The sequence below is a fragment of the Burkholderia ambifaria AMMD genome (assembly GCF_000203915.1).
GTDB classification, from domain to species: domain Bacteria; phylum Pseudomonadota; class Gammaproteobacteria; order Burkholderiales; family Burkholderiaceae; genus Burkholderia; species Burkholderia ambifaria.
Map to the genome: position 1 here is coordinate 57,199 of NC_008392.1, position 57,251 is coordinate 114,449.

Below are 57,251 nucleotides of genomic sequence, written 5' to 3' on the forward strand. Positions count from 1 at the left end.
CCGTTCTTCGTCGGCTGCATGATCGTGCCGTTCATCTTCATGCTGCGCCGCAAACTGGAGGAAACGCAGGAGTTCAAGGCACGCCGGCATCGCCCGAGCATGAAGGAAGTCTTCACCACGCTGATGCAGAACTGGCGCGTCGTGGTCGCCGGCATGATGCTGGTCGCGATGACCACGACCAGCTTCTATCTGATCACGGTCTATGCACCGACCTTCGGCAAGACCGTCTTGCACCTGAGCACCGCCGACAGCCTGCTCGTCACGCTGTGCGTCGGCCTGTCGAACTTCGTCTGGCTGCCGATCGGCGGCGCGCTGTCCGATCGCATCGGCCGCCGGCCGCTGCTCGTCGGCATGACGGTGCTCGCGATCGCGACCGCCTATCCCGCGCTGTCGCTGCTCGCTCATGCGCCGTCGTTCGTCAACATGCTGCTCGTGCTGCTGTGGCTGTCGTTCATGTACGGGATCTACAACGGCGCGATGGTCGTCGCGCTCACGGAAGTGATGCCGGTGGAAGTGCGCGTTGCAGGCTTCTCGCTCGCCTACAGCCTCGCGACGGCCGTGTTCGGCGGCTTCACGCCCGCCATCTCGACCGCGCTCATCCACATGACCGGCGACAAGGCCGCACCGGGCTACTGGATGAGCCTTGCCGCGGCGTGCGCGCTGCTTGCGACGTTCGCGCTCTATCGCCGGCACGCGGCGACGCTCACGCCCGCGCACTGACGCGTGATGCCGAACGACCTGCCCCGACTTCGTACGACCCGGACCATGACAACGACCATGACGATGAAAAACCTGCTTCTGAAACTGTGCGCGACCGCGCTCGTCGCCACCACCGCGGTGAGCGCGAACGTGCAGGCCGCCGACCTGCACGTGATGAGCTCGGGCGGCTTCACGGCCGCCTACAAGCTGCTCGGCCCGCAGTTCGCGTCCGGCACGGGCAACACGCTCGCCACCGCGCTCGGCCCGTCGATGGGTAAGTCGCCCGAAGCGATTCCGAACCGGCTCGCGCGCGGCGAGCCCGCCGACGCGGTGATCATGGTCGGCTACGCGCTCGACGATCTGATCAAGCAAGGCAAGGTGATCGCCGGATCGCGCGTCGAGCTGGCCGATTCGCGCATCGGCATGGTCGTGCGCGACGGCGCGGCGAAACCCGACATCAGCTCGCCCGACGCGCTGAAGCAGGTGCTGCTGCACGCGAAGTCGATCGCCTATTCGGACAGCGCGAGCGGCGTGTACATCGAGCGGGAACTGTTCAAGAAGCTCGGCATCGAGGATCAGGTGAAAGCGAAGGCGAAGATGGTCCCGCGGATTCCGGTTGCGTCCGTGGTCGCGAACGGCGACTACGAAATCGGCTTCCAGCAGGTCAGCGAACTGCTGCCGGTTAAAGGCGCGACCTTCGTCGGCAAGATTCCCGAATCGCTGCAGTCGGTCACGCGTTTCGCCGCCGGCATCCCCGTCGGCGCGCAACATCCGAAGGAAGCGAAGGCGCTGCTCGACTATCTCGCGTCGCCCGACGTGCAGTCGGAAGTGAAATCGACCGGGCTGGATTCCGTCTCCGCACACTGAGCCCGCACCAAAGGGAAGGCGTGCGTCAGACCGCCTTCCCGTCACGCGCGGTATCGGCGTCGGCATCGTCGGCGCCGTTCGGGCCCGCGTGCCCGGCCGCGCTCAGCATCCGCGCAAGACGCGCGCGATCGCACGCCCCTTCCCACGTCGACACGAAGATCACCGCACACGCGTTGCTGATCACGCTCGTCAGCGCACGCGCCTCCGACATGAAGCGATCGATGCCCACCAATAGCGCGACGCCGGCCACGGGCAGATCGGGCATCACGGCGAGCGTCGCGACGAGCGCGACGAGTCCGCTGCCGGACACGCCTGCCGCGCCCTTCGACGTCAACAGCATCACGGCCAGCATCGCCGCGATTTGCGGCGCGGAAAGCGGCACGTCGCACGCCTGCGCGATGAACAGCGCCGCGAGCGTCAGGTAGATCGCGGTGCCGTCCAGGTTGAACGAGTAGCCGGCCGGCAGCACGAGGCCGACCACGCCCTTGTCGCAACCGAGCGACTCCAGCTTGACGATCAGCCGCGGCAACACCGGCTCCGTGGACGACGTCGCGAGCACGATCAGCAACTCCTCGCGCAGGTAGCGCAACAGCCGCCACAACGCGAAGCCGTGCAGCCGCGCGAGCGGCGCGAGCACCAGCGCGACGAACAGCACGCAGGCCACGTAGAACGCCACCATCAGCCGCGCGAGCGAGCCGACCGAACCGATGCCGAAGCGTCCCACCGTGAACGCCATCGCGCCGAATGCGCCGAGCGGCGCGAGCCGCATGACCATCGCGAGCACGCGGAAGACGACCTGCGCGACGCCGTCGATCAGCGCGAGCACGGGCCGACCGGCCTGCGGATACGCATTCAGCGAAAAACCGAACAGCAGCGACAGCAGCAGCACGGGCAGCACCTCGCCCTTCTGGAACGCGCCGAGCATCGTATCGGGGATCACGCTCAACGCGAATTCGACGAGCCCGTGCGGTTGCGCGTGCGGTGCATATTGCGCGAGGATGCTCGCGTCGAGATGGCGGACGTCGACGTGCATGCCGGCGCCGGGCCGCAGCACGAACGCGGTGACGAGGCCGAACGCGAGCGCGACGGCGGTCAGCAGATAGAACAGCACCAGCGCGCGGACGATCGTGCGCCCGATGGCTTTGCCGTTCGCCAGCGACGTGATGCCGGAGACGATCGTGCAGAACACGATCGGCGCGATCATCATCCGCACGAGGCCGACGAATGCATCGCTGAGCGGCTTGAGCATCGCGCCCACCGACGGCCAGAAGTGCCCGACGCCCACGCCGAGCACCATCGCGAGCAGAACCTGCACGTAGAGCGAACGAAGCGGTCTTGCCCACCTCACGATGCTGTCTTCCTCGATGTTCCTGTTGTATTCATCGGATATTTTGTATTCGTCACGTCGATCCGTCGCTGCGTGCGGCGCCGGTGCCGGCGCCCGCACGTTTGGCGTCGACGATCGCGCGGTGAAACTCCTCCGCGGCCGGCGTCAGCGGGCGCCCGCGCCGTTTCACGATGCCGACCCGGCGCTTCACCACAGGTTCGACGAGCGGCACGCTCGTGAGCAGCGGATGGTCGTGTCCGGGCATCGCCATCGACGGCACCGCGGCCACGCCGAGGCCGGCTTCGACCAAGCCGAGCAGCGTCGTCACGTGGCGCGTCTCGCATACGCTCGGCGCACGCGGCGCGACGGTCGTCAGCGCCTGGTCGAGCAACAGGCGGTTGCCGGACGTCTTGTCCACCGACACATACTCGTACTCGTAAAGCTCGTTCCAGGTCACGCGCTTCTTGCGCGCGAGCGGATGGTCGCGCCGGCACGCGGCGACGAAGCGCTCCTGCAGCAGCAGCTTGAAGTCGATCTCGGGCTCCTGGCTGCCCATGAAGCTCACGCCGAAATCGGCCTCGCCGCTGATCACGGCGCTCAACACCTCGTTCGCGCCGGCATCCAGCAGCTTGACGCGGATGCGCGGAAAGCGGCGATGATAGCTCGCGATCACGTTGGGCAAGAAGTAGTACGCCACCGACGGCACGCACGCGATGGTCACATGACCGAGGCGGCTCGACGACACGTCGCGGATGCCGAGCAGCGCGACGTCGAGATCGTCCAGCAGTTGCTCGGCGCTCGGCGCGAACACGCGCCCGACGGTGGTCAGCGTGACGCTGCGCGTGGTGCGCTCGAACAGGCGCACGCCGAGCGCTTCCTCGAGTTTGTCGATCCGCCGACTCAACGCGGGTTGCGAAATGCTGATCGCGTCGGCGGCCTTCCGGAAGCTGCCCAGCTCCACCACCGCGCGAAACGCCTGCAAGTCGGTCAGATCGAAGTTGATTCCCACGGGCCGTCTCCCCATCTCAGTTGCCGCGTATTGTGCATGATCCGGGCAAAACCGACCCACACCATCCCGCTATGCGCGATGCCGCAACGCATCGATCACGATCGAGAATGCGCGCGAGGCTTGGCGGCGGCTCGGATAGTACGCGTGATAGCCGGGAAACACCGGGCACCAGTCCGGCATCACGATCCGCAGCTGCCCGCTGCGCACGTGGTCGAGCACGATGTCCTCGGTGACGAACGCAATGCCGAATCCGTCGAGCGCCGCCTGGACCATATGCGGCTGCGTATTGCACGTGATGCGGCCGCTCACGCGCGCCTGGATCTCGTTCCTGCCCTTCTTCAGCTCCCACGCATAGATGCCCTTCGCGGTCGCGAGCCGCAGCGTCACGCAGTCGTGATCGAGCAGGTCCTGCGGCGTCTTTGGCGGCTTGCGGCCGTCGAGATACGCCGGCGACGCGACCATCGTCATCCGGATGTCCGGGCTGATGCGCACCGCGATCATGTCCTTCGCGACCTGGTCGCCGTAGCGCACGCCGATGTCGTAGCGCTCCTCGACGATGTTCGCCAGCCCGTAGTCGACCGACAGCTCGACGCGGATGTCGGGGTAATCGGGCAGCACGCGCCTGAGCTTCGGCCAGATGATCGTGTCGATCGGATGCTCGGTGGCCGTGATCCGCACGACGCCGGCCGGCTTGTCGCGGAAATCGGCCACCGCGGCGAGCTTCATCTCGATCTCGTCGATGCGCGGCGCGACGGCCTGAAACAGTTCCTCGCCCGCTTCGGTCGTCGACACGCTGCGCGTCGTGCGCGTCAGCAGCCGCACGCCGAGGCGCGTCTCGAGATCGCGGACCGTCTGGCTCAGCGCCGATTGCGACACGCCGAGCCGAGCCGCCGCGCGCGTGAAGCTCCGGTCGCGCGCCACGGCCAGAAACACGAGCAGATCGTTGAGGTTTTCGCGCGGCATGTCGGGCGGCTCCTGTCGAAACGGACGCCCATCCTAGCACCGACACCGGCCCGTGCCGCCCGCCGCGGCCTCGGTCGATTCATCGGCGCAGCTTATAAGTCCAAGCGTGCCGCGCTACTTAATCGATCGGGCGCGGGCCGATAGACTGCGAAGCGTTCAGGCTCCCGTGCGGCCGCTGCCGGCTTCGGGAAGCTTCCACGCATTCTTCCCGGAGTCCATCCCATGAAATCCCTTCTTCGTCTCTTCGTCGCCGCGCTTGCCGTTTCCGCTCCGTTGCTCGCCCATGCGCAGGGCCTGACGCGCGAGCAGGTGCGCGAGGACATGATTCGCTACGAAGCCGCCGGCTTCAATCCGGCGCGCGCCAATCCGCGCACGTGGGTCGACGATGCGCGGGTGGCGTCCACTCGCGTGATGGCGGCGCGCGATACCGACGGCCGCACGTCGTTGGCCGATCGCGGCACGGCGGTCGTCGCGCATTGCGACTGACGCGCCCATCGCCGACGCCACCGATCCGCACTCTTCCCGATTCCACGATGCAAGCCGTTTCCCCTTCCGATCGCGGGCCCGCGCCCGTTCGCGCCGCCGCGTGGGGCGCCGTCCTCGCGATGGCGCTCGGCGCGTTCGCGCTCGTCGCATCCGAATTCATGCCGGTCAGCCTGCTGACGCCGATCGCGCACGATCTGCGGATCAGCGAAGGACAGGCGGGCCAGGCGATCTCCGTATCGGGCGCGTTCGCGCTGCTCACGAGCCTGTTCATCTCGTCGCTGGCCGGCCGGCGCGACCGCAAGCGGGTGCTGCTGTCGCTGACGCTGCTGATGATCGTGTCCGGCACGGTCGTCGCATTCGCGCCGAACTATCTGGCGTTCATTGCGGGGCGCGCGCTGATCGGCGTCGCCATCGGCGGGTTCTGGTCGATGTCGGCGGCCACCGCGATGCGCCTCGTGCCGGACCGGCAGGTGCCGCGCGCGCTGGCGATCGTGAATGGCGGCAACGCGCTGGCCACCGTCGTCGCCGCGCCGCTCGGCAGCTTCCTCGGCGGCATCGTCGGCTGGCGATGGGCGTTCTTCTGCGTCGTGCCGGTCGCCGCGATCGCGTTCGGCTGGAAGCTCGCGAGCCTGCCGCGCATGCACGCCACGCACGGCAGCGCCTCGCCCGGCCGCGCGTTCGCGCTGCTGGCGAGCGCGCCGGTCGCGCTCGGCATGACGGCGGTCAGCGTCTTTTTCATGGGGCAGTTCACGCTGTTCACGTACTTGCGGCCGTTCCTCGAAGCCGTGACGCACGCGGGCGCCGCCGGGTTGTCGGTGCTGCTGCTCGTGATCGGCGTCGCGGGGTTCGCGGGGACGATCCTGATCGGCACATTCCTGCAACGCGGGCTGTACCGGACGTTGATCGTCATCCCCGGCCTGATGGCGGCGGTCGCCATCGCGCTGATCGCGTTCGGCCACTCGATCGGCGCGACCGCCGCGCTGCTGGCGGTCTGGGGGCTGCTCGGCACCGCGGCGCCCGTCGGTTGGTGGACGTGGCTGGCCCGTGCGCTGCCGCGCGACGCGGAAGCCGGCGGCGGCCTGATGGTGGCGGTCGTGCAGCTCGCGATCGCGCTCGGTGCGACGGCCGGCGGCGTGCTGTTCGACCTGCACGGTTATCGCGCGACGTTCGGGCTGAGCGCGGGCCTGCTCGTTGCCGCCGGCGTACTCGCCGCGCTGGCGGCGCGGGCCGCGTTGCGCGCCGAGGCCGCCGGCCCCGCGTGACGGGCCCAGCGCGCCGTCGCGGGCCGCGCTGCGCGCCGAGGCCGCCGCCCGCACGTGACGGCCGCAGCCGGCCGTCGCGGTTTTTTTACACACCCCGTGTAACGCCCGCGTCCTGCCGCGCGCCGCCGTAGGCGGCGTCCAGATAACGCAGCAGCCGGTGCGGCGTCAGCGGCTTCGCACAATGCGCGTCGAAGCCGGCTTCGCGCGCACGCTCGCGATCGCTCTGCGACGCGAATGCGGTGCATGCGATAAGCAGCATGTCGGCGGTGTGCGGGTCGCCGCGCAGCCGCTTCGCGAGTTGCAGGCCGTCGAGGCCCGGCATCGCGATGTCCAGCACGATCGCGAACGGCTGCCAGTCGCGCGCGAGATCACAGACGGCGAACGGATCGTCCGCGACGCGGCATTCGAAGCCGCGCGCCTGGAGCAGCAATCGCAGCGCATCGGCCGCGTCGCGATAGTCGTCGACGACCAGCACGCGGCGCAGCCGGCGCGGCACGCTATCGGATGGGCGCCACAGCAGCACGTCGTCGGCGGCCGGATCGTCGCCGGAGAGGATTTGCATCGCGTTTCTCCCTGTGATCGGACACGGCCCCGGCGCAAACTGCGCGCCCATATTGGCGCGATCGCCTGCACGGGGCATGCCGGTTGCTGCAAATGGTCGAAATCGTCGATATGGGAGCCGTCGATGCGCGCACCGCCGCTGTTCCGACCCGGTAGGAACTTCAATCCGCCTGCAGCCCGCCGGCCAACGCACCGTGACACAGGTGCGGCGCCGGCCTGCGCGGGAGGCCGCGCATGACGCGCCACGCGCCCGCGAAGCCCGCCGCGCCCCACGACCAAGCGCCGGCCACGCTCGACGCGTGCCGTCGCTGCGGGCTATGGGAACACGCGACGCAGCCGGTGCCCGGCGCGGGGCCCACGGACGCGCGCATCATGCTGGTCGGCGAGCAGCCGGGTGACCAGGAAGACCGCACGGGCATCCCGTTCGTCGGCGCGGCGGGCCGCATGCTCGACCGCGCGCTCGACGAAGCGGGCATCGAGCGCGCGAGCGTGTACGTGACCAATGCGGTCAAGCACTTCAAGTGGGAGCCGCGCGGCAAGCGGCGAATGCACAAGACGCCCGCGCAGCGCGAGGTCGCCGCGTGCCATTACTGGCTCGAGCGCGAGCTCGCCGCGCTGGGCCCGCGCGTGATCGTCGCGCTCGGCGCTACGGCGCTGCGGGCCGTGCTGCAGGACAACAACGCGACGCTGGAGCGCACGCGCCAGCCCGTGCGCTCGCCCGACGGCTGTCTCGTCGTCGCGACCTATCACCCGTCCTACGTGCTGCGCACGCGCGGCGCCGATTCGCGCGAGCAGGCTTACCGGACGCTCGTCGACGCGCTGCGCACCGCGTCGCGCCTCGCGCGCGGCAGCGGCGGCACGCACGGCGCTCGGGGAGACGCCGAATGAACGATCTGCGCGGCGACGACGCGTCGCGCGAGGCCGGTGCTGGCGCTGGTCCTGGTGCTGGTCCTGGTGCTGGTGCTGGTGCGGGTGCGGGTGCGGGTGCGGGTGCGGGTGCGGGTGCGGGTGCCGCTGCCGGTGCCGCTGCCGGTGCCGGTGCCGATGCTGGCGCCGGTGCCAATGCTGGTGCCGCTGCCGATGCTGGTACCGCTGCCGATGCTGGTGCCGCTGCCGATGCTGGTACCGCTGCCGATGCTGGTACCGCTGCCGGTACCGCCGCCGCTGCCCCTGCCGCCCCCGCCGCGAAGCCCTGGTACCGCCGGCTCGGCCCCGGCCTGCTCGCGGGCGCGTCCGACGCCGACCCGAGCAACATCGCGGTCTATGCGCAGGCCGGCAGCCAGTTCGGCTTCCACATGCTGTGGATGACCATCGTCGCGCTGCCGATGATGGTGGCCGTGCAGCTCGCGTCGGCGTTCATCGGACGCACCAATCGCGAAGGCCTCGTCGCGGGCATCCGCAAGCAGTTCTCCGACCGGCTCGCCAAAGGGCTGATCGTGATGATCGTGATCGTCAACGTGATCAACGTCGGCGCTGATCTCGCCGCGATGGGCGACGCGACCGCGCTCGTCGCCGGCGGGCGCAGCTACTGGTATGCGCCCGTCTACGGCCTCGGGTCGCTCGCGCTGCAGGTGCTGCTGTCCTACGAGCGCTACGCGCGCTGGCTGAAATGGATGACGCTCGGCCTGCTCGCGTACGTGCTCGAACTCGGCTTCGTGCACATCGAATGGCGCAACCTGCTGCACGCGCTCGTGCTGCCGCATGTCGCGTTCACGCACGAATACGCGACGACCGCGGTCGCGGTGCTCGGCACGACGCTGAGCCCGTACCTGTTCGTGTGGCAGGCCGCGCTCGAAGTGGAGGAAACCCAGGCCGAGCGCCGCAACGGCGACACCGCGTGCGCGCCCGGCGCGCGCCGCGAAACCGAACGGCGCATCACGTTCGATACCTGGACCGGGATGATCGTGACCAACGCGGTGTCGTTCTGCATCATGGTGATCGGCGCGGCGGTGTTCTTCACACACGGCAAGCACGACATCGGCTCCACCGCGCAGGCCGCCGAGGCGCTGCGCCCGATCGCCGGCGAAGCGGCGTTCCTCGTGTTCGCGTTCGGCATCGTCGGCTGCGGGCTGCTCGCGATCCCCGCATTCGCGGGCAGCGCCGCGTACGGCTGCGCGGAGGCCTGGCGGTTCCGCGAAGGCCTGAACGAGCCGGTGCGGCGCGCGCCCGCGTTCTACTCGGTGCTGGCGGCTTGCGTGCTCGTCGGCATCGCGATCTGTTTCAGTCCGGTCAATCCGATCAAGGCGCTGTACTGGAGCGCGGTGCTCAACGGCATCGCGGCGGTGCCGATGCTCGTGCTGGTGATGCTGCTGTCGCAGCGGCGCGACGCGGCCGGGCAGCCGGGCAGCGGGATCGTGTCGAAACTGTTCGGATGGCTCGCAGTCACGCTGATGGTGGCGTCGGTGGTCCTGATGACCGTGGACATGCTGAGCTGAGCTGAACTGAGCCGAGCGTGACGATGCGATTGGATTCGGTTGCGTGCGCAACCATTGAAGCGGAAACGGGAAAGTGAGAACACAGAGAAAAAAAGCCGGCCAACCGGGCGGCCGCACGTGCGGCACAGCCCGGTTGCCGGCCCCGCGCGGTTACATCATCTTGCCGCGCGAACGTTCGGCACGCGCCGCATCGGCCGCCGATTCCACCTTCTTCACTTCCTCCGGCGGCGGCAGCACGGCCTTGAAGCCCATCGACTCGATCCACATCTCGCGCGCCCAGCCGCGGGTGTGATACAGGTGATGGTCCTCGTCGGCCTCGACCTCGTCGTGCGCGGCCTTCAGCGCCTTCGCCGCGTCGCTGTCACGCAACTGGTCAGCCGCATAGCCGATCAGCTCCCAATTCAGGTGATCCTTGGTTTCGGCGAGCACCACGCATTCGGCCGCGACGACCTGCGCGACCGCTGGATCGGCCTGCTTCTTCGCCTGCTCGATCACCTGGACCAGCGACTTGCCGGTCGCCGCCACCGCGGCACGCCCCGGCGACTGCGTGTCCGGATCGAGACCGAGCGTTTCGAACAGCTTGCGCAGCACCTCCTGGTGATGCATCGTCTCGCGGTGGTACTTCTCCCATTCCTTGTGCAGGTCCGCGTCGGTCGCGCACTTGATCGCGGCCTCGTAGATCTTCGCCCCGCCAAGCTCGGTCTCGTATGCCTGACAGAGCAGTTCGAGGATGCCTTCGTGCTTCGATTGCCGTTGGGCCATGACTGCTTCTCCGAAAATGCGGGCCGCCCACGCGGCCCTGGGGTTGAACCGGGCGCGCGTTACTGCGCGCCCACCTTGCGTTGGAGCGCCTCCGCCATGCTCAGGTGATGCTTGAGCGTCGGCAGCGTGGCTTTCGCGAATGCGCGCAGCTGCGCGTCCTTGCCGTCGCGCGCCTCGCCTTCGAACAGCGCGACCGCCTTGCGGTGCGCGTCGGGGCCGGCCGCCGCGACATACGCGGTGTCGAAGTCGTGGCCGCTCTTGCCGCGCAGCGCCTCGACGTCCGGATCCGAGATCTGCTCGACCTGCGGCTTCATGCCCTTGCGCGCGGCGATCTGGGTGAGCTTCGCGTTCGCCTTGCTGTGATCGGCCACCATGCGTTTCGCGAATGCGCGCACGTCGGCCGACTGCGCCTGCTTCAACGCGAGCTGGCTCGCCTGCACCTCGGCCTTGCCGGCCATCGCGGCCTTGTCGATGAATTCCGCGTCGCCGCCCTGCGGCGCCTTCGCCATGCCGGCGTCGCCCGTGGCGGCGCCCGACGACGGGTTGATCACGCCGCCCGGCACATGCGAATTCGATGCGGGCGGCTCGCTCGGCATCTGTGCGTGCGCGAGTCCCGACACGGCGAGCACGCCCGCGGCGAGCGCCGCGATCGTCCAGTTGGGTTGCTTCATGCGCTTTCTCCTTGTGTGGGGGGAGCCGTCAGCCGCCGACGATCGAGCCGCCGTTCGGATGCAATGTCTGTCCGGTCATGTAGCTCGCGCCTTCCGATGCGAGCAGCACGTAGCAGCCGATCAGCTCGTCGGGCTGCCCCGGCCGCTTCAGCGGCACGTTCGAGCCGAACTTCGCGACTTCGTCGGCGCTGAAGGTCGACGGGATCAGCGGCGTCCAGATCGGCCCCGGCGCGACGGCGTTCACGCGAATGTCGCGCTCGGCCAATTCGATCGATAGCGAACGCGTGAACGCGACGATCGCGCCCTTGGTCGCCGAGTAGTCGAGCAGCTTCGGGCTGCCGTGATACGCGGTGACCGACGCGGTGTTGACGATGCGTCCACCGGGCTTCATGTGCTGAAGCGCCGCCTGCGTGCAGAAGATCATCCCGTACACGTTGGTGCGGAACGTGCGCTCGAGCTGTTCCTCCGTCACGTCCTCGATACCGGGTTGCGGATGCTGTTCGCCCGCGTTGTTCACGAGCACGTCGAGCCGGCCGAGCTTTTCGACGGTGCGCGCCACGGCGTCGCGCGCCTGGCGGCGCTCGCCGATGTCGCAGGCGATCGCCTCGCAGCGCCGGCCCGCCTGCTCGATCAGTTGCTTGGTATGCGCGGCATCGTCCGATTCGTTCAGGTAGACGATCGCGACGTCCGCGCCCTCCTTCGCGAAACCGATCGCGACCGCGCGGCCGATGCCGCTGTCGCCGCCGGTCACGAGCGCGACCTTGCCGGCCAGCTTGCCGCTGCCGACGTAATCGGCCGCTTCGTCGCGCGGCTTCGGATGCATGTCCCGCTCGCTGCCCGGCTGCTGCGTCTGCTTCTGGGGCGGCGGGGTCTTTGCCGTGGTCATGGGTTCCTCCTTGAACGGGTGTCGGCGACACGTGTCGCAATCGGCGTGCCACGTCCGGCACGCCGGCCCGGGCAGGGTGACAGGGCCCGAGCGTCACACCGCATTGCAAGCACGTGCAGAAACGACCTGCTCAATGCGGCGCGCCCTGCGTGGTGCCGTCCGGCCGGCGCACCGGATCGAAGTCGCGCCACTGGCCGTCCTGCCAGTCGCCTTCGACGCGCTCGATCGATTGCGCGCCGGTCGCGCGCAGCACGTCTTCGGCGGCGGCGGCGGTCGTCGCCGTCACGCGCGCGGCCAGGATCACGCCGGTTTCGGTGTGCGCGAGCGTGCCCTTGCCTTCGGCCTGCTGGCCGCGCATCCGGCCGAGCGCGCCGCCGAACGCGCCGAGATACGCGCCGGCGAGTGCGCCCGCGGCCGGCACGAACCAGTAGTGCACGCCGATCGCATAGACGATCATCCCGACGACCGCGCCGATCGCCAGCCCGCGCAGCGCGCCGACCATCGCGCCGCGCCCGCCCGGCTTCGCGGCCGTATCGGCATACACGTCGCCGCCGATCGGAAAGCGCGCGTGCTGGCCGCCCGGGTTCAGGAAGAAGATCGACACGTCGTCCGGGCCGAACGCGCGCTCGTACAGGTGGCGCGCCCCACCTTCCGCTTCATCGAACGTCGTGAAGCGGCCTGCGACGATCATCGCCATGCTCATGCTCCTCCTCGTCACGGTGACGGTGTGGGTAACGGTGCTGGTGACGCGCCGTGCACGCGACGGCGCGCACGGCGTAACGCGGCAGCGCTCACATCAGCCGCCCGAGTTCCTTCGAGACCGACGCGGGCGTGCCGTATTCGCGATCGGGGATCTTTCGCAGCATGTCGAGCACGCCCGGATCCGCGTTCGAGCGTTCCGCGCACTCGACGATGTCCGACTTGCTCGCCGGATAGTCCATCCCCTTCAGCGCCTTCTGCACGTCGACGGGGCTGGGCGCCTTGCCGTGCCCCGTCTGATGGCCGCCCTTGTCGTGGTCCTGCTGCACCCGCTCGCCTTCGTGCGCGCGCGAGTGGCTGTACTCGTGGCCCGTATGTTGTCGGGATGACATGAAAACCTCCTTCAGATGAAATAACGGAAAGGCGCGCGATCAGGTCGGCGCGCGGCGCGCGCGCGCCAATGCGGCAACCGCCAGCGCCGCCGCGCCCAGCGCGATCGCGCCGGCCACCTTCGGCCGCTGCACCACCGCGTTGTACGCGCAGCCGCGCAGCACGTGGCCCTCCATCCCTTCGCGCTCGTGCAACACGTGGCGCGACTCGTACAGCGCGTTGTCGTCACGCGGGCGCGCCGGGCGCACCGTGCGCTGGCCGCGCGAGAACAGCGTGGCCGCGACGCGATCGAACAGCCGCGGCGCGTGGTACGCGCTGGCCGACGTAAACTTCGCGGCGCCGCCGACGAACAGCGTGCGGCGCGGATGCGCGGCCGCGTACAGGATCGCGTCGGCGACGAGCTCCGGGTCGTAGATCGGCGGCGGCAGCTTCGCCTCGACGTTCATGTAGTTCTTCGCGTGCATCACGAACATCGTGTCGATCGCGGCCGGCTTGATCAGCGTGACGGACACCGGCAGGTGATCCGACTCCAGCTCGAGCCGCAGCGAATCGGTGAAGCCCTTCACCGCGTGCTTCGATGCGGTGTACGCGCTTTGCAGCGGCAGCGGCGCGTCGGATGCCTCGCTGCCCATGTTGATGATCGCGCCGCCGTGGAAATCGTTCTTGCGGCGGAAATGATCCGAAGCGACGAGCGAGCCATGCACGACGCCCCAGTAGTTGGTGTCGAACAGCCGGCGCTGATCCTCGAGCGGCACCGCGGCCGCCGTGCCGAAGATCGACACGCCCGCGTTGTTGACCCACGTGTCGAAGCCGCCATAGGTATCGGCCGCCTTCGCGGCCGCGCGCTGCAGATCCTCGACATTGCCGACGTCGCCGGCGACCGGCACCGCGAGGCCGCCATGCTGGCGAATTTCCTCGCACAGCGTGTTCAGCGCGTCCTCGTTGCGCGCGAACAGCACCAGCTTCGCCCCGCGCCGTGCCGCCTTGCGCGCGGTGACGAGGCCGATGCCGCTGGTGGCGCCCGTGATCACGATCGTCTGCTCGCCGACCGGTTTGAGCATGCACTTCATCAGTGGACTCCTTTCACGGGGCCGCGGTTATTTCGGGCGGATGGTCAACTGGTCGCGCACGTCCTGCACGCCCTCGATCTGCTTGACGACACTCACCGCCTGCGTGCGCTGCTGTTCGTCCGGCACGCTGCCGGTGAGCATCACGATGCCGTGACGCGTCTTCACGTGAATGTCGCCGGCCGACAGGCCGCTCGTGCCGACCAGTTCGGCCTTGGCCTTGGTCGTGATGGTCGCGTCGCGGATCTTCGCGCCGGTGCTCGTATGCGTCGACGACGACATGGATGACGATGCGCCGTCGTCGCCGGCGGCGAACACGTTCGGCGCGACGGCCGTGCACGCGACGGCCGCGGCGATCGCGACCGCCATGCCGAGGCGCGTCGCGGGACGACGGCGAAAGCGCGGTGCGCGGGCTTGCAGCGGGAATACCTTCATCGTGACCTCCTTTCGTGGGGCCGGCATGGCCGGCGGGTATCGACACGGCGCAAATCGCGTGCCGCGCGCTGTCCGCCGGATGGGCGTGCGACACGCCGATCAGACGCCCTTTCATCCAACGCGTTGTAATTTTTTCGGCGCACCGATGGGGGGTTTCGCCCGCAAAACCCCGGGCATGCCGATTGCCGAATCGGGACGCAACGGGGCCCGTCGGGCGCGGCCTCGACCACCGGAGCAACACCATGCAGAGAATTGCGTTGATCAGTGAACATGCGTCGCCGCTGGGGGTGATCGGCGGCGTGGATGCGGGCGGACAGAACATCTACGTCGCGAACGTCGCGAAGCAACTGGCCGAGCGCGGCCTCGACGTCGATGTCTACACGCGTTGCGACAATGCGCACCTGCCCGAAGTCGTGGAGATCGGCCCGCGCATGCGCGTGATCCACGTGCCGGCCGGCCCGCCGGTCGACGTGCCGAAGGAGCGGCTGCTGCCGTACATGGGGGCATTCGCCGACTACATGATCGCGCGCATGCGGCGCGAAGCCGATCCTGTCGACGTGATGCACGCGAACTTCTTCATGTCGGGCGAGGCCGCGCTGCGTGTGAAGAAGCGCCTCGGCATTCCGCTCGTCACGACGTTCCATGCGCTCGGGCGCGTGCGGCGGTTGCATCAGGGCGCGGCCGACGGCTTTCCCGATGAACGCTTCGCGATCGAGGACACACTCGCGCGCCGCTCCGACCGGTTGATCGCCGAATGCCCGCAGGACGCGCTGGATCTGACGACCCACTATCACGCGGACGCCGCGCGCATCGAGATCGTGCCGTGCGGGTTCGATGCGCGCGAATTCCGGCCGGTGCCGCGCGCCGACGCGCGCGCGCAGCTCGGCTGGCCGCAGCACGCGTTCGTCGTGCTGCAGCTCGGGCGGCTCGTGCCGCGCAAGGGGATCGACACCGTGATCGACGCGCTGGCGCGCATGCCGCGCGACCCGCAGCGCCCGACGCGGCTCTATATCGTCGGCGGAAGCCACGCGACGCCCGATCCGGCCCGCGATCCGGAACTCGCGCGGCTCGCCGCACTCGCGCACGACACCGGCATCGCGGAGCGTGTGATCTTCGTCGGCCGGCGCGAGCGCGACGTGCTGCACCTGTACTACAGCGCGGCCGACGTGTTCGTGACGACGCCGTGGTACGAGCCGTTCGGCATCACGCCGGTCGAGGCGATGGCCTGCGCGGCGCCGGTGATCGGCAGCGACGTCGGCGGCATCCGCACCACGGTGGACGACGGCGTGACCGGCTACCTGGTGCCGCCGCGCGATCCGGCCGCGCTCGCCCAGCGGCTCGTGCAACTGCGCGCGCGCCCCGACCTGTGCGACGCGCTCGGCCGCGCCGGCTATCTGCGCGCGCACCGCTTCTATACGTGGCGCGGCGTGGCCGATCGCCTCGTCGACATCTACCGCGACGTCGCGCATCCGCAGCGCGCCGGCACCGCGGCCAGCAGCCGGCGCACCCCCGTCGCCGCCACGCCGGCCGTACTCGCGAACCGCAAGGAGAATGCATGATGAAGGGCTATGATCGCAAACGCGTACTCGTCACCGGCGGCGCCGGCTTTCTCGGTTCGCATCTGTGCGAACGCCTCGTGACGTCCGGGCACGACGTGCTGTGCGTCGACAATTTCTATACGGGGACGAAGGACAACATCGCGCACCTGCTCGACGCGCCGAACTTCGAGCTGATGCGCCACGACGTGACGTTTCCGCTGTACGTCGAGGTCGACGAGATCTACAACCTCGCGTGCCCCGCGTCGCCGGTGCACTACCAGCGCGACCCGGTGCAGACGACCAAGACCAGCGTGCACGGCGCGATCAACCTGCTCGGCCTCGCGAAGCGCGTGAAGGCGCGCATCCTGCAGGCGTCGACCAGCGAGGTGTACGGCGACCCCGACGTGCACCCGCAGGACGAGCACTACTGCGGCCGCGTCAACCCGATCGGCGTGCGCGCGTGCTACGACGAAGGCAAGCGCTGCGCGGAAACGCTGTTCATGGACTATCACCGGCAGTACGGCGTCGACGTGCGGATCGCGCGCATCTTCAATACGTACGGGCCGCGCATGCATCCGGCCGACGGGCGCGTCGTGTCGAACTTCATCACGCAGGCGCTGGCCGGCGAGCCGCTGACCGTCTACGGCGACGGCAGGCAGACGCGCTCGTTCTGCTATGTCGACGACATGGTCGACGCGCTGATCCGTCTGATGAACGAGCCCGGCGACGCGTGCGAACCGGTGAACCTCGGCAGCGACGACGAGATCGCGATGATCGATATCGCGCGCGAGGTCGTGAGGATCGTCGGCGCGACGGTCCCAATCGAGTTCCGCCCGCTGCCGTCCGACGATCCGCGCCAGCGGCGGCCCGATCTCGAGGTCGCGCACCGGCGCCTCGGCTGGCGCGCGACGACGCCGCTCGCGACCGGGCTCGCGCATACCGCGCGGTATTTCATCCATCGGCAGGCGATGCATCACGAGCCGGGCGACCTGGTGCGCAGCACGCAGATCGCGTCGCACATGCTCGCGCAGATCAGCACGCAGAACCGGCCGGCGGCGGCGACCTGAGGATCGATACGATGAGTTGAACCGACGTTACCGCTCGCGCTGCGTCACGTCCGCGATCTTGTGCGCCAGTTCCCGCACGTCGACCGGCTTGCACAGAAAGCCGTCGAACCCCGCTTCGAGCGCGCGCCGCTCGTCGGCGGGGCCCGCGTGCGCCGTGACGGCCAGCACGCGCAGGTCGCGCGGCGTCGCGCCGTGCGCATGGCCGTGCCGCAACGCGTCGAGCAGCCAGAAGCCGTCGCCGTCGGGCATCGCGAGATCGGACAGCACGACGGTTGGCTGAATGTTGGCGACCACCGCGAGCGCTTCGCGGCCCGACGACGCGATCGACACCGCCGCGCCGAGCGTCGTCAGCGCGGCCGTCAGGCTCGCGCGCGTGGTCGCGTCGTCGTCGACGATCAGGATGCGCTGCGCATCGAGCATCAGCCGGTCGCGCCGGCCATCGGCCTGCGCGATGCCCCACGCCATCGCGCCGGTCGGCTGCCAGCCGGCTGGCAGCGTCACCGTGAAGGTCGCGCCGCGATTGCGGCCCGCGCTTTCGACCCGCACCTGGCCGCCGTGCAGCCCGGCGATGTGGCGCACGATCGACAGGCCGAGCCCGAGCCCGCGCCGCGGCGACGCGGGCGAATCGTCCGCGCGGCGGAACATGTCGAATACATGGGGAATGAACGCGGGCGGAATGCCCTGCCCGGTGTCCGCGACGACCAGCACCGCGTGCGCGTCGTCACGCGACAGCGTGACCGTCACCGCGCCACCGCCCGGCGTGAATTTCAGCGCGTTCGACACGAGGTTCGCGAGCATCTGCCGCAGGCGTTCCGCGTCGCCCGACACCACGCACGCGCTCGCCGCACACTCGAATTCGAGCACGATGCCGGCCGACGACGCGGCCGTCTGGAACGCACCGACCGTATCGGAGAAGAGCCGCACCACGTCGACCGGCATCGGATCGATCCGCAACTTGCCGGTCGCGAGCGACGACGCATCGAGGATGTCGCCCACCATGCGCGTCAGCGAACGCGCGCTGCGGTCGATCGCATCGATCGCCTGCTGCTCGAGCGCATCGTCGCGCGTATTGCGCAGCACCTCGATCCAGCCGTAGATCACGTTCAGCGGCGTGCGCAGTTCGTGCGACACGGTCGCAAGCAATTCGTCCTTCAGACGATTCGACGTATCGGCCCGGTCGCGCGCGTCGCGTGCGCCTTGCAACGAGCGTTGCGTGCGCAAGTCGCGCCGGCGCTGCGCGCCCGTTTCGCGCAGCGTCAGCGACAGCGCGACGCAGTTGCGCGCGTCGCCGCGCACCGGGCCCGCGGACACCGTTGCGCGAAAACGCCGGCCGTCGCGGCGCACGCACAGCAATTCGAGCGGGCCGACCGCTTCGCGCATCGCGTCGAACGAATCGGCGAGCGGGTTGCGCCGCAGCCAGCGCATCGCGACCAGCGTTTCGAGCGGGCGCCCGCGCGCGTCGGCTTCGTCATACCCGAAGATCCGCTGCGCGGCCGGGTTCCAGCTGACGATGCGGCCCTCGCGGTCGATCCCGACGATCGCGTCCGGCGACGCATCGACCACCGCGCGCTGCAGGCGCGACACCTCCGCCAACGCGCGCTCCGTGCCCGCATCGCGCAGCAACAGCACCGCGCCGTCGAGGCTGCCGTGCGCGTCGACGATCGGCGACGCGGCCTCGACGATCGGTACCGGCGGGCTGCCGTCGGCGCCGTGCAGCCAGTGCCGGTCGGACAGCGCATGCGCGCCGGCGAGCGCGCGCTCGAGCGGCGTCGGCTGCACGGGCCGGTCGTCGCGGTCGAACACGTGCAGCACGTCGCGCACAGGGCGGCCCGTCGCATCCTCGAGCGCGCCGCCGGCCAGCGCGATCGCCGCCGCGTTCACGTAGGTTATGCGGCCTTGCGCATCGGTCGCGATCACGCCGTCCGGCAACGCCTGCAGCACGGCGTCGAGCTGCCGCCGCGCGGCGGCCTCGTTCTGGTATGCCAGACGGTTCGTGACCCGCGCGTGCCGCAGCCTCGCCGCGATCGCACACACCAGCACGCCGACCAGCATGAAGATGCCGAGCCGCACGAGGCGGTCGGGCAGCGGCCCGGTATACGCGGATGCATCGGACAGGAACAGCGTCCAGACCAGCAGCCCGCTGAGCACGGTCGACAGGATTCCGAACAGGAACGACGTCGCCCACGCGGCGCCGGCGAGCAACGGGTAATACAGGATCAGCGGCAGGTTCACGCCGCCAAAACGGATCGCCAGCGTTTGCAGCACGGTCGCGGTCGCGACGAGCATTACGGCGGTTGCGTAATTTCCGGCTTGGGGCCGTGCAATTTCACTCATCGGACACGCTCCTGCCGGAAGCTCGACGGCACCCGGCAACGGGCGAACACATGGGCATGCCGCATGCTTGTTCGCATGCCCGCCGGCCGGCTCCGTCCGCTCGGCCGTTCGCACTCGATATCAGGGAGACTTTGACAAACATGACCGCTCCGACACGCTGGCTCGTCATCTCGCCGCATCTCGACGATGCCGTCTTCAGTTGCGGGCAGTTGCTCGCGCAGGCGCCGGGCTCGGTAGTCGTCACGGTCTTCGCCGGGATTCCCGCGCGCGGATCGGACGCGCCGCCGTGGGATCGCCGGGCCGGCTTTCGCACCGCCGACGAAGCGGTGCGCAGCCGCCGCGACGAAGACCGCCGTGCGCTCGCGATGCTGGGCGCGCAGCCGGTATGGCTCGACTTCCTCGACGATCAGTACGGCACGCGGGCCGCATCGACGGCGATCGCCGCGCGCCTCGCCGACACGATCGACGCCCACCCGGGCTTCGGCGTGCTCGCGCCGGCCGGCCTGTTTCACCGCGATCACATCCAGGTGCAGCAGGCCGTGCTGACGCTGCTGCGCGAGAACAGCCGCGCGGGCGACGCGGCGCGCGTCTGGCGCTTCTACGAGGATGTGCCGTATCGGCGGATCGACGGCTTGATGGCGAAGCGCGTGATCGACTGGCGCGAGCACGGCTGGATCGGTCACCCGGTCGGGCCGCCAGTCGGCAACCGCACCGACGGCGCGGCAGCGAAGGCCGCCGCCGTGGACGCGTATGCGAGCCAGATTGCGCTGTTCGAGCCTCATATGCGCGCCGATCTCCGTGAACCCGAAACGTACTGGCGGCTCGAATGCGACAACGTGTCCGCGTAACGCCGCCGCGGGTCGCGCTGCCGCCGCGCGAAGCGCGCGTGACCGCGGTCGTGCTGACCTACCGGCGCGCCGATGAACTCGCGCGCACGCTCGCGCGGCTGTCCGACTTGCCGGACCGGCCCGCGATCGTCGTCGTCGACAACGGCTCGGACGACGATACCGCCGCGCTCGTGCGCAACCGCTTCCCGCACGTGGCGCTCGTGCATGCGCCGGCCAATCTCGGCGCGGCCGGCCGCAATCTCGGCGTGGCCGTCGCGCGCACGCGCCACGTCGCGTTCTGCGACGACGACACGTGGTGGGCGCCCGGCTCGCTCGCCGAAGCCGCGAACCTGCTCGATGCGTATCCGCACGTCGCGGCCGTCACCGCGCGCGTGCTGGTCGGCCCGGAACAGCGCGAAGACCCGACCTGCCGGCTGATGGCCGACAGCCCGATCGAGGCGAACGTCGCGCTGCCGGGGCGCCCGATCCTCGGGTTGCTGGCCGGCGCGACCGCATTCCGGCGCGACGCGTTCATGAAGGCAGGCGGCTATCATCCGCGCTACTTCCTCGGCGGCGAGGAAGCGCTGCTCGCGCTCGACTTGTATCGCGCAGGCGCGTGGCTCGTGTATGCACCGCACCTGACGGTTCATCATTACCCTTCGAAGCAGCGCGACGTGCACGCGCGCGCGAGCGTGTCGACCCGCAACGCGGTATGGACCGCATGGCTGCGATGGCCGGCCGGCGCCGCGCTCGCGCATACGCTGCGCATGCTGCCGCGCCTGTGGCGGGACCGCGGCATCACGCATGCGCTCGCCGGGCTGCCGTGGATCCTGCGCGAGCGGCATGCGATTCCGCCGGAGGTCGAGCGCATGCGCCGCCGCGTGGACGACGCCGAGCGCCGCCGCACACGCGCACGCGCATGAGCGCAGCGCGCGGCGCATCAGGAGTCCGGCTTTTCCGTTTCGTCTTCCAGTTGCGCGAGCCGGTTGTAAATCGTTTTCAGGCTGACGTCGAGCACTTCGGCGGCCTGCGCCTTCACGCCGCCGCATTGCGCGATCGTGCCGAGGATGAGCTTGCGGTCGACTTCCTCGAGCGGCGTGCCGAACGGCACCGTCACGCGATCTTCGTGCGACTCGACCATGCTCGACAGTTCGTCCATGATCGGCGGCGGCAGCGTGTCGATCACGTCGGCGTCGCTGAAGATGCTCGCGCGCTGCACGAAGTTGCGCAGCTCGCGCACGTTGCCGGGCCACGCGTACGACTTCAATGCCTCGCGCGCGGCCGGCGCGAAGCGCAGGTTGCGGCCGCTTTCCTCGTTGTAGCGTTGCAGGAACGCGTCGGCGAGCATCGGGATGTCGTCGCCGCGCTCCCTGAGCGACGGCAGCGGGATCGGAAACACGTTGATCCGGTGATACAGGTCGGGCCGCAGCTTGCCGTCCGCCATCGCGGCTTCCGGATCGCGGTTGGTCGCGGCGACAATGCGCACGTCGACGTCGATCTCGCGCGTCGAGCCGAGCCGTGTGAGCCGCCCGGTTTCGAGCACGCGCAGCAGCTTGACCTGCGATTCGACCGGCATCTCGGTGATTTCATCCAGGAACAGCGTGCCGCCGTCCGCGCGCTCGAAGAAGCCCTTGTGCTGCCGCTCCGCGCCGGTGAAGCTGCCGCGGTCGTGGCCGAACATTTCGCTCTCCACCAGGTTCGCGGCGATCGCGCCGCAGTTCACCGCGAGGAACGGGCCACGGCGGCGCAGGCTCAGGTCGTGCACGGTTTGCGCGGCCAGCTCCTTGCCGGTGCCCGATTCGCCGGTGAGCAGCACCGACGCTTCGGTGCGCGCGACGCGGCCGATCGCGTCGTAGACGGCCTGCATCGCCGGCGAGCTGCCGAGCATCCGGCCGAAGCGGCCGAGGCGCTGCAGCTCGGAGCGCAGCTCGGCGATTTCCTCATGCAGCGCGGTGGTGCGCGGCACGCGCGCGAAGATGCTGTTCAGCCGCTGCATGTTGAGCGGCTTCACCAGATAGTCGGACGCGCCGCGCCGCAACGCGTCGATTGCGGTTTCGAGACTCGCGTGACCGGTGGTCAGCACCATTTCGCAATGCCCGCGCTTGGGCAATGCGTCGAACAGATCCATTCCGTTGCCGTCTGGCAGCACCAGGTCGCACAGCACCAGATCGGGGGTATTCGTCGAGACGAGCGTGCGCGCTTCTTCGAGCGTCGCGGCCGTGTCGCATGCAAGCTGCTGCGACTGCGCAAGGGCCGCGAGCATCGCGCGCGTATCGGCGTCGTCTTCGACAATCAGGACATAAGGCATCGAAGCTCCTTGTGATGCGGCCGGCTCGAACATCGGCCGAAACCGCGGCGGGCATGCGATGCGGGGTACGACGCCGGGGCTCCGGCAAGACGATCGCACCGCATACGAACAAGCAGACAAGTTGTCCTGCCATGACAAACGACTGTTTAGCAGTATAGAAGAGGCGTGTGATGCATTCGCCGCTCATCGAATAAATCTATCCGCCGGCGCCGATCGCATTGCCAGATTCAATCTGCGGGCGCACGTATAAGCGGTATGCTTTCTACGTGAAAAGCGGCGTATACCACGTCATTTTTTCACCTTGTCTCGGCGGCTTCGGTCAAAACTTCCCAATGCGATAACAACACCCATGTCGAAATCCGACGATGACGGCACGCGGCTGTTCGGCCGTTCGCGAACCATCCAGGACTTGCTGCTGAAAATTTCGCGCGTCGCCGCGACGCGCGTGAGTGTGCTCGTGGTCGGCGAAAGCGGTGCCGGCAAGGACATCGTCGCGCGGCTGATCCACGACATGAGCCCGCGGCGGCGCGGCCCGTTCGTGCCCGTCAATTGCGGTGCGATTCCGAAAGACATCGCAGAGTCCCATTTGTTCGGACATGAAAAAGGCAGCTTCACCGGCGCGGTTGCACAACATGTGGGCATGTTCGAAGCCGCGCGCGGCGGCACGCTGTTTCTCGACGAAATCGCGGAAATGCCCGCGGAATTGCAGGTGAAACTACTGCGCACGCTCGAATCGAACACGATCGTGCGGGTTGGCGGCCACGAAGCGATTCCGCTCGACGTGCGGATCGTCGCGGCCACCCATCACGATCCGGTCGAGGCCGTGCGCAGCGGCCGGCTGCGCGAGGATCTGTTCTACCGGATCGCGACGATCGCGCTGCACGTACCCGCGCTGCGACAGCGCGAGGACGACGTCGGCGACATCGCGCTGCAGATCGTCGAGCGGCTGAACGCGCGGCACCGCACGCGCAAGCGCCTGTCGATGCAGGCGATGAAGGCGCTGCGCGCATACACGTGGCCGGGCAACGTGCGCGAGTTGCGCAACGCGCTGGAGCGTGCGTTCATCCTCGCGGACGACCAGATCGAACTGCAGCTTCCGCGCCGCCTGCCGCCGCGCGAGGAAGTGCGTCACAACGCGATGACGCTGCATATCGGCACGACGCTCGCGCATACGCAGCAGCGCTTCATCGTCGCGTCGCTGCGTCACTTCAACGGCGACAAGCCGCGCACCGCGAAGGCGCTCGGCATCAGCCTGAAGACGCTGTACAACCGCCTCGCGCTGCTGCCCGAACACGAGCGCAACGCGACGAACGGCACCGGCGCGTCGACGTCGGGCGCGAGTAGCGCCAATGGCACCAGCGGCAGCAGCACCAGCAGCGCCGCGAGCGTGCCCTCGCCGGCGAGCCCGTCGAGCGCCTAAGCGCACCCGCTTCAACGGCTGCATCGCGTCGATCACGGCCCCGCTCACACTACGACGCAACGTCGCGCAATGCGTTGTCCCAGTCGCGCGCGAAGCGCTCGATGCCGAACCGCTCGCACGCGTCGCGCTTCGCCGCCGCGCCCCACTCGCGCGCGAGTTCCGGATCGCGGATCAGCATGCGCATCGCGTCGATCAGCACGTCGGGCCGCGTATCGGCGACACCATTCGAACCTGTCTTCACGAGCTGCGCCATCTCGGTCGTCGCGAGCGCGACGATCGGCAGCCCGATCATCATCGCCTCGATCACCGCGAGCCCGAGGCTCGTGTAGCGGATCGGATTGAAGAAGAACCGGTAGTGCGACAGGAACTGCGGCAGCGCCGGGTTCGGCACTTCCCCGATGCCGCCGAGGTCGGTCGAGCCCATCCCGACCAGATCGAGCGGTACGCTGTGGCGCACGACCTCGAACAGGTCCGCGCCGAGCCGCCGCCCGCGCCGCGCGAGGTTGTTCACGACCGTCACGCCCTTCGGCAGCGTGCCGCGATACTCGATGCCGTCGGGCAGCAGCACGCCATGCTCGATCACGCGCGTCGGCGTGACACCGTTGTCCCACATCAGCGCGTTGAACGGCGTCACGTGCACCAGCAACATGTTCGGGTCCTGCACCGGATGCAGCGTGTCGGTCGGATGCTCGCGCGGCGGATCGTGCTCGACGAACAGCGCGGGCAATGCCCGCTGCGCATCGCTCAGCAATCGCAGCCGGTCTTGCTCGTAGTGCCGGTGATGCTGGTACAGCACGCAGTCGAACTCGGTGTCGCGCACGCATTCGACGCTCACCTCGTGCACGTTGTCGCCCCACGGCAGATGCCCGACCCGACCCGCATAGCCGGGCGGATGCTGCGGCTTCGTCACGAGGTAGAAATCGTGCGGTGCCTGCGACAGGTAATACAGATAGTTGCCATGCACGTGCCAGGTGAGCACGCGCAACCGCTTACGTGACATGACGTCTCTCCTCCGCGAGCAGTTCGCCCGCCCGTTCCATCACGTCGTCGACGCCGATCGCGCTCGCGCATTCGTGCCCGTACGGGCAGGTGTCGAACATGCACGGCCGGCAAGCCGGGTAGTTCGCGATCACGCGATGACGGTCGGCATCGAGCGGCGCCCAGCGCGCCGTATCGCTGCCGCAGGCGACGACGATGCTCGGCGTACCGAGCGCCGCCGCGACATGCGACACGCCCGTGTCGTTGCACAGCAGCAGCCGCGCGCGACCGATCAGCGCGGCCAGCGCGCCGAGCGGCGTGCGTCCGCACAGGTTCACGCACGGTCGCCCGATCTGCTCGGCGAATGCGGCGGCCAGCGCGATTTCCGCGCGCGTGCCGGTCAGCACGATCTGCCAGCCTTCGGACGCGAGCTGCCGCGCGGCGCTCGCGAAACGCTCGACCGGCCAGCGCCGCGACGCCATCCGCGCGCCCGGATGGACGATCACGTAGCGGCCCGGATCGAGCGCGTGTTCTTCGCACAGCACATGCCAGAGCGCGTAGTCGAGGCCGCCGAGCGGGAATTCGAGGTAGTCGCCCCAGTCCGGATAGCCGAGCTTGCGCGTGAGCGACAGGCAGTGCGTGACCTCGGGCTCGCCGTCACGCCAGGGCACCTGACAGTCGAGCGCGGTCGTGCCGCCGTCGGCCGGCACGAAGCCGGCGGTGCGCGTTGCGCCGAGCGACGCGACGATCGCGTTGGTCTGCGCGCCGCTGCCGTGCAGCTGGATCGCGAGATCGAAGTCGCGCGCACGGCATTCCGCGACGAACGCCTCGCGCGCGGCTGCGTCGGCTTCCGGCTGCTCGCCGAGGCCCGGCGCGCCCGGAAACGCGATGAAGTTGTCGATGTAGTCGGAGAAGCGCGACGCGAATTCGCGCGCCCACGGCAACCCGATCAGCGTGATGCGCGCATCCGGTTCGCCGCGCCGCAGCGCGCGCAACGCCGGCACCGCGCACAGCATGTCGCCGAGCTGCAGCGCGCGAAATACCGCGATGCGGGTCGGGCCGGACGATGAAGCGGAATCGAACATCATAGGAAGAACACCCGGAAGTGAAGCGCGCCGCGCATGCGCCAGTACAGCGACACGGGCGGAATCGCGATCGACGTGACGATCATCTCGGCGACATGCGACGGCGTGAGCCGCGTGCCGCGCAGCCGCTTCGCGCAGAATGCGGCGGTGATTACGGCCCACGCGAGCGCGCACGCGATGCCCGCCGTGCGCCAGCCGGCCGCGAAACAGCCGATCGCGCCGAGCGCGAACAGCACGGCCGCGTAGTAGTTCCACGGCGGCATCGGCCGGATATGACGCCGGTAGGTCGTGCGATGCTTCTTGTACAGCAGCGCGTCGAAATACACCTTCGACTGCTGGCCGATGCTCGCGCCCCAGCGCGCGGGGCGCACCGGATGCACGATCCGCGCGGCGTCGACCTCGACGATCGGCCCCGCATGCTCGCGCAGCGCGAACATCAGGTCGGCGTCCTCGCGCCACGCGCGCGTGAAGCGTTCGTCGAAACCGCCGACGCGTTCGAGCGCCGCGCGCCGCACGAAGCAGTTCGCGGTCGCGAACTCCGCGTGCGCAAGGCCGGCCGCGTCGCGTTCGTAGTCGGTCGGACGCGGCCGCAGCGGCACGTCGATGCGCCCGGCCGCCGCGGCCGCCGACGGCTCGGCCTGCAGCGCGGCCGCGCCGTGGCGCAGCCAGGTCCGATCGGGAATCGTGTCGTCGTCGGTGAACGCGATCAGCGCGCCGCGCGCGCCGCGCCAGCCGACATTGCGCGCGCCGGCCGGGCCCTGCGTATCGGGCGCGGTCATGTAGCGGATTATCGGCACGTCGGCCACGCGCGTGCGGCACGCGTCGACGACGGCCCGCGCGCTGCCGGCCGGATCGTCGTCGACGACGACGATCTCGTAGGTCGTGGGATCGAACACCTGCACGCACAGCGCGTCGAGGCAGCGCTCGAGCAGGTCGGGCCGCCGGTAGGTCGGCACGACGACCGACACGACCGGCGGCAGTTGCGTGGCGCGCATGTTCATCTCGGCTTCTCCAGCAGGAACGAACCGATCACGAGCGCGTCGAGCGGCGACGTCCAGAAGCATTCGATCGCGTCGCGCGGCGAACAGACGATCGGCTCGCCGCGCGTGTTGAACGACGTGTTGACGAGCACCGGCACGCCGGTGAGCGCGTCGAACTCGGACAATAGCGCGTGCAGCAGCGGATGCTGCTGTTCGTCGACGGTCTGCACGCGCGCGGTGCCGTCGATGTGGCGCACCGCCGGAATCTTCGCTTCCGCGCCGGGCGCGACGTCGTACACGAACAGCATGAACGGCGCGCGCAGCGGCGTGCGTCGCCCGCCGATGAACCACTGATGCGCACGGCTTTCCAGCACGACCGGCGCGACCGGCCGGAAGTCCTCGCGATCCTTGATCCGGTTCAGCTTGCGCTGCATGTCCGGATCGATCGGCGAAGCGAGGATCGAACGGGCACCGAGCGCGCGCGGCCCGAACTCCATGCGGCCCTGGAACCAGCCGATCACGCGGTTCGCCGCGAGCAGCGCGGCCGTCTGCGCGGCGACGTCGGCGAGCCGCCGGTACGGCAGCTGCGCCTCCTTCAGGAACGCCTCGATCGCGTCGTCGCTGTACGACGGTCCGAGATACGCATGGTCCATCCGCCAGTCGCCGCGCATCCCGCGCATCCGGAAGTCGGTCCACAACGCGGCGCCGAGCGCGGTGCCCGCGTCGCCGGCGGCCGGCTGCACCCATACGTCGTCGAACGGCCCGCGATCGCGGATCTTCGCGTTCATCACGCAGTTCAGCGCGACGCCGCCCGCCATCGCGAGCTGCTTCTCGCCGCTCTCGGCGGCGAGCCAGTCGACCGCCTGCAACACCGTTTCCTCGAGCACCACCTGCAGCGCGTGCGCGATGTCGCAGTGATGCGGCTCGATCGGGCCGCCGCGCTCGCGCGGCGCGCCGAATCGCGCGGCCAGATCGGCTTCGACGACCTCGTAGCGGCCTTCGCCGTTGTAGCTCACCAGCCTGCGCATCTCGTCGGCGAGCACCGGCTTGCCGTACGACGCGAGCGCCATCACCTTGTACTCGTCGGACGAATGCAGGAAGCCGAGGTAGCGCGTCACGTGCTCGTACAGCAGGCCGAGCGAGTGCGGCAGGTTGATCTGCCCGAGCCGCCGGTAAGCCTGGCCGTCGAATACGCCGTAACTCGTGGTCGCGCGTTCGCCGCGCCCGTCGAGCGTCATCACCGCGCAGTGGTCGTACGGCGCGGCGAGAAACGCGCTCGCCTCATGCGCGAGATGGTGCTCGATGAAGTGCCAGCGAAACGGCCCGTCGTGCGCGACGCCGCGAAAGCGCCGCTGCAGGTGATGCGGCGCGCCGCCCGCGAGCTGGCGCGGCGCGTTCACGATCGACGACAGGAACAGCGGATGCCACGGCGACGCGCCATCGGCACGCGGCGCGTGCGCGGACGGCGCCAGCGGCAGCGTCAGCTCGGGCGTGTTGCCGTGCCGATCGAGTTCGAGCCACGGATCGTACGAATACGCGACATGGTCGACCTCGGCCAGCGTGATGTCGGCTTCCGCGAGACAGTAGTCGATCGCGTGATACGGCAGCTCCCACGTCGAAAACGGCACCGGCCGCTTCGCGTGCTTCACGTGCGTGAAGCGTTCCTCCTCGGCGGCGGCGAGCACGACGCCGTCGCGCACGAGGCACGCGGCGCTGTCGTGGAAAGCGGCGTTGATGCCGAGCGTGTAAGTGGAGTCGGGCATGCGTCAGCTCCTGGTGATGACGTGCGCGAAGGGAATCACGTTCGATGCGTTCGCGGCGACCGGCTCGACGCCGCGGACGGCGGCGCGCGCGGCCGCGCGTTGCGCATGGCGCTCGCTGCCGCGCAGCAGCGCGTGCGTCGCCGCGACGACGTCGTCGACGCTCACGCCGAGCAGGCACGGATGCCCCGGCTGGTTGCATACGCTGCGATAGCAGTTGCGACACGGCACATCGACGTTCAACGCGCGATGCGGCACACGCCACGGCGTGTGCTGGGGGTTGGTCAGTGCGTACAGATCGACGACCGGCGTGCCGAGCGCGGCCGCGAGATGCACGGGGCCGCTGTTGTTCGACAGCAGCAGGTCGGCCGTCTCGATCAGCGCGCCGAGCTCGCCGAGCGGCAGCGCGCCGGCGAGCGGCACCGCGCGCGGCCCCGCGCGTTCGCACACGGCCTCGACGAGCGGCCGCTCGTCCGCGCTGCCCGTCACCGCGATCCCGTCGAACAGCGGCGCGAGCCGCGCGGCCGCGGCGCCGAAGCGCTCGGCCGGCCAGCGCCGCGACGCCGCGCTCGCGCCGGGATGCACGACGAGCCAGCGCGCGCGCGCCGAGCCCGGCCGGCGCGGGCCGCCGATGCGCTCCAGCGCGGCGCGCAGCCGGGCGTGCAGCGCATCGCGCGCCGCGTCGCCGGGCTCGAACGCCATCCGCCAGTCGGAGGTCTTCGCGCCGATCGAGCGCACCAGCGCGAGCTGGCGCGCGACCTCGTGGCGCACGAACGATTCCGGCTCGAGTTCCGGCACGCGGTCGGTCAATAGTTCATACGGATTCTCGCGACAATGCGCGAGCCGTAGTGGGATGCCCGCGAGCCAGCACATCATCGCGGCCGGCAGCGGGCTCTGGCTATACACGGTGAAGATCACGGCCGCGTCGAAGTGGCCGGCCAACAGCCGGTCGATCATGTCGAGATCGACGACCGGATCGCCGCGGGCCTCCGGATGCTTGACCCAGGGCGCGTCATACGTCCACACGTCGTCGACCATCGGCAGATGCGGCGCGAGCGCGGCGCCGGTGCGCGAAGTCAGCAGCGTGAGCCGGCGGCCCTGCCCGCTCTCCTTCAGCGCGCGCAGCGCGGGCGTCGTCATCAGCACGTCGCCGAGGCTGTCGAGCCGCACGCACAGGATCCGGCGTGCACGATCCCACGCCGCGCTCATCGCCGCACCCACGAGCCGTGACGGCGCACGGCCTCGCGCACGACGATGTCGGCGGCGAGGTCGAGACGGGTGACCACGTGGAGCGGCGTGCGCGTGGCGTCGATCCGCCATTCGGTCTCGTTGCCGCAGTCGACCAGGATCGTGCCGCAGCGTGCGGCGCGGCCGGCCTCGACGTCATCGAGGATGTCGCCGATCATCCAGCTCCATTCGGCGACCGCGCCGAGCGTCGCGAGCGCACGGCGCAACATGCCGGGGCGCGGCTTGCGGCAAATGCAGTCGCAGGTGTAGCGCGGCACGCTGCCCGCCGGGTGATGCGGGCAGTAAAAAAAGTCCGCCAGCACCGCGCCGTTCGCTTCGAACAGTTCGGCGAGACGCTGGCGGACCGCGCCAAGCTCACGTTCGGTAAAGCGGCCGAGCGCGACGCCCGGCTGGTTCGACACGACCGCGATCGGCATGCCGGTCTCGCCGAGCGTGCGCAGCGCGCGCGCCGCGCCCGGCGCGAGTTTCATCCGCGCGGGATCGACGTTGTACGGCACGTTCTCGAGCAGCGTGCCGTCCTTGTCGAGCAGCACGGCGCCCGGCAGCCGCCGTTCGCGCTTCAGGGCCATGACGTCTCCTTCATCGGCAGCACCATCAGCTCCGGCACGACGGTGCCCGGCGGCTGCGTCAGCACGAACCGCACGGCGGCCGCGACGTGCTCCGGCGGCTGCAGCGTGTCCTCGTCGATGTCGGGGAAGCGGTCGAGCAGGAACGGCGTGCGCATCCCGCCCGCGACGATCGCCGACACGCTCACGCCGGCCGGTCGCAACTCCGCATGCAGCGCATGCGACAGCCCGAGCAGCCCCCACTTCGTCGCGTGATACGCGGACGCATTCGGCCACGCGCGCTTCGATGCTGTCGACGCGATGTTGACGATATGGCCGCTGCCGCGCGCCTTCATCATCGGCACCGCCGCGTGGCACATCAGATACGGGCCGAACAGGTTCGTCATCATCACCTGCTGCCACGCCGACACGCTCACGTCGTCGATCGGCGCGGTCACGTCGATCGCCGCGTTGTTGACGATCACGTCGAGATCGCCGAGCGCCTCGCGCGCGTCGTGTACCACCTGCAGCACCGACGCTTCGTCGCGCACGTCGAGTGGCCGTCCGACCGCCTGGCCGCCATGCCGCTCGAGTCGTTGCGCGACGGCCGCCGCGCGGTCGCCGTCGAGATCGGCGACGATCACGTGCGCGCCGTGTTGCGCCAGCTCCTCGCAGATGGCCTCGCCGAGGCCGCGGCCGCCGCCCGTCACGAGCGCGGTGCGTCCGGCAAGAGATTGGCGGGCGGGATCGTGAGTCGCGTTCACATGCACCTCCTGTATGCGTCCGAAGAATCGTCAGAATCGTGGCCGTGACACTTGTCGCGACAAGCGTCGGTACAGGGGTACAGCGAGAAGCATGCCCGTGGGCGCGCGCCCGTGCCGTGTCGGCGGGCGGCGCGCGGTCGCTGGCTTTTTTATAACGGGCTGTAAAAACGTGCCCGCGCGCCCGGGCTCAGATCGCGAGCGCGTCCGGCGTCGCCTGCGCGCGGTGCTTCGCGACCGCGCGCAGGCAATGCGCGATGCAGCCCGCGAACGCCTCGTCGAACCACGGTTGTGCGCCCGACACGCCGACCACGATCCCGTGCTGCGCGACACCGCCCCACAGGTTGGTGTCGCCCGCGCGCAGCCGGTACGGCTCCAGCGCCTGCACGACGTGGCCGTCGCGGCCGGTTTCCCACGACAGCCGCGCCTTCGCGCGTGCGTAGGCGCGATAGTCGGCATCCCAGTCCTTCGGGTCGGGCAGCGAGAACTCGTAGAGGATAGCGTCCTCGAATGTAGCGTCGCGCGGCCCCAGCGCCGGATCCATGATCACGATGTGCAGACAGCCGCTGTCGCCGACGAAGTCGCTCTGCAACGCGGCCGACAACGTCGGCAGCAGCAGCTCGACGGCCGCGACCGCGGCCTGGCGATCGGCGAACGCGCTACCGCCGCGGCGCTGGGTCAGGGTTTCGGGGGGCGTCGGATTCAGAAGGTTCGGCATGGAGTTCTCCGGAGGAAAACGCGAGCGCGCGCAGCGCCGCGATCAGGTCGTCCGCCGCGGCGGGCTTGGTCAGGTAAGCATGGAAACCCGCTTCGACCGCGCGGGTGCGGTCGCGTTCGCGCGCGTGGCCGGACAACGCGAGCGCCTCGAGCGGCGCGCGGCCGTCGCGCGGGCGTTCGGCATCGAGCTGGCGGACCCGGCGCATCACCGTGTAGCCGTCCTCCTCGTCGTCGCCGAGGTCGATGTCGCACACGAGCAGCGCCGGCCAGTCCGCGCGGCGCGCGTGCCACAGGTCGTCGAGCAGCGCCTGTCCGGACGCGAACGCGCGCACGTCCGCCCCGGCAAACTTCAGCAGCGCGGTGAGCGCCTCGCGCGCTTCGTCGTGATCGTCGACGCAGGCGATGCGCACGCCGTCGAGCGGTTTCGTCGGCACGGTTGCGCCGGCGCCGGCCGCCTGTAGCGATGCCGGCGCCACCGCGCACATCGGTAGCGACAGGTGCAACGTCACGCCGTGGTCGTCGCGCTCGCGCACGACGTAGCCGCCGGCGTCCTCGATCGTGTCCTGCAGCCGTTCGAGATCGAGCAGCGACAACTCCGGCGCCTCGACGCCCGCGCAGGTGATCGTGATGCGCGCTTCCGGGTCGTGGCGCGCGGTGCGCACCTCGACCTGCCCGCCGCCGCTCGCGTCGATCCCGCCGCGGCACAGCTCCCACACGAAGCGGCGCAGCGCGGCCGGATCCGCCTTCACGACGAGATCCTCGTTCGACAGTTCGCGAAATACCGGCACGCCGCGCCGGGCGGCCGCCTCCGCCAGCGAGTCGAGCACGTGCGCGACGAGCGGATTGATGCGCACCGGCTGCCGCGCGAATTTCGCTTCGGTGCGCTCCAGCTCGCGCTGCTTCGCCTGCAGCGACCACATCTGCGCATACACGCCGTCGCTCGCCAGCAGCTCGTCGTGCGTGCCCTGCTCGACGAGCCGGCCGTGCTCCATCACGAGGATCCGGTCGGCATCGACGATCGTCGACAGCCGGTGCGCGATGATCAGGCTCGTGCGGTGCCGCGCGACGCGCATCAGTTCCTGCTGGATCGCGCGCTCCGAGCGCGTGTCGAGCGCCGACGTCGCCTCGTCGAACACGACGATCGGCGGCGCCTTCAGCAGCGCACGCGCGATCGCGACGCGCTGCCGCTCGCCGCCCGACAGCCGCACGCCGCGCTCGCCGACGCGCGTGTCGTACGCATCGGGCAGCCGCTCGATGAACGTGTCGAGCTGCGCGCCGCGCGCAGCGGCGATCACGTCGCCGCGCGTCGCGTCGCGCCTGCCGTACGCGATGTTGTAGGCCAGCGTGTCGTTGAACAGGATCGTGTCCTGCGGAACGATGCCGAGCGCATCGCGCAGGCTGCGCTCGGTCACGAGCCGCAGGTCCTGCCCGTCGATCCGGATCGTGCCGGCATCGGGCTGGTACAGCCGGAACAGCAGCCGCGCGAGCGTCGACTTCCCCGAGCCGCTGCCGCCGACCACCGCGATCGATTGCCCCGGCTCGATGCGAAACGATACGTCCCACAGAATCTGCCGGCTCGGCTCGTAGCTGAAGTCGACATGCTCGAACTCGATCGCGCCGCCGCGCACCGCGAGCGGCTGCGCGCCGGGCGCATCGCCGTCCTCGCCCGGCAGGCCGCGCGCATCGAGCAGCCCGAACAGGCGCTCGATGTTGGTCATCGCGTCGTTCGCCTCGCGGAACACGAAGCCGAGCGCGTTCAGCGGCAGGCTGATCTGGATGATGTACGCGTTGATCAGCACGAGATCACCGACCGTCATCGCGCCGCGCGCGACATACTGGCCAGCGAGCAGCATCACCGCCGCGATGCCCGCGCCGATGCACGCGCTCTGCCCGATATGCAGCGTCGACAGCGCGTACTGGTTCTCGACGCCGGCCTCGCGCCAGTCGTCGAGCACGCGTTCGAGCCGGCTGCGCTCGACGTCCTCGCGCGCGAAGTACTTGACGGTATCGACGTTGAGCAGGCTGTCGACCACGCGCGAGTTCGATTCGGCCTCGAGCGCGTTCACGCGGCGCTGGTAGCGCGTGCGCCGGCGGGTGAACACGGTCGTATACGCCGCGTAGACCGCGAACGTGACGAGGATGATCGCGGTGAAGCCGCCGCCGTACTTGCTGATCACGATCACCAGCACCGAACCGATCTCGATCGCGGTCGGCACGATCGTGAACACCGCGACGCCGAGCAGATACGCGATGCCGACCGTGCCTTTCTCGAGATCGCGCACGACCATGCCGGTCTCGCGCTGCGAATGAAAGCGCGCGCCGAGCCGGTGCAGATGGCCGAACGTGCGCACGGTAAACGACGCGACCGTGTGCTGCGTGACCTGCACGAAGGTCATGTCGCGCACTTCGTTCAGCGCGTTCGCCGCGAAGCGCACGACCGCATACGCAAACAGCAGCAGCACCGGCAGCGCGATCGGCTGGCCGGCCGCGCGGCCGAATCCGTCGACGATATCCTTCAGCAGCAGCGGCACCGATACGGCCGCCGCCTTCGCGAGCACCAGCAGCACGATCGCGGCGAACACGCGCGTGCGGTAATGCCGGATCGCGCGCCACAGCTCGAGCGCGATGCGCATACGCAAACCGCGCACGTCGTGGTCGCGGTTGTCGCGGGAATCGCGGCGGTCATGGCGCGCGCCGTTGCCGCGTGGGTCGCGGCCGTCGCGCGCCAGCTCGTCGGTGCCGGCCGTCATGCGCGCGAGGCCTGGGTCCGTGGTCGGGTCGTCCCGCGCATCGGCCGTCAATGGTGCGATTCGCGGTCGCGGCCGGTGCCGCTGCCCGGTTCGGGGTCGCGCACGGCGGGCTGCGTCGGCGTGACGGTGCGTTGGGACGGATGCAGCACCGTGCCCGGTTGGTGTTCATCGTCGTTGCGGCGCACCCGCACGCGGTTCTCGACGTCGCGCACGCACATGCAGCCGTCGGCGATGTCCTCGATGTCGTGCTTCATCCAGCGCGACGGCACGGTGCCGTCCAGTTCGACGCGGCCGTCGCGCACTTGCACGGTGACGTCGCTCACGTCGATGTCGAGCGCGTGCGCGAGCCGCTCGCAGACGTCCTCGCGAATGCGCTCGTCCGAGCGCGTATAGCCTTTCGGGCCACGGCGCTGGCGCATGGCCTCGCGTTGCGCCTCGGTACGGCGCGGATCGTATGGATCGCGCGGATCATGGTCGCGCTCGCCGCCGTACCCGCCCAGCCGGTAATGCTCGCGGAACCCCGGCTGATCGCCGCCATACCGGCCTTCGCGCCCTTCGCGGCCTTCCCGCCCCTCCCCACCTTCCATGCGACGACCGCGGCTGCCGTAGCCGCGCTCGGCTTCCCACTCCGGATCGCGCGACCCGCCCGGCGCGTCGCGCCAGTCGCCGACGTCGCCCGGACGCCGCTCGGCCGACGTGCGCGCCGAGCGTTCGCTCCATTCGCTGCCCCAGTCTTCCGGGCCGACGTTCTCGCTCGCGAAGCGCCGGTACGCGGATTCATAGTCGGCGTCGTGCCGCCGGGTTTCGTCGCCGCGAAAGTCGCGCTCGCCGCCCCGGTACGCACGTTCGCCGCGTTCCTGCCAGTCGGGCGGCCCGCTGCGTTCGGCTTGCCGTCCCGGATATCGTCGTTGCATCGTGTCCTCCTTGCGCGCCCCAGTGCCGCGCACGGCTCCATGCCACAGCGCGGCGCGCGTCGTTCGGTCGGTTGCAAATCGCGTGCCGCGTTCGTGGCAAGGCCCGACACGGCGACGCGGGTTGGTGACTCGACGCGGCTCGTCGGTTTACGCCGCCCCCGGCTTCTCCGTGTTCTTGAGCGAGCTCCGGTCAAACGCCGGTGGCCGGCCCCGGCTGCCGCCCCTATCTGCAACGCGATTGCAGTTTTTGCGCGGAACCGCGCCGTATCGGGCCCTATGCGCCACCGGTGCCCGGGCCTGTCGGCTCGTCCGGGTCCTCAAGGCCGCCGGCCTCATCGAATCGTTCGGTGCGGTCCGGCTCGATATCCGCGGCGTCCTCGAGCCCCGCATCGCCGTCCGCGGATGCGCGTTCGCCGGTGCCCGCCCGGTCCGTATCGCTGTCGAGCGCCGCGTCGCCGCGCTCCAGCGCGTGCTCGTCGAGCGGCGAATCGATATCGAACGGATGGCGCCGCGCGCCGGCCGTATCGCTGCCGCTGTCGGACGAGTCGCTCGGCCCCAGCGCGCGGCCGTCGCGCCCGCGCGACGCGTTCTCGTCGTCCGGGCCGACCGGCTCGTTGTCGGGATTCAGTGTACTGTTCATGTCGATGTCCTCGTGTTCCGCCGGGCCGCAGGACCGCCTGCGTGCCCGATGCGCCCGTGTAGCGCGGGTCGGACCACGACGCAATCGGCATGCCGCGTCTGTGGCGATCGGGCGGCCGGCAGCCCGATCGGCCGCGTCATTCAATACGCGGCATGCACAATGCGCACCCATTGATCAGGTGAATCGGGTTCCCGTATGCTTTCGAGCGACTCAATCCGGTTCGAATCGCCGCCGCCGGTCCCGCCACGCGCGGCCGGGTTGGCCCGAGGCCACCCTCATTACACTCAGGTTCGATGAACAAAGACGACGCCATTTCCGAATTGCCTCCGCCGCTCGGCCCCGCCGATGCACGCGATCTGCTGCATCGCTTCGCCGAGTTCCGCTTCGAAACCGTCGTCGGTGCAATCACCGACTACGCGGTGTTCATGCTCGATCCGCAAGGCAACGTCGCGACCTGGAACGCGGGCGCGGAGCGCATCAAGGGCTATCGCACCACCGAGATCATCGGCCACCATTTCTCGCGCTTCTATCCGGCCGACGCGGTCGCCGCGGGCCGGCCGGCGCTCGGGCTCCGCGAAGCGAGCGTGCACGGCCGTTTCGAGGACGAAGGCTGGCGCGTGCGGAAAGACGGTTCGCTGTTCTGGGCCAGCGTGACGATCACGGCCGTGCGCGATCATGGGGGCCAGCTGGCCGGCTTCATCAAGATCACGCGCGACATGACCGAGCGCAAGCGGCTCGCCGAACTGGAAATGTCGACGCACCGGCTCAGCGTGTTCATCGCGATGCTCGCGCACGAACTGCGCAACCATCTCGCGCCGCTGCGCCACTCCGTCAGCGTGCTGCAAACGCTGCCCGATCCGGCGCCGATGCTCGCGCAATGCCGCGACGCGGTGCACCGTCAGGTCGGACAACTGACGCGGCTCGTCGACGATCTGCTCGACGTCGGGCGCATCACGGCCGGCAAGGTCGAGCTGGACAACGCGCCGGTGACCGTGCGCGACGTCGTGTGCCGCGGCGTGGAGAGCATCCAGCCGAAGCTGGCCGCGCGCCAGCAGCATCTTCGCGTCGAACTGCCGCCCGAGCCGGTGGTGGTGCGCGGCGACGCCGCGCGGCTCGTGCAGGTGCTGCACAACCTGCTCGACAACGCGTCCAAGTTCTCGCCGCCCGGCGCGCGCATCGACGTCTCCGCCGACCGCGAGGGCTCGACCGTCGCGATTCGCGTGACCGATCACGGCGTCGGCATCGCGGCGGGTTCGCTCGAGACGATCTTCGACCTGTTCGACCAGGACGGCGTGCCGGGCCGGCGCCCGTCCGACGGCTTCGGGCTGGGCCTCGCGATCTGCCGGTCGTTCATCGAGCTGCATGGCGGCAGGATTTCCGCGGAAAGCGAAGGCCCCGGCCACGGAGCGACGTTCACGGTACGGTTGCCCGTCGAGCACCACGTGGAAACGGCACGGACGGAAGCGCCCGCGCCGCGCGCCGGGAAGCCGGCCGCCGCGCCGCTGAACATCGTCGTCGTCGACGACAACCGCGACTCGGCCGACACGCTCGCCGTGCTGCTGCAGTTGAAGGGGCACGTGCCGCGCGTCGCGTACAACGCGAGCGATGCGCTCGCGCTCGTGCGCGAAGCCGTTCCGCATCTGATGCTGATCGACCTGTCGATGCCCGACGTCGACGGCTACACGCTGCTGCACGAACTGCGCGCGATCGACACGCCGGGCGGCATGATCTGTGTCGCGCTGTCCGGTCATGCCAGCTCATCGGATCTCGCGCGCACGGCGCGCGAGGGCTTCGACGATCACCTCGTGAAACCCCTCGAGATGGCCGTGCTCGACGCGCTGCTGCAGCGTGTCGCGCGCACGGTGCATGGCACGCCATGACCGTGTGCGCGATCGCTTACGGCAGCGCTCACGCCTTCGCTCGAACCGTCGAGCAGGCGTGCGCTTAGGCCCTGCTCAAGCCATCGCGCGGCACATCGCCGCGCATGCGTCGCACGCCAGCGCGCAGCGCCGGCAATGTTCGTGCAGATGCCGCAGGCATTCGACCGCGCACAGCTCGCATACCTGCGCGCATAGCGCACACACGCGCGGCGCGACCACGCTGCCGCGCGCCATCACGCCCGACGCGAAGCGGCACAGCTGCGCGCATTCGATGTCCAGCGCGATGCAGTCGGCCAGCTTGTGTGCGTCGGGCTCCGCCAGGCACGCGGCCATGCACGCGTCACAGGCATGCGCGCACGCGTCGCACGCGGCCATGCAGTTGTCGTAGCGAGTATTCGTTTCGCTCATCGCAGTGCTCCTCGTTCCAGTGGGATCGTCATGGCGTCAGCTTCACTTTCATCCAGCCGGGCTCGCGCACATCGAACGCGCGGTACGCATCGATCGCGTTCGTCAGCGGCTCGCAGCGCGTGAGCACCGACACCGGGTCGAACGCGCCGCTGCGCACCAGCTCGATCAGGTGCGGCGTGATGGTCCGGTGATTGCAATTGCCCATCTTGATCGTCAGGTTCCGGTTCATCGCCTCGCCGATCGGAAACACGCGCGCCTGCGGCGGATACACGCCGATCACCGCGACCGTGCCGGCCTTCGCGACCGCGCGCACCGCCCATTGCAGCACCTGCGACGGCCCGTCGCCCGGCGTCCAGTAGCGGCCGTCCGGCTTGCGGCGCGGCGCGACGGCGTCGACTTCCGCATCGAACGCGCGCGCCGCGTCGCGATCGGCCGCGGCCGGCCCGTGCGTCGCGCGCATCGCGTCGACGCCCACCGCGTCGATCACGCGATCGACGCCGATCCCGCCGGTGAGACGCAGCACCGTGTCGACCGGGTCTTCCTCGGAGAAGTCGATCGTTTCCGCGCCTTGCGCGCATGCCATGTCGAGGCGCGACGCGATGCGGTCGATCGCGATCACGCGTCCCGCGCCCAGCAGCTTCGCGCTCGCGATCGCGAACTGGCCGACCGGCCCCGCGCCGAACACGGCCACCGTGTCGCCCGGCTTCACCTCCGCGAGCTGCGCGCCGAAATAGCCGGTCGGGAAAATATCGGACATCAGGATCGCGCGGTCGTCGTCGATCGCGTCGGGCAGCCGGATCAGGCTCGCGTTCGCAAGCGGCGTGCGCGCGTATTCGGCCTGCAGCCCGTCGAACGGGCCGGTGTCCGCCGGGCCGCCGAAGAACGCGGTGCCCGCGCGCGGGCCGCCCGGATTCGCGACGTCGCATTGCGCGGTGTAGCCCGCGCGGCAGTACGCGCAGCTGCCGCACGCGATCGTCGACGGAATCAGCACGCGATCGCCACGCTTGAGGTTGCGCACGTCGCGCCCGACCGTCTCGACGATGCCGACGCCCTCATGGCCGAGGATCGTGCCCGGCTTCATTCCGCCGAGCGTGCCACGCACTATGTGCAGGTCGGTGCCGCAGATCGCGCTGGCGGTCAGGCGCACGACCGCGTCGGTCGGTTGCGAGACTTCCGGGTCGGGTACCGTATCGATGCGAATGTCGCCGATGCCGTGAAATACCACTGCTTTCATGTCAGGCCCTCCTTGTCGAAAGCGGGAACGGTGAAGTCACCGTCGCGCTTTCGAGCAAGGCGCGCGCCTGTCGGGGCGTGCTGGGGTTGTCGTGCTTGTCGTGCTTGTCGCGTGCGCGGTTGGTCGGCCTGAGGTCGCGGGTTCAGCCGCCGCGCGGCGCAGTCAATGCGCGACAAACGCGACCATCAGCGTGACCCTGCGGCGCCCTGCTGCTCCAGCGCCTCTTCCGCCTTCAGGCAGTCGAGATCGCGGCCGATCGTCGCGACCGCGAGCCGCTTGTCGCCGCGCCAGTACGTCACCGAGCCGTCGTGCGCGCGCAGGTCGCCGTCGATCTCGACGCGGTCCCATTGCTCCGCATGTCCCACATAGCGGACAGTCAGATCGTAGTGCTGGGTCCAGAAGAACGGCACCGCGTCGAACGGCCGCTGCTGGCCGAGCATGTTGCGCGCCGCGGCGATGCCCTGCCGCTCCGCGACGACCCAGTGCTCGACGCGAATGCGCTCGCCCGTCAACGGATCGGGCCAGCGCGCGATGTCGCCGGCCGCGTAGATGTCCGGTGCGCTCGTCTGCAGGAATCGGTCGACCGTCACGCCGCGATCGACGGCCAGCCCCGCGTCCTGCGCGAGCGTCACGTCCGGATGCACGCCGATGCCGACCACCACGACGTCGGCCGGCAGCCCGTCGCCGTTCGACAGCATCACGTCATCCGGCGTGATCTGTGCGGGCGTCACGCCGAGATGGAACGTCACGCCGTGCGACTCGTGCAGCGCGCGGAGCGTGTCGCCGAGCGCGTCGCCGAGCACGCGCGCCATCGGATGCGCATCGGGCGCGACCACCTGCACGACGAGCCCGCGCGTGCGCAGCGCGGCGGCCGCCTCGAGGCCGATGAAGCTCGCGCCGACCACGACGCAGCGTTGCGCATTCTTGAGCGTGCCAATCAGTGCATCGCAATCGGCGCGCGAGCGCAGCACACGCACGTGCGGCAGCTCGGCGCCCGGCACGGTCAACCGGTTCGGCTCGGCGCCCGTCGCGAGCAGCAGCGCGCCGTAGCCGACGCGGCTGCCGTCCGCGAGTTCGACCGCGTGCGCCGCGGGATCGATCCGCGTAACGCGCGTGCCACAGCGCACGTCGATGCGCTGCTCGGTATAGAACGACGCGCCACGCAGCGGCAGCCAGTCGGCTTCGGCCGTGCCGGCCAGATAATCCTTCGACAGGTTCGGCCGATCGTACGGCGGCTCGCTGTCCGCGCTCAGCAGCGTGATCGCGTGCGGATAGCCTTCCCGCCGCAGCGTCACGGCCGCCGCGATCGCGGCCGCGCCGCCGCCGACGATCACCACCGATTCGGGCAGCCCGGCCGTTTTCAGCGCGGGCGGCGACGCGGCAGGCTGTGCATCGAGCACGACCGCGCGGCCATCGCGACGCTCGACGCGCCAGCACGTCAGCCCGTCGAGCGCCGGCGCGCGCAGCATTGCGCCGGTGCGCAGACAGAACGCCGCGTGATGCCACGGGCAGCGGATCGTGTCGCCGACGAGCAGCCCGTCGGCCAGCGGCGCGCCGTAGTGCGGGCATTGCCCGGTGACGGCAAACAGTTCGTCGGCGCGGCGCACCAGCAGCACCGTTGCGTCGCCGACCCGGCCTTCGATCATCGCGCCGTCGGCGATGTCGTCGAGCGCGATGCCCTGCGCGAGATCGGGACGTGAAGACGAGGCGTCACTTGCGGACATGGCATGGCTCCCGGGAGGTGGGGTAACGGTCCCATTATCGGCGTCCTTCCTGAAAAGAACAGGGACGGACGACCCCGCAGCGCATGCAAACGCGGAATGTAGCTCGTATGCGATCCGCGGCCGGCGCACAACGTCATCCACGTTGCGGCGCAACACGCGGGTGCGCATGCGCGGGGCGCGGCGACGCGCGCAATCCGCATGCCACGCCCTTCTTCATCCCGTCACGCGAAGCGACGTGATGGCGCTGTGGGACGTGACCCGACATGACTTCGCGTGATGCGCCTGGCGCGCCGTCAATCCATGCAGCCCACCGCGAGCTTACCGACCGTGACGATCGCCCGCTCGATCTCCGGCGACCACGGGCTGCTGTAGTTCAGCCGGATGAAATTGCGGTAGGTGTCCGCGATCGAGAACATGTAGCCGGGCCCGATCGTGATGCCCTGCTCCAGCGCGAGCTGGTACAGGCGCATCGCGTCGACCTGTGCCGGCAGCTCGACCCACAGCACGTACCCGCCCGCCGGGCTCGAGATGCGCGTACCTTCCGGAAAGAACCGCGACACCATCGCGCGCATCAGGTTCGCCTGCTGCGCATATGCCTTGCGAATCCGCCGCAGATGATGCTCGTAGCCGTCTCGCTCGAGAAACTCGGCGATCGCGAGTTGCGGCAGCGACGGCGTCGCCAGCGTGTTCAGGAACTTCAGCTTCTCGACCTGTTCGCGATAGCGGCCCGGCAATGCCCAGCCGATCCGGTAGGCGGCCGTCAGGCTCTTCGAGAACGATGCGCAATGCAGCACGATCCCGGTGCGGTCGAACGCCTTCAGCGCGCTCGGATGGGCATTGCCGAAATACAATTCGTTGTACACGCCGTTCTCGATGATCGGCATGTCGGCTTTCGTTGCGTATTCAACCAGTTCGCGCTTGCGCTCGTCGGGCATCTGAAAGCCGAGCGGGTTCTGGAAATTCGGCATCACCATGCACGCGGCGATCGGCTGCGACTTTGCAATGGCCGCCAGCGCCGCGATGTCGATCCCGTACTCCGGGTGCGTCGCGACCTCGATCGCCTTCATCCCCATCCGTTCGATCGCGTGCAGCATCGCGTAGAACGTCGGCGACTCCACCGCGATCGTGTCACCCGGTTTTGCAACCGCCTGCAGGCACAGATTGATCGCCTCAGTCGCGCCGACCGTCACGATGATCTCGTTCGGATCGACCGACATCCCGTTTTCCAGGTAGCGTCGCGCGATCTGCCGGATCAGCCGCGGATGGCCCGGCGGCAGCCCGTCCGTCACGCCCCACAACGACTTGTCGCGGCCGGCTGCATAGGCGTAGCGGTTCAGTTTCTCGAACGGAAACAGGCTCGGGTCCGGATACGGCGAACCCAGCGGCACCGCGTCGTCGGTGCCGATCGCGCGCAGCGTCGACAGCACGAGCCGGCTCATGTCGACCGACGACGAGATCGCGATCGGCTTCGACGGCCGCAGCTCGCGCACCGGCGCGTGGTTGTCGTCGCGACGCAGGTTCACGAAGTAACCCGACTGCGGGCGGCTCTCCAGCAGCCCGCGGCTTTCGAGCAGCAGATATGCATGCAGCACGGTCGTGATGCTGATCCGGTGCTGCTGGCTCGCCTGCCGTACCGACGGCACACGATCGCCATGTCGATACACGCGTTGCCGGATGAGTCTCTCTATGTCGTTCGCGAATTTCTCGTAGAGCTTCATCCGCCTCGCCCCGCCAGCGGTGAACCGGCCCGCGACGCGTGTGCGCGCGTGCCGCGCCGATGCGCGAAGCCGGATAGCCGTGCCCGCTGGCGGGCGTTCTGGTGCGAGCGTCGGCCGTTACCGAAATTGAAGGCGGGTAGCAATGCGAAATCCATCATGACGAGGATCGGCATCCTACTGCGTCAATTCGGCGAATGTAAGTGACAGTTTGACGGCCAAATGTCAAATTGTGCGGGTGTGGTGAACAGATGGGAAGACCGTGGCACGCAGCCGCGTGTCGTGTCACCGTACCGCCGCGCACATGCGGTCGTGACGCGAAACGCGCACGATGCGATTCGCGTGGCGACGTTCGAGCGGGACGTCGTGCGCACCGACGCTCGGTATAGCTGATTGTCTAAGTCCCTAAGTCCCTAAGTCCCTAAGTCCCTAAGTCCCTAAGTCCCTAAGTCCCTAAGTCCCGCGCACGCGCGATGCCGGTTCGTGCGTCACGATGCGCGGTGCCGCTCGAACGCGCAGGGGCCGTCGATGCGATCCGCGCCGGGCCGAACGTCGGCCTTCATGCGGTTCTAACGCCGCGAACCGGACCTAGCCGATCACGTGGCGCACGACTTTCCCGCCAAATCCCGTCACGATGTTGTCGACCGAGAACGGTGTCGCCTCGTCCGCCTCGACGATGACCGCGACGCTGCCCGGTGCGAGCCGTGTCGCGACCGATTCGACGAACTGCCCGTCGAGCAGCGCATTGCCGGCTGCGTCCGCGACGATGCCGGCCCCCGCGCCGGCCGCCATGCCGGCGATCGCGCCGAGCGGCCCGGCGAGCATCCCGAGCAGCCCGCCCGCGATCGCGCCGATCACGCCGCCCTTGAACGACCGCGACTCGGCGTCGAGCACGGCGAGCTTGCCGTTCGCGTCCTTTTCGACGACGACGCCATTGTCGACGTGAAATCCTTCGTGTTTCTCCGACAGCGCCTCGAAATCGTTCGCGGCCCGACGGGCCGTGTCGACGCTGCCGAATACGGCGACGATCAGTTGCTTGGTCATGCGACACCTCTCGGGTTGATGAGCGACGCGAGCGCCGCCAGTCGACGGACATCCGCGGATGGGTCGGACCGGCCGCGCGTTGCGTGTCGGGATCCGTGGGTGCGATACGCGCGCGTGCCGCTGCATCGCGAACACGAGCGGCACGAGCGGCGCGGGCCGCACGTTACCGGCGCGTATGCGCGTCCTCCTCGACATCGTCGACTTCCGCCGGAAAGCGATGCTGACCGAAGCTCAGGATCAGCACGCCCACCGCGAGCAGCACGATCCCGCACGTGGTCATCAGCATCCGCTCCGGGCCGTCGGTCGCGCCGCGGAGGATCAGATCGCGCGCGAGCGACGTCATCGCGATGAACAACGGAAAGCGCACCGGCAGCCGGCCGAGCCGCAGATAGCGCACGTTCATCGCGAGCACTTCCAGGTACAGGAACATCAGCAGCAGGTCGGTGAGCGACACCTCGCCCGCGAGCACGACCTTCCACGCTTCCTGGGTCATCGCGAACGCGGTCGCCAGACCGATCACGATCAGGCCGGCCAGCTCGGCCGCATGGAGGAAGTGGCCGAAGCGGCGGCGGATGCGCTCGGCGGCCGTATCGGCGGAAGCAGTGGACGTGTTCAAGGCGATGACCGTTGCAATGAGGTAGGTGCCGCGCTCGACGCCCCGTCGACGCCGTGCTCAACCCCCGCGACAAAAATTCTCAGCGCTTCCAGCAGGTTCGTCATGAGGGCCCTCGTCGGCAGGTGGAGCGAACCCAATCTACTGCACGTGTCGCGCCCGCTCAAGAGCACAGCGGCGCGCGCTTCAGGAGTACAGCTGCACGCATGCGTTGCAAAATCGAACGCCGATCAACCGATTCGAATGACAGATCGTCGATACGTGTTCCAAAGACCCGCCGAAGCTGCTAGATTGCAGGCTCGACGACGTTACGCGGTGCGGCGAGGTCACGCCCCGGGCGAACGCGCGGCCATCCTGCCTGCCTTCCCTTTCGCGCCCGGACGGCAGGCCGCCGCCGCTGCGGCCCGTTGCGCGATGCCCGCGCAACGTCCTTCATCCGCATGTCACAAAGAGAACAGTCGCATGACACAGTCCACCCGCTCGTCTTCGCGCGCCGCGGCAGCCGCGGCCCGTCCGTCCCGACATGACTGACCGGCAGGCCGCGATGCAAACCCGTCCCCCGCTTTCCCAGGCCGTTCACGAGCCGATCACGCGCAGCGCGATCTTCCTCGTCGCCACCGTCAACCCCGGCGCCGAGCGCGCCGACACGATCCGCGCGTGGTGCGGCGACATCGCCGCGCTCGTGCGCTCGGTCGGCAAGCGCGTGCCGGGCGGCAACCTGTCCTGCGTATGCGGCTTCGGCTCCGACGCATGGGACGCGCTGTTCGGCGATCCGCGTCCCGCGTCGCTGCATCCGTTCCGCGAATTCGGCGCCGGCCAGCGCGTCGCGATCGCGACGCCGGGCGACATCCTGCTGCACATTCGTGCCGACGCGATGGACCTGTGCTTCGAACTCGCGACCCAGTTGCTCGCCGCGCTCGGCGACGCGGTCACGGTCGTCGACGAGGTGCATGGCTTTCGCAACTTCGACCAGCGCGCGATGATCGGCTTCGTCGACGGCACCGAGAACCCGGAAGGCCGCGACGCGGTCGACTTCACGGTGATCGGCGACGAGGACGCCGAGTTCGCGGGCGGCAGCTACGTGCTCGTGCAGAAGTACCTGCACGACATGGCCGGCTGGAACGCGCTCTCGGTCGAGACGCAGGAGCGCATCATCGGCCGCACCAAGCTGTCCGACATCGAGCTCGCGCCGGACGTGAAGCCGTCGTGCTCGCACAGCTCGCTGACCACGCTTGACGAAAACGGCCAGGAAGTGAAGATCCTGCGCGACAACATGCCGTTCGGGCGCCCCGGTTCCGGCGAATTCGGCACCTATTTCATCGGCTACGCGCGTTCGCCTGCGCCGATCGAGCAGATGCTCGAGAACATGTTCGTCGGCCGCCCGCCCGGCAACTACGACCGGCTGCTCGACTTCAGCCGCGCGGTCACCGGCTCGCTGTTCTTCGTGCCGTCGGCCGACCTGCTCGAAGCGCTCGCCGATCGCGCCGCACCGGCCGACACCGACGCCGCGCAGCCCGCACCCTCATCGCCCGAGCCGCGTCGTGACGGCTCGCTGAATATCGGATCGCTGAAAGGAGTCAAAGCCTATGAATAACCTGCACCGCGAACTCGCGCCGATTGCCTCGTCCGCGTGGGCGCAGATCGAGGAAGAAGTCGCCCGCACGTTCAAGCGCTCGGTGGCCGGGCGCCGCGTGGTCGACGTCGAAGGCCCGGCGGGCCCGGGGCTGTCGGCCGTCGGCACCGGGCATCTGCGCGACGTCACCGCGCCGCGCGAACAGGTGAGCGCGCGGCTGCGCGAGGTCCGCAACGTCGTCGAGCTGACGGTGCCGTTCGAGCTGAGCCGCGACGCGATCGACAGCGTCGAGCGCGGCGCGCGCGACGCCGACTGGCAGCCGGCGAAGGACGCCGCGCAGCGCCTCGCGTTCGCGGAAGACGGCGCGATCTTCGACGGCTATCTGGCCGCGGACATCGTCGGCATCCGCGAAGGCACGTCGAACCGCAAGCTCATACTGCCGACCGACGTCAGCGCGTACCCGGACGCGATCAGCGACGCGCTGGAAGCGCTGCGGCTCGCCGGCGTCGACGGCCCGTACACGGTCGTGCTCGGCTCGGACGCCTACACGGCGCTCAGCGAAGCGCGCGACCAGGGCTACCCGGTGCTCGGCCACATCAAGCGCATCGTCAGCGGCGAGATCGTGTGGGCGCCGGCGATCAGCGGCGGCTGCGTGCTGTCCACCCGCGGCGGCGACTACGAGCTGCACCTCGGCGAAGACGTGTCGATCGGCTATACCAGCCATACCGACAAGGTCGTCCGCCTGTACCTGCGCGAAACGTTCACGTTCCTGATGCTGACGAGCGAGGCATCGGTGGCCGTGGCGCCGCAGGCCAGCACGGCGGCCTGACGGCCTGCCCGCGCGCGATGCCCGCCGGGCGTCGCGCACACCGGCCGCGTTGCCGGCCGCACGTTCGTCGCCGGCTGAACCCTCCTGCATGGAGCGTGACATGAGCGATTCGAATCAAGCATTGCAGTCGTTGCAAGCATCGGTCGACAGCCTGAAGCAAACCGTCGACGCGAACGCGAGCCGCCAGGCCGCCGACACCACCGCCCTGTTCACCGTGGTGTCGCTGATGCTGGCCGAACTGTCGCCCGATACCCGCAACCTGATCGAGGATTCGTTCACCGTCTGGGCCAATGGTCTGCAGGATGCGGCACTGTCGACCGACGTGAAGCAGATTGCCCGGCAGCGCCTCGCGATGAAACTCTCCGACTGACGCCGGTTCGCCACGGTTGCGCCTGATCCGGCCCGCACCGTGCAACCCGCCCGCTTCGCCATCGGCCCCGCGCCATGCACTGGTTGCGGGGCGTGCGCGGCCCGGCGTAACCCGCCCGCTTCCCTCACCGCCGCGCATGCGCCGCGTTTCACCGCGTGCGGCCCCTTCCCGTTTGCGCCTGCCGGCGCCCTGCGCGCCGATGTCGCACCGCGCTTCGCGCGCGTCGCGCGCCGCGCCGTTTCCGGATTCCGCGCGCCGCACCCGCATGCGCACTCGTCTGTACTCCTTGCACCGGGCGCACGCGTGCATGTGAGGGTGCAATTCCCGGCCGGGCCGGTGCGGAACTGTGTCTTGGAGGCGTTCGGCCAATTCGCTATTTTGAACGCAGTCGAAGTGATGCCGCGGGCTGAGCGACGCACCGGTGTTGCCGTGCCGTCGCGCATCGGGATTTCCCTTTCGATCCACGTTCATTGACAGGAGCCAGACCACCATGCCCGCACTTTGCGATATCTGTCACGCCCGGCCCGCCGTCGCGCGCGCCACCGTGATGCAGGACGGCGAGCGCAAGACGATCTCGATCTGCGACTACCACTTCCGTCAGCTGATGCGGCATCAGAGCATGCTGAACCCGTTCGATTCGTTGCTGGGTGGTGGTGGCTCCTCGCTGTTCGGCGAAAGCGGCGACACGTCGCCGCTGGCCGCCGAGATTCCGCGCGAATCGGTCGACCCGACCGACGCGTTCAGCGAGCAGACGCTCGAACTGCTGCAGCATGCGGCCGAGAAGGCGCACGAACTGCGCCGCAGCGAGCTCGACACCGAACACCTGCTGTACGCGCTCGCCGATACCGACGTGTGCGCGGCGCTGCTGAAGGAACTGAAGCTGTCGCCGCAGGACCTGAAGGCCTACATCGACGAGCATGCGCACACCGGCACGGCGGCCGCGGACGCGTCGCTCGACCGGCTGTCGATCTCGCCGCGCGTGAAGAAGGCCGTGCAGTACGCATTCCAGGCGTCACGCGATCTCGGTCACTCGTACATCGGCCCCGAGCACCTGCTGATCGGTCTCGCGGCGGTGCCGGACAGCATCGCCGGCACGCTGCTGAAGAAATACGGCGTGACGCCGGAAGCGTTGCGCCAGAAGGTCGTGAAGGTCGTCGGCAAGGGCGCGGAAGACGGCCGCGTCGACGCGCCGACCGGCACGCCGAATCTCGACAAGTTCGGCCGCGACCTCACCGCGATCGCGCGCCAGGGCAAGCTCGACCCGGTGCTCGGCCGTGCGCAGGAAATCGAGAGCACGATCGAAGTGCTCGCGCGCCGCAAGAAGAACAACCCGGTGCTGATCGGCGAGCCCGGTGTCGGCAAGACCGCGATCGTCGAAGGCCTCGCGCAGCGGATCGTCAACGGCGACGTGCCCGAAGTGCTGCGCGGCAAGCGGCTCGTCGAGGTCAACATCAACTCGATGGTGGCCGGCGCGAAATATCGCGGCGAATTCGAGGAACGTGCGAAGCAGTTGATCGACGAAGTGACGGCCAAGCATGACGAGCTGATTCTCTTCATCGACGAGCTGCATACGATCGTGGGCGCGGGCCAGGGCGGCGGCGAAGGCGGGCTCGATATCGCGAACGTGCTGAAGCCGGCGCTCGCGCGCGGCGAACTGAGCCTGATCGGCGCGACCACGCTCAACGAATACCAGAAGCACATCGAGAAGGACGCGGCGCTCGAACGGCGCTTCCAGCCCGTGTTCGTGCCGGAGCCGAGCGTCGAGCAGACGATCGTGATCCTGCGCGGGCTGCGCGACAGCCTCGAGGCGCACCACCAGGTCACGTTCGCCGACGACGCGTTCGTCGCGGCCGCCGAGTTCGCCGACCGCTACATCACCGCGCGCTTCCTGCCCGACAAGGCGATCGACCTGATCGACCAGGCCGCCGCGCGCGTGCGGATCGGCGCGACGTCGCGCCCCGCCGACATCCAGGAAGACGAAGCGCAGATCGTGCAGCTCAAGCGCGAGCAGGACTACGCAACGTCGCGCAAGCGCTTCGACCAGGCGAAGCAGTTCGACGAGCAGATCAACGCGAAGCAGAAGTCGCTCGACGAAAAAATGGAGGCGTGGCAGCGCAAGACCGGTTCCGAGACGCTGGAAGTGACCGTCGAATCGGTCGCCGAGGTCGTGTCGCGGCTGACGGGCATTCCGGTGTCCGAGCTCACGCAGGAAGAGCGCCAGAAGCTGCTGAAGATGGAAGAGCAACTGCGCGAACGCGTGATCGGCCAGAGCGATGCGGTGGTCGCCGTGAGCGACGCCGTGCGGCTGTCGCGCGCCGGGCTCGGCCAGTCGCACCGGCCGATCGCGACGTTCCTGTTCCTCGGGCCCACCGGCGTCGGCAAGACCGAGCTCGCGAAGGCGCTGGCCGAGACCGTGTTCGGCGACGAGCAGTCGATCATCCGCATCGACATGTCCGAGTACATGGAACGGCACGCGGTCGCGCGGCTGATCGGCGCGCCGCCCGGCTACGTCGGCTACGACGAAGGCGGCCAGCTCACCGAGCGCGTGCGGCGCCGCCCGTACAGCGTGATCCTGCTCGACGAGATCGAGAAGGCGCATCCGGACGTTTACAACGTGCTGCTGCAGGTGTTCGACGACGGCCGCCTGACCGACGGCAAGGGCCGCGTGGTCGACTTCAGCAACACGATCATCATCGCGACGAGCAACCTCGGCGCCGCGATCATCATGGACAACCTCACGCAGCCGGAGGCCGCGCGCAAGACCGACAAGGCGATCCGCGAGCAGCTGATGCAGGTGCTGAAGGGCCATTTCCGCCCCGAGTTCCTGAACCGGATCGACGAGGTGATCGTGTTCCATGCGCTGTCGAAGGAGAACATCCGCTCGATCGTGCAGATCCAGCTCGACCGCGTGGTGCGCACCGCCGCCGCGCAGGACATCACGCTCGTGATGGGCGACGCGCTCGTCGACCACCTGACCGAAGCCGGCTATCAACCGGAATTCGGCGCGCGCGAGCTGAAGCGGCAGGTGCGCCAGATCATCGAGACGAAGCTCGCGAAGGAGATCCTCGCCGACAAGCTGCAGTCCGGCGATCGCGTCGAAGTCGATTACGACAAGGCGAGCGACGCGGTGACGTTCAACAAGCTCGCGCGGCCCGACGCCAAGGACGTCAAGGACACCAAGGACGCGGCCAGGAACGCCGACGGCAAGGCGCGGCCGAACGGCAAGGCGGCGAAGGCGGAATCCGATGCAAAGGATGACGAAGCAAAGGACGATACGCCTGCACCCGCTCCTGTGCTCGCAGCGAAGCCATCCGGCAAGAAGTCGTCCGGTGCGAAGAAGGACGCGCAGTAATAACACGCGGGCCCGCATGCACGGGCCCGCTTGCCCCCACGCCGCGACGCGGCGCAACCCGAGCCGGCCCGCAGCGGGCCTGCTGATGGAGATTCACATGACAAATCGACGCGAAGTGCCAGGCATCAGGAAGTACGATGGGCCCGCCGGCGGTTGGGGCGCGCTTCGCGCGACAGCCGATGCCGTGCGCACGCAGATGGAAACCATCGAGGCGCCGATCGTGCTGATGCGGACCAACCAGCCCGACGGTTTCGACTGTCCCGGCTGCGCGTGGCCCGACAAGGAACACAAGTCGACGTTCCAGTTCTGCGAGAACGGCGCGAAGGCCGTCACGTGGGAAGCGACCACCAAGCGCGTGACGCCCGAGTTCTTCGCGGCGAACCCCGTATCGTCGCTGCTGCGGATGTCCGACTACGAGCTGGAGAACATGGGCCGGCTCACGCATCCGCTCGTCTACGATCGTGCGACCGACACGTTCCGCGCGGTCGAATGGGACGATGCGTTCGCGCGCATCGGCGAGGTGCTGCGCGCGCTGCCGCCCGAGCAGGTCGAGTTCTACACGTCGGGCCGCGCGTCGAACGAAGCCGCCTACCTGTATCAACTGTTCGCGCGCGAGCTCGGCACCAACAACTTCCCCGACTGCTCGAACATGTGCCACGAGCCGACCAGCGTCGGCCTGCCGCAGTCGATCGGGATCGGCAAAGGCACGGTGTCGCTCGAGGATTTCGACCACTGCGAGCTGATCATCTCGATCGGCCACAACCCCGGCACCAACCACCCGCGGATGATGGGCACGCTGCACGAGTGCGCGCGCCGCAACGTGCCGATCATCGTGTTCAATCCGCTGCGCGAGCGCGCGCTCGAACGCTTCGCGGATCCGCAGGACATGATCGAGATGGCGTCGTTCGGCTCGACGCGCATCGCGTCGACGTACTACCAGGTCGACGCGGGCGGCGACGCGGCCGCGCTGAAGGGCATCATGAAGGCGCTGCTGCAGCTCGAGGCCGAGCGCGGCGACGTGCTCGACAAGGATTTCATCGCGCAGCACACGAGCGGCTTCGACGCGTTCAGTGCCGACCTGGAGGCCACGTCGTGGGACGACATCGAGCGCGCGAGCGGCTTGAGCCAGGCGCAGCTCGAACAGGTCGCGCTCGCGTATGCGAAGTCGAACGCGACGATCGTCACGTACGGGATGGGCGTCACGCAGCACAACAAGGGCACCGCCACCGTGCGCCTGATCGCCGACCTGCTGCTGATGCGCGGCAACATCGGTAAGCCCGGCGCGGGCGTGTGCCCGCTGCGCGGCCACTCGAACGTGCAAGGTAACCGCACGGTCGGCATCACCGAGAAGCCGTCGGCCGAGTTCCTGCAGAAGATCGAGGACGTGTGCGGCTTCAAGCCGCCCGCGCAGCACGGACACGATGCCGTGCAGGCGATGCAGGCGATGATCGACGGCCAGGCCAAGGCGCTGCTGTGCTTGGGCGGCAACTTCGCGGTCGCGCTGCCCGATCCCGAGCAGTCGTTCCCCGCGATGGCGAAGCTCGATCTCAGCGTGCATCTCGGCACGAAGCTGAACCGCTCGCACCTGCTCGTCGCGAAGGAGACCTACATCCTGCCCGTGCTCGGCCGCACCGAGCTCGACATGCAGGCGAGCGGCCGGCAGTCGATCACCGTCGAGGATTCGATGTCGATGGTCCACGCGTCGGCCGGCAAGCTGAAGCCGGCGTCGGACCAACTGCGCTCCGAGCCCGCGATCGTCGCCGGAATCGCCCACGCGACGCTGCCGGCCAGCAAGGTCGCGTGGCTCGACCTGATCGCCGACTACGACCGCATCCGCGACCTGATCGACCGCACGGTGGCCGGCTTCGAGGCGTTCAACGAGCGCATCCGCACGCCGGGCGGCTTCCGCCTGCCGCTGCCGCCGACCGAGCGCGTATGGCCCACGGCCACCGGCAAGGCGATGTTCTCGATCTACAAGGGCGTGAAGGAAGACGCGGACGTGCTCGGCGCCGAGCAGGTGCTGCGGCTGATCACGCTGCGCAGCCACGATCAGTACAACACGACGATCTATGGGCTCGACGACCGCTATCGCGGCGTGTTCGGCCGACGCGACGTGCTGTTCATGAACGCGGCGGACCTCGCGAAGTACGGGCTCGAACACGGCGACCTCGTCGACATCGAGACGGCCACCGCGTCGGGCCGCACGCTGCGCCTCGAGAAGATCACCGCGATCGAGTACGACATCGCGCCGGGATCGGTCGGCGCGTATTACCCGGAAGCGAACGTGCTCGTGCCGCTCGACTACATCGACAAGGAAAGCGGCACGCCGTCGTACAAGTCGGTGCCGGTGCGCGTCGCACGCTCGGCGGTCGTCTGACCCGCGGGTAAGCAGGCTGGCGACGCACGGCTCGATAGGACACGCCCGCGCATCGCCCCACCCTCTCCTCTCGCGGCCGCCGCATCGCTATCGATGCGGCGGCCGTTTTCGTTGATCGCGTCGCACGACGATCCGCTTACCGCGCCGCCGACGACGGCAGCTGCGCGCCCGTCTGCCGGCGCCGGTACGCGCTGTCGCGCGTCGCGAGCCAGTAGTACAGCGGCGACGTCAGCACCAGCCCGACGAGCCAAGACAGGTCGGCGCCGCCGAGATGCGCGGGAATCGGCCCCGCATACATCGGCGTGTTCATGAACGGAATCTGCACGGCGATCCCGATCGCATACGCGAGCAGCGCCTGCGGATTGAAGCGGCCGTACACGCCGCCGTCCGCCATGAAGATCGACTGGATGTCGTACTTGCCCTTGTGGATCACGTAGAAGTCGATCAGGTTGATCGCCGTCCACGGCACCAGCACGACGAGCAGCGCGAGCACGAGATCGACGAGATTGCCGACGAAGTTGGTCGACGCGCCGATCGCCGCATAGCAGCACGCGACGAAGATCACCACCGACACCACCGCGCGCGTCTTCGCGGTCGGAATCCATCGGTATGCGAAGGTCTGCACCGACGTGATGACCGCGAGCACCGCGCCGTACAGGTTCAGCGCGTTGTGGCTGATCACGCTCAGCAGGAACAGCAGCAGCATCAGCGGGCCGAGCGGGCCCGTCGCCTGCTTGACCGCGTCCATCGTGTCCGGGCCGGCCGGCACCGCGAGCACCGCGACCGCCCCGAAGATGAACGCGAGCGTCGAGCCGATCGTGCAGCCGAGATAGGTCGCCCAGAACGTCGACGCGACGCCGACGTCTTCCGGCAAGTAGCGCGAATAGTCCGACACGTACGGCGCGAACGCGATCTGCCACAGCGCGGACAGCGACACCGTGGCGAGCCACCCGGCGAAGTCGAAGCCGCCGCGCGTGAGGAAATCGGTAGTGTTTACGTTCGACAGGATCATCCAGAAGCCGACGAGAATGCCGATGCCGAGCACCCACGTGCCGATCCGGTTCAGGATGTGGATGAACCGGTAGCCGACGATCCCGATCAGCCCCGAGCCCACTGCGCCGATCACGATGCCCACGGGCACCGGCACCGACGACGCGATGCCGTGCACCGACTTGCCGGCCAGCACGATGTTCGATGCGAAGAAGCCGACGTACATCACCGCCGCGATCACCGTGACGAGCAGCGCGCCCCACGAGCCGAACTGCGCGCGGCTCTGGATCATCTGCGGAATGCCCATCTGCGGCCCCTGCGCCGAATGCAGCGCCATCAGCACGCCGCCGACCGCCTGGCCGACGACGATCGCGACGATCCCCCACATCAGGTTCAGGTGAAAGATCTGCACGCCGAGCGCGCCGGTCACGATCGGCAGCGGCGCGATGTTGCCGCCGAACCAGAGCGTGAACAGGTCGCGCACCTTGCCGTGGCGGTCTGCGGGCGGCACGTAGCCGATCGTGTGTTTCTCTATCATGGGGGACGCGTTGCGATCCGCGGTCGTCATGGCTAAGTCTCCTGTCCTGCGCGGCGAGGCGCGCGTGCCGTTTCCGCCGGCGCGCGACGATGCGCGCGCCTGCAATCGGGTCCGGATACGCGGGCAACGGTGTGCCGCATGCGGGCGGAGGCGGATGACCTGCCCCGCCGGCGCATGCGCGCTTTTGTCGCGATCCGGATTGCAGACGATGGTGCGCCACGCATGCGGCGACCGGAAAATACTAAAAATATTTTCGGGACATACGAAAAAGCTCTGCAGCGGAAATTCCGGCGCCGGGCGTCTTCGGGTAAGGTGCTACGCAAAACAGCGGACAGAACACGCCCCGCGGCGGCACGCGCGCGGGGCAGGCATCAGAGGTGCTCGTGGCTCACTACACTTTGCGGCAACTGAAATATTTCGTGACGACGGTGGAATCCGGCAGCGTCGCCGAGGCGTCGCGCCAGCTCTTCATCGCGCAGCCGTCGATCTCCAGCGCGATCAAGGGGCTCGAGGAAAGCTTCGGCGTGAAGCTGTTCATCCGCCACCACGCGCAGGGCGTGTCGCTCACGCCGAGCGGCACGCGTTTCTACCGGAAGGCGCAGGAGCTGCTGCGCATCGCGCACGAGTTCGAGCAGAACGCGCTCGCCGACAACGACGTGATCAGCGGGCAGATCGATATCGGCTGCTTCGAGACCGTCGCGCCGCTCTACCTGCCGCAGTTGATCGCGGGCTTTCGCGAACGCTATCCGGGCGTCAACATCAGGCTGCGCGACGGCGACCAGCAAGAACTCGTGCAGGGCCTGACGGCCGGCACCTTCGATCTCGCGTTCCTCTACGACCACGACCTCGACGGCACGATCGAGACCGAGCCGCTGATGCCAGCGCAGCAGCCGTACGTGCTGCTGCCGGAGAACCACCGGTTCGCGGGCCAGTCGCACGTATCGCTGCACGAGCTCAGCGTCGAGCCGATGATCCTGCTCGACGTGCTGCCGAGCCGCACGTATTTCGTCAGCCTGTTTCACGCGCTCGGGCTCACGCCGAACATCGTGTTCGCTTCGCCCTCGATCGAGATGGTGCGCGGGATGGTCGGCCAGGGGTTCGGCTTCTCGCTGCTCGTCACGCGCCCGCATTCCGAATACACGTACGACGGCCGGCGCGTCGTGACGATCGGCCTGAGCGAAACGGTGAGTCCGTCGGGGCTCGTGAGTGCGCGGCTGAAGCGCGGGCAGCTCACGAAGCAGGCGCAGTCGTTCGTCGAGTTCTGCCGCGAGCGGCTTGCGCAGATCGTCGCGGAATCGGCGCGATAGCAACGAAGGAACCGCACGCGCCGCCGAACGGCCGCGTGCGGCATGCTGGACCGCCCAATCAACTGGCCGAAGCGAGATACGTCGCGAGACGGCCGAGCATCGCGTCGCATCCGTGCAGTTGTTCGAGCGTGACGAACTCGTCGGGCTTGTGCCCCTGGTCCATGCTGCCCGGCCCGCACACCACCGTCGGAATGCCGGCCTGCCCGAACAGCCCGGCCTCGGTGCCGAATGCGACGGTGCCGAACGCGTCGGAACCGCTCAGCATCGCGAGCAGCCGCGCGGCTTCGCTGTCCGGCGAAGTGGCGAGCCCCGGATACGCGCCGAGCGGCTGCAGACGGATGTCGGTATCGGGCTGCACCGCGCGCATCGTCGGCAACAGTTCGGATTCCGCATAATCCTGCAGCTTCCTCGGCACGTCGTGCGCATCGAACGCGGGCAGCGCCCGCACCTCGAAATCGAACTCGCATTCGGCCGGCACGATATTCAGCGCGCGGCCGCCCTTGATCAATCCGGTCTGCACGGTCGAGAACGGCGGATCGAAGCGGCTGTCGTGATGCTCCGGCCGCGCGAGCGACGCGCCGATCTCGCCGAGCCGGCCGATCAGCTTCGCCGCGTAGTCGATCGCGTTGACGCCGAGCGGCGCGTACGCCGAGTGGCACGCGGCGCCCTTCACGTGGCAGCGCATCGCGAGCTTGCCCTTGTGACCGAGCACCGGTTTCAGTTCGGTCGGCTCGCCGATCAGGCACAGGCGCGGCCGGTGCTCGCGCGTCGCCAGTGCGTCGAGCATCGGCCGCACGCCCAGACAACCGACTTCCTCGTCGTACGAGAACGCGAGGTGCACGGGCAGGTTCAACGGCCGTGACACGAATGCCGGCACGGCCGCGAGCACCGACGCGATGAAGCCTT

Annotated in this window: 50 protein-coding genes (2 of these 50 only partly in view); 18 read left to right on the forward strand and 32 right to left on the reverse strand. The window is 69.0% G+C overall.

Features of this window, described 5'->3' with window-relative positions; translation table 11 throughout:
- Together tcuC and BAMB_RS28035 are read left to right on the forward strand one after the other, a co-directional pair.
- A protein-coding gene (gene tcuC, locus BAMB_RS28030; protein ID WP_011660525.1) for an MFS transporter crosses the window boundary here: on the forward strand, positions 1-720 show its 3' portion. Its footprint begins 576 nt before the window's first position; the window shows 720 of its 1,296 coding nt (coding positions 577-1,296); the start codon falls outside the window, past its left edge; the stop codon is at positions 718-720.
- A gap of 63 nt (positions 721-783) precedes the next feature.
- Positions 784-1,566: a substrate-binding domain-containing protein gene (locus BAMB_RS28035; protein WP_041491848.1), complete on the forward strand. Its 783-nt coding sequence runs from the start codon at positions 784-786 to the stop codon at positions 1,564-1,566.
- A gap of 25 nt (positions 1,567-1,591) precedes the next feature.
- On the opposite strand, the gene dctA is transcribed toward BAMB_RS28035, so the two are convergent.
- From dctA to BAMB_RS28050, 3 genes are all read right to left on the reverse strand, one after another.
- Positions 1,592-2,914, reverse strand: coding sequence for a C4-dicarboxylate transporter DctA (gene dctA / locus BAMB_RS28040; protein WP_011660527.1), 1,323 nt, complete (start codon positions 2,912-2,914; stop codon positions 1,592-1,594).
- A gap of 52 nt (positions 2,915-2,966) precedes the next feature.
- Positions 2,967-3,902, reverse strand: a complete 936-nt coding sequence (locus BAMB_RS28045) for a LysR family transcriptional regulator (protein ID WP_041491746.1) — start codon at positions 3,900-3,902, stop codon at positions 2,967-2,969.
- A gap of 69 nt (positions 3,903-3,971) precedes the next feature.
- A complete protein-coding gene (locus tag BAMB_RS28050; RefSeq protein ID WP_011660529.1) occupies positions 3,972-4,865 on the reverse strand; it encodes a LysR family transcriptional regulator in 894 nt (297 codons plus the stop codon).
- Between the two features lie 222 nt (positions 4,866-5,087).
- Here BAMB_RS28050 and BAMB_RS28055 point away from each other — a divergent pair, with 222 nt between their 5' ends.
- Both BAMB_RS28055 and BAMB_RS28060 read left to right on the forward strand, forming a co-directional pair.
- Positions 5,088-5,351: a DUF4148 domain-containing protein gene (locus BAMB_RS28055; RefSeq protein ID WP_011660530.1), complete on the forward strand. Its 264-nt coding sequence runs from the start codon at positions 5,088-5,090 to the stop codon at positions 5,349-5,351.
- A 47-nt stretch (positions 5,352-5,398) separates the two neighbouring features.
- Positions 5,399-6,613, forward strand: coding sequence for an MFS transporter (locus BAMB_RS28060; protein ID WP_011660531.1), 1,215 nt, complete (start codon positions 5,399-5,401; stop codon positions 6,611-6,613).
- An 85-nt stretch (positions 6,614-6,698) separates the two neighbouring features.
- Here the strand turns inward: BAMB_RS28060 and BAMB_RS28065 are convergent, their stop codons facing one another.
- Entirely contained in the window at positions 6,699-7,175 is a 477-nt protein-coding gene (locus BAMB_RS28065; RefSeq protein ID WP_011660532.1) for a response regulator, read from the reverse strand.
- 233 nt (positions 7,176-7,408) lie between these two features.
- Between BAMB_RS28065 and BAMB_RS28070 the strand changes: the two genes are divergently transcribed.
- Positions 7,409-8,062, forward strand: coding sequence for a UdgX family uracil-DNA binding protein (locus tag BAMB_RS28070; protein ID WP_011660533.1), 654 nt, complete (start codon positions 7,409-7,411; stop codon positions 8,060-8,062).
- On the forward strand, positions 8,059-9,609 hold the full coding sequence (locus BAMB_RS28085) for an NRAMP family divalent metal transporter (RefSeq protein ID WP_232625479.1): 1,551 nt from the start codon (positions 8,059-8,061) through the stop codon (positions 9,607-9,609). The genes BAMB_RS28070 and BAMB_RS28085 overlap by 4 nt, the downstream gene beginning before the upstream one ends.
- A 150-nt stretch (positions 9,610-9,759) precedes the next feature.
- On the opposite strand, the gene BAMB_RS28090 is transcribed toward BAMB_RS28085, so the two are convergent.
- The 7 genes from BAMB_RS28090 to BAMB_RS28120 form a co-directional block, all read right to left on the reverse strand.
- Positions 9,760-10,371 carry a DUF892 family protein gene (locus tag BAMB_RS28090; RefSeq protein ID WP_011660535.1) on the reverse strand — a complete coding sequence of 204 codons (612 nt, stop codon included), beginning with the start codon at positions 10,369-10,371 and terminating at the stop codon, positions 9,760-9,762.
- Positions 10,372-10,430: 59 nt separating this feature from the next.
- Positions 10,431-11,042, reverse strand: coding sequence for a DUF4142 domain-containing protein (locus BAMB_RS28095; RefSeq protein WP_011660536.1), 612 nt, complete (start codon positions 11,040-11,042; stop codon positions 10,431-10,433).
- Between the two features lie 28 nt (positions 11,043-11,070).
- Positions 11,071-11,928 (reverse strand): SDR family oxidoreductase, encoded by an 858-nt coding sequence (locus BAMB_RS28100; protein WP_011660537.1) that lies wholly within the window; start codon positions 11,926-11,928, stop codon positions 11,071-11,073.
- A 130-nt stretch (positions 11,929-12,058) separates the two neighbouring features.
- Positions 12,059-12,625, reverse strand: a complete 567-nt coding sequence (locus tag BAMB_RS28105; RefSeq protein WP_012372689.1) for a hypothetical protein — start codon at positions 12,623-12,625, stop codon at positions 12,059-12,061.
- A gap of 94 nt (positions 12,626-12,719) precedes the next feature.
- On the reverse strand, positions 12,720-13,019 hold the full coding sequence (locus BAMB_RS28110; protein ID WP_011660539.1) for a DUF2795 domain-containing protein: 300 nt from the start codon (positions 13,017-13,019) through the stop codon (positions 12,720-12,722).
- A gap of 39 nt (positions 13,020-13,058) precedes the next feature.
- The gene (locus BAMB_RS28115) at positions 13,059-14,087 is read right to left on the reverse strand and encodes an SDR family oxidoreductase (RefSeq protein WP_011660540.1); all 1,029 of its coding nucleotides are present in this window, start codon (positions 14,085-14,087) and stop codon (positions 13,059-13,061) included.
- Positions 14,088-14,114: 27 nt separating this feature from the next.
- A complete protein-coding gene (locus BAMB_RS28120) occupies positions 14,115-14,519 on the reverse strand; it encodes a BON domain-containing protein (RefSeq protein WP_011660541.1) in 405 nt (134 codons plus the stop codon).
- 242 nt (positions 14,520-14,761) lie between these two features.
- Here BAMB_RS28120 and BAMB_RS28125 point away from each other — a divergent pair, with 242 nt between their 5' ends.
- Complete coding sequence (locus BAMB_RS28125) at positions 14,762-16,078, forward strand: glycosyltransferase family 4 protein (RefSeq protein ID WP_011660542.1); 1,317 nt, start codon at positions 14,762-14,764, stop codon at positions 16,076-16,078.
- Positions 16,078-17,124, forward strand: coding sequence for a UDP-glucuronic acid decarboxylase family protein (locus tag BAMB_RS28130; RefSeq protein ID WP_041491851.1), 1,047 nt, complete (start codon positions 16,078-16,080; stop codon positions 17,122-17,124). Before BAMB_RS28125 ends, BAMB_RS28130 begins: the two co-directional genes overlap by 1 nt.
- Positions 17,125-17,151: 27 nt before the next feature.
- On the opposite strand, the gene BAMB_RS28135 is transcribed toward BAMB_RS28130, so the two are convergent.
- Positions 17,152-19,458: a hybrid sensor histidine kinase/response regulator gene (locus tag BAMB_RS28135; protein WP_011660544.1), complete on the reverse strand. Its 2,307-nt coding sequence runs from the start codon at positions 19,456-19,458 to the stop codon at positions 17,152-17,154.
- A 140-nt stretch (positions 19,459-19,598) separates the two neighbouring features.
- Here BAMB_RS28135 and BAMB_RS28140 point away from each other — a divergent pair, with 140 nt between their 5' ends.
- Both BAMB_RS28140 and BAMB_RS28145 read left to right on the forward strand, forming a co-directional pair.
- Positions 19,599-20,306 carry a PIG-L deacetylase family protein gene (locus BAMB_RS28140; RefSeq protein WP_011660545.1) on the forward strand — a complete coding sequence of 236 codons (708 nt, stop codon included), beginning with the start codon at positions 19,599-19,601 and terminating at the stop codon, positions 20,304-20,306.
- The gene (locus BAMB_RS28145; RefSeq protein WP_011660546.1) at positions 20,285-21,208 is read left to right on the forward strand and encodes a glycosyltransferase family 2 protein; all 924 of its coding nucleotides are present in this window, start codon (positions 20,285-20,287) and stop codon (positions 21,206-21,208) included. Before BAMB_RS28140 ends, BAMB_RS28145 begins: the two co-directional genes overlap by 22 nt.
- 17 nt (positions 21,209-21,225) lie before the next feature.
- Here BAMB_RS28145 and BAMB_RS28150 read toward each other — a convergent pair whose 3' ends face one another.
- The gene (locus BAMB_RS28150; RefSeq protein WP_011660547.1) at positions 21,226-22,593 is read right to left on the reverse strand and encodes a sigma-54-dependent transcriptional regulator; all 1,368 of its coding nucleotides are present in this window, start codon (positions 22,591-22,593) and stop codon (positions 21,226-21,228) included.
- A gap of 349 nt (positions 22,594-22,942) precedes the next feature.
- Here BAMB_RS28150 and BAMB_RS28155 point away from each other — a divergent pair, with 349 nt between their 5' ends.
- Complete coding sequence (locus BAMB_RS28155) at positions 22,943-24,013, forward strand: sigma-54 interaction domain-containing protein (RefSeq protein ID WP_011660548.1); 1,071 nt, start codon at positions 22,943-22,945, stop codon at positions 24,011-24,013.
- Positions 24,014-24,062: 49 nt separating this feature from the next.
- Here the strand turns inward: BAMB_RS28155 and BAMB_RS28160 are convergent, their stop codons facing one another.
- From BAMB_RS28160 to BAMB_RS28210, 11 genes are all read right to left on the reverse strand, one after another.
- The gene (locus BAMB_RS28160; protein WP_011660549.1) at positions 24,063-25,013 is read right to left on the reverse strand and encodes a glycosyltransferase; all 951 of its coding nucleotides are present in this window, start codon (positions 25,011-25,013) and stop codon (positions 24,063-24,065) included.
- Positions 25,003-26,079: a glycosyltransferase family 9 protein gene (locus BAMB_RS28165; protein WP_011660550.1), complete on the reverse strand. Its 1,077-nt coding sequence runs from the start codon at positions 26,077-26,079 to the stop codon at positions 25,003-25,005. Before BAMB_RS28165 ends, BAMB_RS28160 begins: the two co-directional genes overlap by 11 nt.
- Positions 26,076-27,077, reverse strand: coding sequence for a glycosyltransferase family 2 protein (locus BAMB_RS28170; RefSeq protein WP_011660551.1), 1,002 nt, complete (start codon positions 27,075-27,077; stop codon positions 26,076-26,078). Before BAMB_RS28170 ends, BAMB_RS28165 begins: the two co-directional genes overlap by 4 nt.
- A complete protein-coding gene (locus tag BAMB_RS28175; protein ID WP_011660552.1) occupies positions 27,074-28,819 on the reverse strand; it encodes a carbamoyltransferase family protein in 1,746 nt (581 codons plus the stop codon). The genes BAMB_RS28170 and BAMB_RS28175 overlap by 4 nt, the downstream gene beginning before the upstream one ends.
- Positions 28,820-28,822: 3 nt before the next feature.
- Positions 28,823-30,025 carry a glycosyltransferase family 9 protein gene (locus BAMB_RS28180; protein WP_011660553.1) on the reverse strand — a complete coding sequence of 401 codons (1,203 nt, stop codon included), beginning with the start codon at positions 30,023-30,025 and terminating at the stop codon, positions 28,823-28,825.
- A complete protein-coding gene (locus BAMB_RS28185) occupies positions 30,022-30,633 on the reverse strand; it encodes a D-glycero-alpha-D-manno-heptose-1,7-bisphosphate 7-phosphatase (protein ID WP_011660554.1) in 612 nt (203 codons plus the stop codon). The genes BAMB_RS28180 and BAMB_RS28185 overlap by 4 nt, the downstream gene beginning before the upstream one ends.
- The gene (locus BAMB_RS28190; protein WP_041491852.1) at positions 30,624-31,373 is read right to left on the reverse strand and encodes an SDR family oxidoreductase; all 750 of its coding nucleotides are present in this window, start codon (positions 31,371-31,373) and stop codon (positions 30,624-30,626) included. The genes BAMB_RS28185 and BAMB_RS28190 overlap by 10 nt, the downstream gene beginning before the upstream one ends.
- Before the next feature lie 187 nt (positions 31,374-31,560).
- On the reverse strand, positions 31,561-32,088 hold the full coding sequence (locus tag BAMB_RS28195; protein WP_041491747.1) for a hypothetical protein: 528 nt from the start codon (positions 32,086-32,088) through the stop codon (positions 31,561-31,563).
- A complete protein-coding gene (locus BAMB_RS28200) occupies positions 32,030-34,837 on the reverse strand; it encodes an ABC transporter transmembrane domain-containing protein (protein WP_011660557.1) in 2,808 nt (935 codons plus the stop codon). Before BAMB_RS28200 ends, BAMB_RS28195 begins: the two co-directional genes overlap by 59 nt.
- Positions 34,838-34,884: 47 nt before the next feature.
- Entirely contained in the window at positions 34,885-35,751 is an 867-nt protein-coding gene (locus BAMB_RS28205) for a BON domain-containing protein (RefSeq protein ID WP_011660558.1), read from the reverse strand.
- A gap of 274 nt (positions 35,752-36,025) precedes the next feature.
- The gene (locus BAMB_RS28210; protein ID WP_011660559.1) at positions 36,026-36,391 is read right to left on the reverse strand and encodes a hypothetical protein; all 366 of its coding nucleotides are present in this window, start codon (positions 36,389-36,391) and stop codon (positions 36,026-36,028) included.
- A gap of 293 nt (positions 36,392-36,684) precedes the next feature.
- Between BAMB_RS28210 and BAMB_RS28215 the strand changes: the two genes are divergently transcribed.
- Entirely contained in the window at positions 36,685-38,271 is a 1,587-nt protein-coding gene (locus BAMB_RS28215; protein ID WP_011660560.1) for a PAS domain-containing hybrid sensor histidine kinase/response regulator, read from the forward strand.
- A gap of 75 nt (positions 38,272-38,346) precedes the next feature.
- On the opposite strand, the gene BAMB_RS28220 is transcribed toward BAMB_RS28215, so the two are convergent.
- From BAMB_RS28220 to BAMB_RS28245, 6 genes are all read right to left on the reverse strand, one after another.
- Positions 38,347-38,679 (reverse strand): four-helix bundle copper-binding protein, encoded by a 333-nt coding sequence (locus BAMB_RS28220; RefSeq protein WP_006755198.1) that lies wholly within the window; start codon positions 38,677-38,679, stop codon positions 38,347-38,349.
- A 28-nt stretch (positions 38,680-38,707) separates the two neighbouring features.
- Entirely contained in the window at positions 38,708-39,913 is a 1,206-nt protein-coding gene (locus BAMB_RS28225; protein WP_011660561.1) for a zinc-dependent alcohol dehydrogenase, read from the reverse strand.
- 185 nt (positions 39,914-40,098) lie between these two features.
- The gene (locus BAMB_RS28230; RefSeq protein ID WP_011660562.1) at positions 40,099-41,637 is read right to left on the reverse strand and encodes an FAD-dependent oxidoreductase; all 1,539 of its coding nucleotides are present in this window, start codon (positions 41,635-41,637) and stop codon (positions 40,099-40,101) included.
- Positions 41,638-41,930: 293 nt separating this feature from the next.
- Entirely contained in the window at positions 41,931-43,355 is a 1,425-nt protein-coding gene (locus tag BAMB_RS28235; protein ID WP_011660563.1) for an aminotransferase-like domain-containing protein, read from the reverse strand.
- A 585-nt stretch (positions 43,356-43,940) separates the two neighbouring features.
- Entirely contained in the window at positions 43,941-44,396 is a 456-nt protein-coding gene (locus tag BAMB_RS28240) for a DUF1269 domain-containing protein (RefSeq protein WP_011660564.1), read from the reverse strand.
- A gap of 163 nt (positions 44,397-44,559) precedes the next feature.
- Positions 44,560-45,012, reverse strand: a complete 453-nt coding sequence (locus BAMB_RS28245; RefSeq protein WP_011660565.1) for a phosphate-starvation-inducible protein PsiE — start codon at positions 45,010-45,012, stop codon at positions 44,560-44,562.
- A gap of 520 nt (positions 45,013-45,532) precedes the next feature.
- On the opposite strand from BAMB_RS28245, the gene BAMB_RS28250 reads away from it, so the two are divergent.
- From BAMB_RS28250 to BAMB_RS28270, 5 genes are all read left to right on the forward strand, one after another.
- On the forward strand, positions 45,533-46,603 hold the full coding sequence (locus BAMB_RS28250; protein ID WP_011660566.1) for a Dyp-type peroxidase: 1,071 nt from the start codon (positions 45,533-45,535) through the stop codon (positions 46,601-46,603).
- Entirely contained in the window at positions 46,596-47,411 is an 816-nt protein-coding gene (locus BAMB_RS28255; protein ID WP_011660567.1) for a family 1 encapsulin nanocompartment shell protein, read from the forward strand. Before BAMB_RS28250 ends, BAMB_RS28255 begins: the two co-directional genes overlap by 8 nt.
- A 100-nt stretch (positions 47,412-47,511) precedes the next feature.
- Positions 47,512-47,781: a hypothetical protein gene (locus BAMB_RS28260; protein WP_011660568.1), complete on the forward strand. Its 270-nt coding sequence runs from the start codon at positions 47,512-47,514 to the stop codon at positions 47,779-47,781.
- Positions 47,782-48,271: 490 nt separating this feature from the next.
- A complete protein-coding gene (locus tag BAMB_RS28265) occupies positions 48,272-51,133 on the forward strand; it encodes an ATP-dependent Clp protease ATP-binding subunit (RefSeq protein WP_011660569.1) in 2,862 nt (953 codons plus the stop codon).
- Between the two features lie 97 nt (positions 51,134-51,230).
- Entirely contained in the window at positions 51,231-53,510 is a 2,280-nt protein-coding gene (locus tag BAMB_RS28270; protein ID WP_011660570.1) for an FdhF/YdeP family oxidoreductase, read from the forward strand.
- Positions 53,511-53,646: 136 nt separating this feature from the next.
- On the opposite strand, the gene BAMB_RS28275 is transcribed toward BAMB_RS28270, so the two are convergent.
- A complete protein-coding gene (locus BAMB_RS28275; protein WP_011660571.1) occupies positions 53,647-55,068 on the reverse strand; it encodes a purine-cytosine permease family protein in 1,422 nt (473 codons plus the stop codon).
- Between the two features lie 353 nt (positions 55,069-55,421).
- Here BAMB_RS28275 and BAMB_RS28280 point away from each other — a divergent pair, with 353 nt between their 5' ends.
- A complete protein-coding gene (locus BAMB_RS28280) occupies positions 55,422-56,345 on the forward strand; it encodes a LysR family transcriptional regulator (RefSeq protein ID WP_041491854.1) in 924 nt (307 codons plus the stop codon).
- Positions 56,346-56,403: 58 nt separating this feature from the next.
- Here the strand turns inward: BAMB_RS28280 and argE are convergent, their stop codons facing one another.
- On the reverse strand, positions 56,404-57,251 hold the 3' portion of the coding sequence (argE, locus tag BAMB_RS28285) for an acetylornithine deacetylase (RefSeq protein WP_011660573.1). The gene runs 316 nt beyond the window's last position; 848 of the gene's 1,164 nt are visible here — the last part of the coding sequence; its start codon lies beyond the right edge, outside the window — the gene reads right to left on this strand; its stop codon occupies positions 56,404-56,406.

Bases quoted from the DNA above. Each gene is read 5' to 3' on its own strand.
- BAMB_RS28035 (WP_041491848.1), top strand. From the start codon at position 784: ATGAAAAACCTGCTTCTGAAACTGTGCGCGACCGCGCTCGTCGCCACC.
- BAMB_RS28050 (WP_011660529.1), bottom strand. From the start codon at position 4,865: ATGCCGCGCGAAAACCTCAACGATCTGCTCGTGTTTCTGGCCGTGGCG.
- BAMB_RS28055 (WP_011660530.1), top strand. From the start codon at position 5,088: ATGAAATCCCTTCTTCGTCTCTTCGTCGCCGCGCTTGCCGTTTCCGCT.
- BAMB_RS28060 (WP_011660531.1), top strand. From the start codon at position 5,399: ATGCAAGCCGTTTCCCCTTCCGATCGCGGGCCCGCGCCCGTTCGCGCC.
- BAMB_RS28065 (WP_011660532.1), bottom strand. From the start codon at position 7,175: ATGCAAATCCTCTCCGGCGACGATCCGGCCGCCGACGACGTGCTGCTG.
- BAMB_RS28070 (WP_011660533.1), top strand. From the start codon at position 7,409: ATGACGCGCCACGCGCCCGCGAAGCCCGCCGCGCCCCACGACCAAGCG.
- BAMB_RS28085 (WP_232625479.1), top strand. From the start codon at position 8,059: ATGAACGATCTGCGCGGCGACGACGCGTCGCGCGAGGCCGGTGCTGGC.
- BAMB_RS28090 (WP_011660535.1), bottom strand. From the start codon at position 10,371: ATGGCCCAACGGCAATCGAAGCACGAAGGCATCCTCGAACTGCTCTGT.
- BAMB_RS28095 (WP_011660536.1), bottom strand. From the start codon at position 11,042: ATGAAGCAACCCAACTGGACGATCGCGGCGCTCGCCGCGGGCGTGCTC.
- BAMB_RS28100 (WP_011660537.1), bottom strand. From the start codon at position 11,928: ATGACCACGGCAAAGACCCCGCCGCCCCAGAAGCAGACGCAGCAGCCG.
- BAMB_RS28105 (WP_012372689.1), bottom strand. From the start codon at position 12,625: ATGGCGATGATCGTCGCAGGCCGCTTCACGACGTTCGATGAAGCGGAA.
- BAMB_RS28110 (WP_011660539.1), bottom strand. From the start codon at position 13,019: ATGTCATCCCGACAACATACGGGCCACGAGTACAGCCACTCGCGCGCG.
- BAMB_RS28115 (WP_011660540.1), bottom strand. From the start codon at position 14,087: ATGAAGTGCATGCTCAAACCGGTCGGCGAGCAGACGATCGTGATCACG.
- BAMB_RS28120 (WP_011660541.1), bottom strand. From the start codon at position 14,519: ATGAAGGTATTCCCGCTGCAAGCCCGCGCACCGCGCTTTCGCCGTCGT.
- BAMB_RS28125 (WP_011660542.1), top strand. From the start codon at position 14,762: ATGCAGAGAATTGCGTTGATCAGTGAACATGCGTCGCCGCTGGGGGTG.
- BAMB_RS28130 (WP_041491851.1), top strand. From the start codon at position 16,078: ATGAAGGGCTATGATCGCAAACGCGTACTCGTCACCGGCGGCGCCGGC.
- BAMB_RS28135 (WP_011660544.1), bottom strand. From the start codon at position 19,458: ATGAGTGAAATTGCACGGCCCCAAGCCGGAAATTACGCAACCGCCGTA.
- BAMB_RS28140 (WP_011660545.1), top strand. From the start codon at position 19,599: ATGACCGCTCCGACACGCTGGCTCGTCATCTCGCCGCATCTCGACGAT.
- BAMB_RS28145 (WP_011660546.1), top strand. From the start codon at position 20,285: ATGCGACAACGTGTCCGCGTAACGCCGCCGCGGGTCGCGCTGCCGCCG.
- BAMB_RS28150 (WP_011660547.1), bottom strand. From the start codon at position 22,593: ATGCCTTATGTCCTGATTGTCGAAGACGACGCCGATACGCGCGCGATG.
- BAMB_RS28155 (WP_011660548.1), top strand. From the start codon at position 22,943: ATGTCGAAATCCGACGATGACGGCACGCGGCTGTTCGGCCGTTCGCGA.
- BAMB_RS28160 (WP_011660549.1), bottom strand. From the start codon at position 25,013: ATGTCACGTAAGCGGTTGCGCGTGCTCACCTGGCACGTGCATGGCAAC.
- BAMB_RS28165 (WP_011660550.1), bottom strand. From the start codon at position 26,079: ATGATGTTCGATTCCGCTTCATCGTCCGGCCCGACCCGCATCGCGGTA.
- BAMB_RS28170 (WP_011660551.1), bottom strand. From the start codon at position 27,077: ATGAACATGCGCGCCACGCAACTGCCGCCGGTCGTGTCGGTCGTCGTG.
- BAMB_RS28175 (WP_011660552.1), bottom strand. From the start codon at position 28,819: ATGCCCGACTCCACTTACACGCTCGGCATCAACGCCGCTTTCCACGAC.
- BAMB_RS28180 (WP_011660553.1), bottom strand. From the start codon at position 30,025: ATGAGCGCGGCGTGGGATCGTGCACGCCGGATCCTGTGCGTGCGGCTC.
- BAMB_RS28185 (WP_011660554.1), bottom strand. From the start codon at position 30,633: ATGGCCCTGAAGCGCGAACGGCGGCTGCCGGGCGCCGTGCTGCTCGAC.
- BAMB_RS28195 (WP_041491747.1), bottom strand. From the start codon at position 32,088: ATGCCGAACCTTCTGAATCCGACGCCCCCCGAAACCCTGACCCAGCGC.
- BAMB_RS28200 (WP_011660557.1), bottom strand. From the start codon at position 34,837: ATGACGGCCGGCACCGACGAGCTGGCGCGCGACGGCCGCGACCCACGC.
- BAMB_RS28205 (WP_011660558.1), bottom strand. From the start codon at position 35,751: ATGCAACGACGATATCCGGGACGGCAAGCCGAACGCAGCGGGCCGCCC.
- BAMB_RS28210 (WP_011660559.1), bottom strand. From the start codon at position 36,391: ATGAACAGTACACTGAATCCCGACAACGAGCCGGTCGGCCCGGACGAC.
- BAMB_RS28215 (WP_011660560.1), top strand. From the start codon at position 36,685: ATGAACAAAGACGACGCCATTTCCGAATTGCCTCCGCCGCTCGGCCCC.
- BAMB_RS28220 (WP_006755198.1), bottom strand. From the start codon at position 38,679: ATGAGCGAAACGAATACTCGCTACGACAACTGCATGGCCGCGTGCGAC.
- BAMB_RS28225 (WP_011660561.1), bottom strand. From the start codon at position 39,913: ATGAAAGCAGTGGTATTTCACGGCATCGGCGACATTCGCATCGATACG.
- BAMB_RS28230 (WP_011660562.1), bottom strand. From the start codon at position 41,637: ATGTCCGCAAGTGACGCCTCGTCTTCACGTCCCGATCTCGCGCAGGGC.
- BAMB_RS28235 (WP_011660563.1), bottom strand. From the start codon at position 43,355: ATGAAGCTCTACGAGAAATTCGCGAACGACATAGAGAGACTCATCCGG.
- BAMB_RS28240 (WP_011660564.1), bottom strand. From the start codon at position 44,396: ATGACCAAGCAACTGATCGTCGCCGTATTCGGCAGCGTCGACACGGCC.
- BAMB_RS28250 (WP_011660566.1), top strand. From the start codon at position 45,533: ATGACTGACCGGCAGGCCGCGATGCAAACCCGTCCCCCGCTTTCCCAG.
- BAMB_RS28255 (WP_011660567.1), top strand. From the start codon at position 46,596: ATGAATAACCTGCACCGCGAACTCGCGCCGATTGCCTCGTCCGCGTGG.
- BAMB_RS28260 (WP_011660568.1), top strand. From the start codon at position 47,512: ATGAGCGATTCGAATCAAGCATTGCAGTCGTTGCAAGCATCGGTCGAC.
- BAMB_RS28265 (WP_011660569.1), top strand. From the start codon at position 48,272: ATGCCCGCACTTTGCGATATCTGTCACGCCCGGCCCGCCGTCGCGCGC.
- BAMB_RS28270 (WP_011660570.1), top strand. From the start codon at position 51,231: ATGACAAATCGACGCGAAGTGCCAGGCATCAGGAAGTACGATGGGCCC.
- BAMB_RS28275 (WP_011660571.1), bottom strand. From the start codon at position 55,068: ATGACGACCGCGGATCGCAACGCGTCCCCCATGATAGAGAAACACACG.